Raw genomic sequence first — 57,671 nt, 5'->3', positions numbered from 1 at the left:
CCACTGAAGCTGCTATACACTGGCAATACGGTATGGGAGAAGCGATCGCTTTTGCTCAAAAAAGCTCATATACTTGCGTCGTCCTTAATAGCGACAGCAATAGCAACTGTTTTGCCATTCAGGATTTTATTGCCAAAGTTCCTTTCTACACCCAATACTCGCCGCAGGAATATCAGAAGTCTCCCATTCCTCCTTGGATTGGCGGTTCGCGCGATAAAATATACGCGCTTGGCAAATACCGTCTAATGTCCCTTTCCAAACAGAGCAAGTTAGACGAGCGATGTTTATTTATTCTTCGTCCAGAAAAGGTTTCAGAACTAGCTGCGAAAGGTTATAACTGGAAAGAAGTTTATAACATTAAAGATAATCGCGGTATCGAGCATTTTAAGCTAATCGAAATTATTAAAGCGAAAACATGAGGATTAACAATAATATGGCACGAGGGGATATAAATTAATGAAGATTGCCGCTACCCTAAAGAAAAATCTGCCAGAACTAAAATACATTCTTTTATTATTTCTTTCTACTAGACTCATTTTAACTATTATTGGAGTTATTTCGCGTTCTCTCCTAGAACGACAGTACGGCAAACAATACATTTACTCCACTCAACTTTGGTTAGACATCTGGGGAGTTTGGGATTCATATTGGTACATAGATATTGCCGAAGGCGGTTATTCAGCCGAAGTTGGAACTTCTTTCTCCGAAACTCAAGCTAATTATGCTTTTTTTCCGCTTTATCCCATGTTAATGAGACTAATTGGAACCGTCATGGGAGGAAAATATTTTATCGCTGGGATTATTATTTCTAATGTTTGCTTAATTATTGCTTGTTATTTACTCTATCGATTAGTTCAGTTAAAATCCGACCGAGAAAATGCTTTGCAGTCTGTCAAATTTTTATTAGTGTCGCCAACTGGTTTTATTCTATCGGGGGTTTTTACGGAATCTCTTTATTTAATGTTAGCTATTCTATGTTTTTATCTTGCTGAGAAAAAGCAGTGGTTATTGGTAGGGATAGCTGGTTTCTTTTTAGCTTTGACGAGAAGTGTTGGGGTTCTGATCGTTGTTCCCATGCTCTACGAGTATCTTCAGAGTCAAGAATTTCAGTTGAAAAAGATTCGATATGATATTTTATTTTTACTATTAATTCCTTTAGGGTTATCATTATTTGTTTTGTATAACTATCACTTGACGAGCAATTTCTTTGCTTTCTCAAACATTCAATCAGCTTGGAATCGAAGTCTATCCGATCCTTTATCGGCAATAGTAAATGGCTTGCGTAAAGGTTTTCTTCAACCAAATGTGCGTAATTTATTCAAAATAAAAACTCTGTTGGAATCGACTTTTTCGATAGCTGCATTAGGTCTTTTATGCATATTTTTCCGAAAAATCCCAGTCTCCTACTGGATATTTGGCATCTACTCGATAGTAGTACCTCTTCTCGCTGGAATAGATTCTATGCCTCGGTTTATTTTACCGATTTTTACTCTTTATATTCTGTTAGCTAAACTAGCAAGTAATCGTTTATTTGACCAAGTTGTAACTTTATCTTTAGCTTTGATACAAGGGTTTTTAATGGTCTTTTGGAGTTGTGGGTATTCTCTAGTAGTCTGACTAAAATTTTCCCTAATTCTTAAGAAAGTTTGCTTTAATATTTAAAAACAAAAATGCTATTTAACTCTTATGTTTTTATCTTTGCTTTTTTGCCAATAACTTTTCTAATATTTTTTAGTTTCTCTCGCTTTCGTTTAATTAAAGCCGCTTTAATTTGGCTGACTGTCAGTTCGCTATTTTTTTATGGCTATTGGGATTTTACTAATCTGCTAGTGATGGTTATTTCTATTATTATTAACCATCAACTAGGCGAACTCATAGCCTCAAGTAAACCTGTTAGCACACGAGCAAAAATTATTATTTTAATCGGTATTATTCTTAATTTAGCTATTATTGGCTACTACAAATATGCTAATTTTTTTCTCTCTTCTATCAATAGCGTAATTCAGACTAATTTTAGCTCTCCAAGGGTCGTCTTACCGCCGGGAATTTCTTTCTATACTTTCACCCAGATAGCTTATTTAGTAGATGCCTATCGAGGAGAAACCAAAGGCAATAAATATGATTTAGTAACTTATACATTATTTATCAGTTTTTTCCCTCAACTCATTGCAGGACCAATTCTCCGTCACGATGAACTCATTCCCCAATTTCACCAGCTAAAAAGCTTTCTTTTCTCTCAAAAAAATCTTGCTTTAGGTTTAACAATGTTTGGTTTGGGGTTAGCTAAAAAAGTATTGATTGCCGATCATCTATCGCCATGGGTTGCCTTGGTTTTTAATAATGCCGATGCGGTTACTTTTCTTGAGGCTTGGGTAGGTGCTTTAAGCTATACGTTTCAACTCTATTTCGATTTTTCTGGCTACTCGGATATGGCGATTGGTTTGGGATTGATGTTCAATATTCGCATTCCCATTAATTTTAATTCGCCCTACAAAGCTATTTCTATTATCGATTTTTGGCGGCGCTGGCACATTACTTTATCAAACTTTCTGAGAGATTACTTATACATTCCATTGGGAGGCAGTCGCCGAGGACAAATACGCCGCTATGTTAATCTTATGACGACTATGTTATTGGGCGGCTTATGGCATGGTGCGGGCTGGACTTTTGTTGTGTGGGGAGGATTGCACGGTGCCTATTTATCTATCAATCATGGATGGCGAAAATTAAATATTCCTTTACCAAAATTATTGGGATGGTTAATAACTTTTTTGGCTGTCATATTTAGTTGGGTTTTATTTAGGGCGATGAATTTTCACGATGCAGCAGAAATTATCAAAGCGATGACAGGCATGAAAGGCATTGTGTTACCTGGCAATCCTCAAGGTAAATTATCTTTCTTAAATCAGTTTGGCTTGCAGCTTCAAAACTGGAAAAATTTTACCTATCTTCCAGAAATTAATAACAGTAGAATCTTGAGCATTTACATCTTGGCTGGACTAACATTATGCGTCACTTTATTACCAAATACGCAGCAAATAATTCAGAAACTTAAGCCAACGTGGTGGTGGGCGATATGGGTGGGAATGATTACTAGCTTATCCTTACTATCACTTAATCGTGTGTCCGAATTTCTCTACTTCCAGTTTTGACAGAGGTTGTCGCAATGAGTGCCTACAGTCGATTAAAGTTTGCTTTATCAGATTTTCTAATTGGCAAGAAGAAAGTCAACCAGAAGAAAGCTAAATATCGTCGTTTTAATTTAATCTTTTTGACGACGGCTTTAGTTCCCTTAATTTCAGTTGGGATTTTTAATATCGCTGTCGATCCTTACGGGATTTATAATAGCCCTACTTTTACTCAATTTAACCAGTCAAAACCCGAAAAATGGAAACACCAGAGGTTATTTAAAGCGATCGCAATTACGCGCATCAAACCCGTTACAATTTTTCTGGGATCTTCAAGAATGAATCTCGGATTGAATCCTACTTATTCGGCACTCGATGACAAGCAACCTGCTTACAATCTCGGACTCAATGGCGCTAATACTTATGAAACGCTGCGCTACTTACAACATGCGATAAAAAATCAAAAAGACCTTAAGTTAGTTATTCTGGGTCTCGATTTTATTATGTTCAATCAGGAGCTAGGAAATCAACCGGGGTTTGATGAAGGAAGGTTAGAAAAACAGGCAATAACTTCTCAAGATTTTATTAATACGACTTTCTCATTAGATACTTTATCTTTGAGCGAAAAGACTATTGAAGCTAACAGAACTAATTCAGATCGCGATATTTATTATCCCAACGGCTTCATGCGCCTTCAGCGAGGAGACAAAGATAAAAATTTAACAGAATTTAAGAAATCGATCGCGGTTTATTTCAACGTTCACAGCAACTATAAGCTCTCGCAACAATACTTAGATGATTTAAGAGAGATTGTCAATCTGTGCCGAGAACGCGGCATTACTTTAATCGGTTTTATCTCTCCCGCTCATGTTACCCAATCGGAGGCAATTTATGCCGCCGGACAATGGCAAATTTTAGAGCAATGGAAGCGAGAAGTTGTCAAAATTTTGCCCGTCTGGGATTTTTCTGACTATAACAGCATTACAACAGAACCAGTCAGCGAGAAGATGAAAAATTACATCGATAGTTCTCATTATAAAGAAGCGATCGGCAATTTAGTTCTCGATCGCATTCTATCTTACAAAAAAGTTGAGGTACCTAAAGATTTTGGGGTCTACCTTACACCAGACAATATAGAGTCTCATTTAGCAAAAATTCGAGCCAATCGAGAAAAGTGGGTAAAAGCTAATCCCAATGATGCTGAATTAGTCAAAATAATTAAGCAGGAACAAGAAACTAAGAAAACTAAATAAACTTGTGGAGAATATTTAGTAAGTTTTATTTTACGCAGAGACGCAGAGGCACAGAGAATAATGTCTGAACTATTTAAAGTTAAAGGAGATCGACTAAAAATAGCTGCTTATAGTCTAATTTGCTTGGCACTAGCTTTTGGTTTTTTCAGTCGTTTAGTTGCTGTTTTTAGGTATATAACTTTCTTTTATCCAGATCAGGTTAGAGACGCTGAAGTTTATATGAGCATGTGGCAGGGAAAGCTGCCAACTTTAGGACCTGGTGCTTCTGTAGGCGGATATAAATTACTGCCACTCTATTATTATCTTGTTTTTCCTTCTACTATTTTGGGAGTCGATCCAGTTTTTCAAGTTTTGCCTAATGCCTTACTGTCTTTTCTGTCGATTCCCCTACTTATATATTTCGTTTATCAACTGTTAGAAAAGACTGAGAATTCAAAACGATTGTTTTTAGCAGCACTGGCTGGTTTTTGGTATAGTTTACTTTTTGTTGAAATTTTTATTAATACCTATCATTGGAATCCAGGTCCGATTCTTTTCTTTATGCTTTGCTTTCTGTTGCTATACAAATGGCAATTAGAAGCAAAACTTCCTCATTCAGCTCAAGTTGGTCTTTGGATATTATACGGGATTGTTTTAGCTATTCTAGTTAGTTTGCATTCGACAACACTGTTTGTTATGCCAGTGGCGTTTATTGCTAGCTGTATTTTGTTTATTTCAAGAAATCGTAAAAATCTTAAGAAATGTTTGCTCCCACTATTATCTGTTGCTGCGGCGATTGTCTCTTTAGCGCCTTATTGGAGAGGCGAATTGAGTCGCAATTGGGCTAATACTAAAGGGATTCTAACTAAAATTACCAGTGCTAGCGCAGAAGCAGGCGATCGCAATATTTTAGAAAGAATCGGCAAGGCGTTTCAAACTTTTGTCGAACTCGCCCAGCAAGCTTACTTTTTAGGATTTTCTGGATGGCAAACTGCTATATCTATCGCTTTCTTTTCGCTTTTATTAGTTTTAGCATTTCTTACCTATAAGAAATACAAAGGCAATTCGACTATTACTCTTTTTCTAGCATTTACTTGGCTAGTTTATATCTATGCTGCTTCCAATTTTTGGGGATTATCCGTCATTCATAACAAATTTATTATTTTGTTTGTCCCAATTCTGATAACAGTTGTCGCTCTAGATTCTTTGGACTTTTCTAGTTTATTTAATAAAATTGCGATCGCTGTACTAACTTTATTTATTTTGTTATCTATAATTCTAAATATCAATTTTAATACTAAGTTGTTTGCTGCTAAGTATGGAGGGGATAGAGCGATATCAACTGCTGATATTGTTGAAATATTCGAGCAAATACCAGCTAGATCGACGGTTTGCGACCTAAAAGCAGAAGAAAAATGGCAATTGTTTAATATTTCCTATTCCTACAAATATCTAGATAAGTATATCTCTAAAAGAGACTTAGAATTTGTGAAAGACTGTCAGCCAGGAAACTATGCATTGCAACCAAAAAATGAAATCATTCAAGCTATTGAAATTTCTTGGCCTATGTTTACTCGCTTAAAAAATGAACAACTTAAAGGGAATTACCGTCTGTTTTTAGAAACGCCAGCGGCATATGTTTATGTTGTCGAGTAGAGCGATTTTTGGCAATCTTTCAGAAAAATCTATTTAATTAAGTTAATTATGGGTAAAATTTTAAGAGTACCAGTAAGAGCGATCGCATTTCCACTGCTAGCTCTTATTTGTATATCTTGCGCTTTTAGTTTGTTGGTAATTAAAGATTTCTTCCATCCAATCTTCTCTGAAGATATTGATGTAAATAGTTGGGAATATACAGGATTCTACTTTGCTAAAAATCTTAGTTTTATTCCTTTTCCTCACCTCAATTTTACTAACAATCAGGTATTTTATCCCTATGGAACAAATAGTGTATTTCAAGCTTGGGGAATTGAGCGAGATATTTTCTCTTCTATTTTTTCCTCATTATTTGGCATTGGACCTTGGTTACAGCTCTATTATCTTTTAACTATATTAATAACAGCGATTGGAGCTTATACTCTTTTAGTTCGGGATTATGGTTTAGCTCGTGCCAGCGGAGTTGGACTTCTCGTTTCATTTTCTAATTTTTACGCCATTTACAAGTTTCCACGTCACCTCAACATGTCTATAGTCCACTGGACTACCCTCAGTTTTATAGCCGACTTTCTAATTGTAAAAAGGATTGTTTTGAACCAACATGTCTCTCTAAAACTTATTCTTATCAGAGCTTGTTTGCTCGTGCTGTCATTGGGTCAAGATTTAGGATATGTAGCTGGTTTTGCCCTAATGTCTTTTACGGTTTCTATTCTGTTTATTGCTGCACTACTAACTTACAGATATTTCAAAGGTTATTTTAATTTAACCGGGCTACTTTCAAATTCTATAGCAACCTATAAAAGAGATTTTTTAGCTCATCCCCGTATTTCTATAGCTTTGCTCGGTATAGGCATTATTGTTGCATATATTTACCTGCCATTAGCTTTTCAGATTGCCACAGAGGCTAAAAGTTTAAACTTTAACTATGCAGAAGCTAGAGACAAAGCAGCGAACATCTTCGCTCTAAATAGGAAGTACCAACCACCTACGGGGTGGTGGACTAGCGCCTACAGGTTGCTGATTCCATTTTTACCAGGCTTTAATCCAGGATTACCTTGGAAAAAAGTTTTTAGGGATGCGCCAGAAGATTTATTTGCAGGAAGTCCTGGCTTGTTTTTACTCATTATAGGTTTTTTAGGTTTATGCCAAGCACGCAAACGAATTGCTATTTTTATCCCTCTATTAATAATTTTTTTCCTTTGTATTTTCTATCATCCAGAATATTTCCCAACTCTCAAGAGGTTTTCCTTACTGATTATAGGAATTATAAGTTTATGGCTAGTACGAAAACAAATGGCTTTCTTTTTACCTTTATTGTTCGTCGTGCTTGGCTTACTTTTCTATAACGAAGTGTATTTTCCAACGCTAAAAATATTTCCCTGGTTCTCATTTAATCGCGTTCCAGGTCGTAGCACTGTTATTTATCCAGTGATTTTGTCTTTATTTGCTTTAGAAATTAACCTTAATAAATTGATTTCTCGCAGACAAGTGCTATCGATATTCTTAGTTTCTTTAATATGTATTGAAACTTACACTGCCTACTCCTTCAAATTAGACTATAAACCCTATTCATTTGAAAAAAACTTTTTTAATTACATGAATTATGTAAAAGAACAACCAGGGGAAGCAGTTTTAGATTGGCCATTTTGCGTAATAGGAGGTAATACTGTAGGCAATGAATCTGGTTTGTGTCCGTACTGGAGATTTAATGGCGGAATCTATGCACTCAGAAGGTTTCATGAGAAAAAAGTTATGGGTCAATACTTTGGTCGATTGCATCCCTCTCAAATTGAGCCATACGTTCGAGCTGGATGGGGTCAATTATTATTACCCGACCAGCCCGATAAACACGGTCAAGCAAAACGTCAAAAACGTTGTTTTCAGCGGGAAGAATGGTCGTTTTTTACAGATTTTTATATCTTGAACGACTTTGCTGGCATAAATCTTTACGTAGATCTATTATCGGAAGATTGCGTCACCGAGTTTTACGCGCGCTTTGGTAAACCTGCAATAGAAACAGTGGTTCCTGGAGCAGGGCGCGTTAAATTTATTCCGAAACCTCCAGTATTAAGGCGCGAAGTTAACTTGGCTAGGGGAGCTAATCTTCAGCTTCAAACTTATATCAAAAAATAAGGTTAATAGATTGATGAGAGCTAAAGGTATCTTAGAACTTCTACAATCGACCCGCCAAAGGAAATCCAAAAGGCGAAGAAATTTTCTGGGATTTATTATTGCTATCCTATTAATCCTTGGCGTTTTTTTTCGATTTACCAACCTCGATACCAAAGTTTATTGGGGAGATGAAACGGTTACTTCGCTGCGAATTTCTGGTCACACCCTAGCAGAATTGAAACAGCTAGCATTTCGGGGTGAGGAGATAAGTGTAGCCCAGATGCAGCAATATCAATATCCCAATCCAAAAAAAAACGTTCTCGATACCGTTAAAGGGTTAGCTGCAGAAGAACCCCAACACCCACCGCTCTATTTTGTCCTGGCAAAAATTTGGGTGCAACTATTTGGTAACTCAGTCGCAGTAACGAGGAGTTTTTCTGCTATCATTAGTTTGTTAGCATTTCCTTGCATTTATTGGCTAACCCAAGAATTATTTAAATCTCCTCTGACTGGGTGGATTGCCGTTGCGTTGATGGCGGTTTCCCCATTTCACGTATTGTACGCACAAGAAGCGCGATCGAATAGTTTGTGGACGGTGACAATTCTGCTCTCTAGTGCGGCTTTATTGCGTGCGAGGCGACTACAAACAAACGCCAGTTGGCGCTTATACATACTAACGCTAATTATAGGATTTTATACTTTTGCTTTGTCTGGAGCCATCGCGATCGCGCACGGAATGTACCTTTTCATTAACGAAGAGTTTAAACTGACAAAAACCGTTAGAAACTATCTAATTACCCTAGCAATTAGCCTACTTCTTTTTTCTCCTTGGATTGTTGCAGTTGTAACTAATTTTTCAGAAGCGAACGCAACAACAAATTGGACAGCAATGAAAGTCCCTCTAAAATCTTTAATCAAAACCTGGATCCTCAATCTCAGCCGTCCTTTCGTCGATTTTAATTATAACTTTGTTACTCAAAATTTATTGATGTATGCAGTTATTTTCCTCTTAGTCATTCTAGTAGGATATTCGTTTTATTTTCTGTGTCGCAATACTCAACCGCGTATTTGGTTATTTGTCCTGACTTTGATAGGAGGGACGGCATTTATCTTAATCGTACCCGACTTGGTTTCTGGCGGAATACGCTCTAGCGTGGCGAGATACGCGATCCCCTGTTTTTTAGGCATTCAAATTGCAGTCGCTTATCTGCTGGCTTCTCAACTTATCTCCATCGCTACCAGTCCATGGCAACAGCAGTTATGGCGAATTGCTACAGTCGTTCTGATTTCCGGCGGGATTGCCTCCTGTGCGGTTAGTTCTCAAGCACGAGTTTGGTGGAATAAATACAATGCTGCGACGCTTCCCGAAGTAGTAAGCGTCGTGAATCAGTCTTCCAATCCAGTTTTTGTCACATCTTGGCATGGTTTGATGGCTTTTAGTCATGCATTTCATCCCAAAGTCAGACTTCAGCCTTTGGAGAGGCAACCGATCTCTATCCAAGAGGAAGGAAATCGCGGGAGCGAGATCTTTGTTTATGAATCTTCCAAGGCTTTAAAGGCTTTAATGGAGACAAAACCCGGCTACCGAATCGATCGCGTTTACAAATGGAAAAAACAAATCGAACCCGTCTATGAAACTAAAACTACGCTTTGGAAACTAACAAAATAAAACGATTTGCGAGGTGCTGGCATATGTCCTCAGATTTAGAAGACGTAGTACTCTCTGTGATAGTTCCTTGTTACAACGAGGAAGAAAATATTCACTATCTGTTCGAGCGATTGACCTCCGCCCTCGATCGCCTTAACCTCAAATACGAGATTATCTGCGTCAATGATGGCAGCAGGGACGATACCCTAAAATACCTAGTCGAATACCATCGTCGCAATCCGGCTATCAAGGTGGTCAACTTATCCCGTAACTTCGGGAAGGAAATCGCGCTCTCGGCAGGAATCGATTATGCTTCTGGTCAAGCCGTCGTGCCTATCGATGCCGATCTCCAAGATCCGCCGGAATTCATCGAGCAACTGCTCGAAAAATGGCGCGAAGGCTACGATGTGGTTTATGGCGTGCGTCGCTCCCGCAAAGGCGAAAGCTGGCTCAAACGCTCTACAGCTGGAGCATTCTATCGCGTTATTTCTGGGATGACTCACATTCAAATTCCCAAGGATACGGGCGATTTTCGCTTGCTCGACCGACGGGTGGTAGAAGCACTCAAGCTTTTGCCAGAGAGACGGCGTTTTATGAAGGGATTGTTTGCTTGGGTGGGATTCAAACAAACTTCTGTCGAATACGATCGCGATCCCCGCTATCAAGGCACGACGAAGTGGAATTACTGGAAACTTTGGAATTTTGCCCTAGAAGGGATTACCTCCTTCAGCTTTGTCCCGCTCAAGGTTTGGAGCTATATCGGGGTGTTCGTTTCCCTGATATCTTTTGTCTATGCCAGCTTTTTGATCGTTCGTACCCTGATTTTGGGGATAGATGTGCCCGGTTATGCGTCAATCATGGTAGCCGTACTATTTCTTGGCGGAGTTCAACTCATTAGTCTGGGTTTTATTGGAGAATATCTCGGTCGCGTCTACGATGAAGTCAAGCAGCGCCCGCTATACTTAGTGCGAGACTGCTATGGCTTTAATCAAAAGCAGGAGAGCAAGGATGAAGGATGAGGGGACAAGGGGGAGTGTGGGGAGAACCGGGAGTGTGGGGAGACAAGGAGACAAGGGGACAAGGGAGAGTGGGGAGAAAACTAACCACTAACTGATAACTGATAACTGAAATAAGGTGTGAGGATGAGTTATTCAATATCGTCAAATGGGATTAAAGCGCCAGAGATCGTCTCTGCCTTTCCCGAAATATCGGTAGTCGTTCCCATCTATAACGAGGTAGAAAGTTTATCTCACCTCATCGATGCGATCGCGACTACCCTAGAACGAGATCGACTCGATTATGAAATTATCTGCGTCGATGATGGCTCTACTGACGGTTCGACTGAGATGTTGCGCCAGTTGGCTCGAAATCGTAGCGATCTAAGAGCAGTTCTTTTACGCCGTAACTACGGACAAACACCAGCGATGGCGGCGGGATTTCAATATGCCAGAGGTCGAGTCATCGTTACCCTCGACGGCGATTTGCAAAACGATCCGACCGATATTCCCAAACTGATCGCTAAGTTAGATGAAGGATACGATCTCGTTAGCGGTTGGCGCAAGCAGAGGCAGGACGATGCCCTCACGCGACTGCTTCCTTCTAAGATAGCCAACTGGTTGATCGGACGAGTGACTGGGGTAAAATTACACGACTATGGGTGTTCCTTAAAAGCCTATCGAACGGAATTGGTTGCCGATATGAACCTCTACGGGGAGTTACATCGCTTTCTGCCAGCCTTGGCTTACATTGAAGGTGCGAGGATTACGGAATTGCCAGTCTGCCATCACGCCCGCCGTTACGGAAAAAGTAAATACGGTTTGGGACGGACGTTTCGAGTTGTCATGGATTTGCTGACGATTTATTTTATTAAAAAATTCCTCACCAAACCCATGCACGGATTTGGACTGTTGGGTCTGATTTCGATAGTTTTAGGAACTGTGTTGGGGGGATATCTTACTTTCCTCAAACTCGGCTTGGGACAAAGCATCGGCAATAGACCCTTGCTGATTTTAGCAGTTCTTCTCTTTTTGACGGGCGTACAGCTATTTAGCTTCGGGCTGTTGGCAGAATTGGTCATGCGGACTTACCATGAATCTCAGAAGCGACCGATCTATCGAGTGCGCGAGGTGGTTGAATAGCGATCGGGCGCTGGAGGCTGGGGGACGGGGAGATGGGGAGACAATTAACCATTAACTACTAACTACTAACCAATCCAAAATCCTTTCATCGAATGACAAATGACAAAAATTTGGGAACTAGATTTTTATTCGCGTCCGATTTTAGATGAAAACAAAAAGAAGCTTTGGGAAGTTTTAATTTGCGAGACTCCTACCGATTCCAAACAATCGCCCGATTCTTTGTTTAAATACTCGCAATTTTGCTCCAATCAGAGCGTCAATTCTCTCTGGTTGCAGCAAGAAATTAAAAAGGCGATCGCGCAAGCGGGCGTTGCCCCCAAAAAAATTCGCTTTTTCCGCCGCCAAATGAATAATATGATCGTCAAAGCCTGCGAAGATTTGGGAATTCCGCCCGCACCTAGCCGTCGCACCTACGCCCTCGAACGGTGGCTGGCGCAGCGCTTGAAAGAATTTTACCCAAACCAACCCGGATACGATGCAGCAGCCGCTAAGTCGGCTTCCGTTCAGTATCCCCCCTTGAATGCTACTCCCTTACCCGATGCCGTTAGAGGCGATAAAGGGGATAAATGGGCATTCGTTTCGTTAGAGGCTTCAGCCTTCGAGGAGATGAATGAGTGGGATATTGCTTTTGGAGAGGCGTTTCCTCTCTCGCTGGCTGGCGTAACTCCCGAAATGAAAATTCCGGGGTTAATTATTTTCTCGTCTAGGGCGCTGCCTTTAGCGGGTTGGATGTCGGGGTTAGAATTGGCTTTTCTCAAGTTTGAAGGCGGATCTCGACCGATAGTTCGTTTAGAGACAGGGGCTAGCGATAGTTGGATTTTAGCAAGCCTAACCGATCCCAAAATGCTAGCAGAAGCCAAAGGATTTGAGGAAGCCAAACAGAAGGCGCAACAAGTTCATTTTCTGGCAATTCAATCGAATCCAGAATCGGAATCGTTTGCGGGATTTTGGTTGTTGAAGGGAGAGAAATTTTGAGCGAATTACTTATCTTGCTCGCGATCGAGGGGGCAAGAGAAATGAGGGATAATTAGAGCACAATTTTTAGTAAAATCTGCTATCCACTTTTCCGTCAACTTTTCCATCAATTTTGTTTCTATCGATCCCACATGCTCTATTAAGGCTCCTGTAAAAATTATTTCACCATTGCGATCTATCTCGAAGCCTTTTAGCCAGTCTAAATTTGGTTTTGAATCGTGTAGATATTTTGTCGCTAGTTTATTTCCTAAGTAATACTTTGCAGATTTATAGACAACATTTAGTTGCCTTAAGATTTTTTCTATAGTGATTTGCTGTTCTGAGAAAAGATCTAAATTATAAGTTTTTTTATCTTTTAATAAATTTAGATCGAACTCTGCTCCGAATTCAGTATCGTTGTCATAATAAATTCTAGTCCACAAAGCTTCGTGAAGATTAGCACCGCTCAAGCGAGCGCCGCTTAAGTCGACTTCATCTAATTCTGCGTTCCTTAAATTCGCTCCAATCAAGCAAGCTTTTTGTAAGTTAGCTCCCTTCAGATTGGCTGCGATCAAATTAGCATCTGTAAGATTGGCTCTTTCTAAATAAGCTCCTTTTAAGTTGGCGCAACTTAAGTTAACACCTTTTAAATTAGCGTAACTTAGATCGGACTCTTCTAAATTGGTATGACTTAGATCGACTCTTTCTAAGTAAACCATTTTTAAATCCATGTTTTTGAAGTCTTTTTGCCCTTCACTAAGTTTTTTCCTAATCTCAAAACCTAGACTGATACTCATAATGCACCTTTTTCATATCAGTTGCACCATTCTAATGATTTACTTGTAATTGGGGCTGTCGATCTAGACCCTCCAATTTAACAGAAGGATTTTCCTAAGTGTACCCATGAAGAGCCACTGCGGATACATCATCGATAGGATTTCTTATTCCAACTGCTAGATAGTCGCTAAATCATTGATTTTTTTAAGCTGGTGGACGGATTTGAACCCTCGACCGCCCGCTTACAAGGCGGGTGCTCTACCACTGAGCTACACCAGCAGATACCATAGTTTAGAATAGCATATCAGTTACCAGAATCGCGGCGTCAGGAGCTAGAAGTCAGAAGGCACGGGACAACTGGTCACTGATAATTGGTAACTGTTATGCCATCCGACTTTCGATCGCCCAACGCGCTAACTCCGTCCGATTCTTGAGATTGGTTTTGTTGAGCATGTTGGATACGTGGCTTTCAATTGTTCTCTGGCTGACGTTCAGCTTTTCGGCAATATCCTTATTTGCCATTCCTTGGGCTAACAACTGAACAACTCTCAATTCGGTGGGAGTCAACTCCACATTTTGAGGCACCTGAATTTTCGATCCCTCGTTTGTTTTGGCTGTATTCTGCTTCATCAAGCGCTTGGCTTGCTTGAGAGATGATTCTACCTGGGCTACGAGTTCTTCCGGTTCAAAAGGCTTCACCATATATACGTCAGCCCCCGTGTTGAGTCCCTTAACGCGGTCTTGACTTTGACCTTTGGCTGAAAGAAACATAAAAGGAATCCAACTGGTTCGGGAATCTTGTCTGACCTTTTCTACTAAGGCATAACCATCCATCTCTGGCATCATTACATCGCAAATGATCATGTCAGGAGTTTGGTTTTCTAAAATTTCTAAGGCTTCCCGACCGTTTTCGGCTGTTATAACCTCATAGCCTTGAAACTCTAAATAATCTTTGACCAACAAAATTAGGTTGGGATCGTCGTCAACTAGCAGCAGTTTCTTACTATCTTTATGGGAGTTGTCTTTCATGGGCGATACTTGACTATGCCAGTTTTAATTCACGGATTTAGTAGTGGGATCGCTATTTTTTATTTATTTATCGGCTATGAGCTAAAAGCACGTTAGCCCATCGGCTCGATTTATTCGCTAACTTTTATGTTAATTTAATCTGAGATATTTGAGACTTTATTCTGCATTAAAGTTTTTTACCCATTTCTAGTAGCAGCGTTTTAAACGCGATCGACTTTATTGCTATTGGCTTCCACTACTATTGTCGTTTCTGGTAAAGGATGAGTCAGAAAGGCGTATTCTTCCACTACCTTATTGCCAATCAAATGTTCTTGGATAATTCGTTCGATGACTTCTGGGGTAGCATGACGATACCATACGCCATCAGGATAAACTAACAGGATAGGTCCTGCGGTACACACGCGCAAACAATTGGCTTTGGTACGGAAAATGTAACTGGGGTTAACTTCTGTTGGTTTATCGAGTCCTAGTTCTTGCAGGCGGCGTTTTAAATAGTCCCATGCTTCTAAACCCGCTTCTTTCGAGCAGCATTTTGGTTTAGTTTGATCGGCACAAATAAAAATATGTCGCTGAATTTGTTTGAGTCTAAGATTGTTCGCGCTTTCGGTTAAGGGGTTTGTTATTACTTCTGGAGCAATATTTTGTTCTTCTAGACTGGATTGAATAGCAGTTGTTCGATCGCTCATACGTTTAGAATCTATTATTCTCACTTGAATTAAAGCCCAAATCCCATTGTAATCATATATTTATGAAAATTAAACTGATATTTGAGGAACAAGAAATTGATTTCTTGGTGCGATCGAGTCAGAAGGAAATTCCCCTAAAAGAAAGGTACGAGCAGCTAAATTTATCCTTTCGTGCGGGAAGACCCTTGACGCAGCGTAGCGGAGTGAAGGGGACGGTCGGCTGAAATATCGGAGGTCTCCTCCGATATCGCCGACCTCATGAAAGCACGGTCAGGGTCTATACTCTTGTCTTTTTGTGCCAAGTAGATAGCATAAATCTATGTTTGGTCGAAGCATATATGTTAGTTTTCGAGTTTAATAGGAGTCTTTCTATAGGTACTCGTAAAGCGTACTCCTTTGTTGATAGGAACGATCGATAGATTGAATGGCTTTCTGTAGGGTTTCTACCTCCATGCACGTGCCTCCCTGCGCCCCTGCCATGGTGGTAATGTGTTCCTCCATCAACGTCCCGCCAATGTCGTTACAGCCGCATTTAAGGGCTTCTGTAGCGCCTTCTAAACCTAGTTTGACCCAACTGGGTTGATGGTTGACAATCCAATTACCGAGAAAGATGCGAGCGACTGCGGTTAGCAGTAAGGTATCTTCTAGAATGGGTTGATCGCGTCCGACTCGGTTTCGTAGGGGTTTGGGTGCTTCTTGACCGACGAAAGGTAAGAGAATAAATTCTGTAATCTTAGCGGGGTATCCGTTTTCGATCGCATTTTGTTGTAGCGATCGCAATTTTTGTAAGTGGGCGATCGCATCTTCTGGGGTTTCAATATGCCCGCATAGCATGGTACTGGTGGTTGGAACTCCCATACGATGGGCGATACTGACAATTTCTAGCCAGGTAGCCGTATCGATTTTTTCGGGGCAAATTACTCGTCTGACGCGATCGCTGAAAACTTCGGCGGCAGTTCCCGGCATCGAACCTACCCCTGCATCTCGTAGAGAGATAATAACATCTTCGTAGCTAATCCCGTCTTCTCTGGCGATGAATTGTACTTCCTGGGGAGAAAATGCATGGAGATGGAGTTGGGGATATTCTGCTTTGATGGCTTGTACCAATCGTAAATAGTAAGGCAAGGAAGCGCCATTCAGTTTCGCTTTGGGATTTAAGCCTCCCTGCATGCAGATTTCTGTCGCGTTCCGTCGGACGGCATCGGCTGTTTTCTCCAAAATTTGGCTAGTATTTAACCAGAATGCCCCTTCTTCTCCTTCGTCGCGGCGAAAGGCACAAAAGCTGCAATGCTGCTCGCAGATGTTAGTAAAGTTTATATTACGATTGATGACGTAGGTAACGGTATCGCCTGCTTGTTTCTGACGTAGGTCATCGGCTGTCTGACAGATCTCAGCGATCGCTTCTGGTTCCTTTTGCCTTAGGAGAACAACTCCTTCTGTTTCTGACAAGTCAGCACCGCTTTTGGCTCGTTCTAAAATAGCTTTAACAGCTTCCATTTTGCGATCGCAGATTTCTAATGAAACTCAAACCGTTTTATCTTCCATTGTTAATTATTTTAGCTGGAATTGTATTCTCAATTTATTTACAATGGCAAGTTCCAGATGGGGTTTATTTTAGCGGCGATGCCGGATTAAAAGCACTACTCGCGCGACAGTTGAGCGATGGAATTTTACATTTCGATCTCGTTCCTCCCGCCCAAGGTTGGGTGCGGGATCTTTGGGCGCAAGGATTATATCCCTATGACAAACCCTATGTTTATAACGTAGCCGACAAATATTATATTACTTTTCCCTTTACTTTTCCGCTAGTTACTGCTCCTTTTGAGGCACTTTTCGGGTATCGAGGTCTTTATCTAATTCCTCTTATTTCTACCTGGGCGATTTGGTTTATTTTTTATTGGGTTTGTCAACAATTGAAGTTGAATAATCTAGACACTTCTTTAGCGCTAATCAGTTTAATCTTTGCATCGCCCATAACAATTTATAGTGCCATGTATTGGGAACATACTCTCGCTCTTGTTCTCGCATTTGCTGGCACGGCAATCCTTTTCGTTTCTAAAGAATTATCGGGGTTATCAATAAAAAATGCTGTCATTAGTGGCAGTTTAATTGGTTTGTCTGTTTGGTTTAGACCTGAATTTTTGTGTTGGGTCATTACTCTCGCAGTACTGGTTTATTTTGCTGCGCTAACTCAGACAAGTCTATTGGCAAGTTTGAGAAAAAAAATTAATTTAGATTCTTTGGCTTTTTTGTCGAAGAATAAAAACATTTTCGTTGCTAGCACGCTAGTGACGATTGGTTTATTTTTCTTGTGCAATAAGCTAATTTACAACCATCCTTTGGGTATTCATGCCATTCAGGTGGTTGAAGAATCTTCACTGGCTCAAAAATTGAAAGATAGTTGGAAAAGTTTTCGCCAACTTGGATTCGCTTTTTTTCAGTACTTTCCAGTTGCTTTATTTTTATTGATTCTTCCTCTGCTATCGCTCTTTAAAACAACAAAAAGCAAATTTAATCTCAAATTATTTTTGACCTATTTGATTTGTATTTTCTTTATTATTGGCGTATCTTTAATCGTTCCTCCCGGAAAACAAGGATTAATTGCTGGTGGAAAGCAATGGGGAGCGAGATTTTTATTCATACTAATTCCAATGGTCTCTGTAGTGACGTTTCAAGAGTTAACCCGACTCAGAGAAACAGGTCGTTCTATTTTAGGATATACAGCACTTTTTATTATTTCTCTACTTTTAATCTGGGGAATTCATAAAAATACCTACGAGGCTACAGGTTTTCTTCAAAAAAATTATCAAGGGGTTTTACCTGCTATTGAATTTTTACAAAAGTCTCCCAATAATGTAATCGCGATTTCTCATCAATATGTGGCACAAGCTATTGAAGCTTCTCTACGTCGAGATAAGTTACTTTTCTGGGTAGAAAATCAAAAAGATTTGGAAAAACTGAGCTTAGCTTTACTAGCCCAGAAGCAGCAAAGATTTATTTATATTTGCTATCCTCATCGTCCTTGCGAGCTTCCCAAACAAACCTCGGAAAATCTAAAAATTTATCAAAAAAATCGAGATTTAAAAATTAAATTTTTAAATTTAGGAAAATTTGGTAAGTATCCTATATACGAGGGAACGATTATCGAGCGGTCGCGTTTATAACTTCTGATTTGACACTGACGCTTCACCCCTTGCAAAAGTCCTCGCCTATAAGACTAAATGATGATTACTAGAAAAGTTTTCAGTTCATTTTAATGGACTTATGCTGTTAGCCAAGAAATTGATTTCTTGGCGAGATTTTAATGTTTACTGGCTAGTTTGACTGACAAAACTCAAATCGCCCTCACCCCAACCCCTCTCCCAGAGCGGGAGAGGGGTTTTTTACTTAAGAGTTTACCTGAAGTCTCTTTGCCCCTTGTGGGAGAAGGGATTTAGGGATGAGGGGACAAAGATTGATCGGTCAACCAGGTTTTTTGATTATAGTATGAGCTATAAGATAGCCCTTCATGGTAGCGCAAATATGAGTAGAATATTTCCTATCGTTTTAAGAAAAGCTAACAATATTTTGTACAGTGGCATCGCTACATTACCCAAGTTCTCTTACTCCCCAACCAAATAGGTATAGCGACTCAAACTGCGTTCGTAGTCGTTGAGTAAAAGTTGAGATTCTTTGAGAGTAATTCGATTTTCTTGTAAAGCTTGTTCGGTGCGGCGGCGAATATTTTCTAGTAAATCTTCTGCCTTGTATTGAACGTAGCTCAGAACTTCAGTAATGGTATCGCCTTTGACTAAATATTCAATTTGATATCCTTTTGGAGACATTTGAATGTGAACGACATTTGTATCGCCAAAAAGATTGTGCAAATTGCCCATAATTTCTTGATAGGCTCCTACCAAAAACATTCCCAGATAATAAGGTTCGTGAGATTTTTGGCGATCGCTATTCGGCTTTTCGAGCGGTTTGAGCGGATGCAATTCCAAGACAGATTTAACGTCTCGCAAGTCAATAAATTGGTCGATTTTGCCATCGCTATCGCAAGTTAAATCGGCTAAAATTGCCCGTTGGGTTGGTTCTTCATTCAAGCGATGAATGGGCATGATGGGAAAAAGCTGATCGATCGCCCAGGAATCCGGTGCCGATTGGAAGACAGAAAGATTGACATAATAGATAGAAGCCATGATCTTTTCTAAGTCTTCTAAATCGTCGGGAACGTATTCTTGACGGCGAGCAATATCGAGAATTTTACCGCAGCAAGCCCAGTATAATTGTTCGGCTCTGGCTCTTTCTTTTAAACTCAAATAGCCGAAGTTAAATAGACTGGTGGCTTCTTCTTTGAATTGAATGGCATCGTTATAGGTTTCTTGGTAGTTATTCTCATTAATAGATTCGTAGGTCTCCCAAAGATTGCGCAGAACTAAATGTTCGGTTTCTTCTACAGCTTGAGGCGGCGTAGAGGGAACATCGTTAGTCTCCAAAACATCAAAAATGAGAACGGATTGATGGGAAGCGATCGCCCGCCCGCTTTCGCTCACGAGAATGGGGGCATTGACCCGACCTTGCTCGCAAGCATCTCTAACGTATGCGACGATATCGTTAGCATAATTCTGCATATTGTAATTCTTCGAGGCGTAAAAGTTGGTTTTAGAGCCGTCGTAATCAACGCCTAAGCCACCTCCCACATCTAGATAGCACATATTCGCTCCCAATCTAGTCAGTTGCACGTAAATCTGACTGGCTTCGCGAATAGCATCTTTGATGACGCTAATCGAAGAAATTTGAGAGCCGATATGAAAGTGAAGCAGTTGCAAGCAATGAAGCATTCCTGTCGCTTGTAACTCATCGACGACTTTAAGCATTTCGGAAATGGTCAGACCGAATTTAGCGCGATCGCCCGTAGAAGTACCCCAGCGCCCCGATCCCTTGGTACTCAATTTGCCTCTGACGCCTAAAACGGGTTCGATCCCCAATTGCTTACTAATTTGAAGTGCTACATACAGTTCTTCGAGTTGCTCGATAACGACAATCGTTTGATGTCCTAGTCGTCTCGCTAAAAGTGCCGTTTCGATATACTCTCGATCTTTGTAGCCATTGCAAATCAATAAAGCTTCCGAACTAGGTTCTAGCGTCGCCAGCGCAATCATTAATTCGGGTTTCGATCCCGCCTCTAGTCCGAATTGGTAAGGTTTGCCATAACGAACTAGGGATTCGACAATGTGGCGATGCTGGTTGCATTTGATCGGGTAAACTCCCCGGTAGACATTAGGATAGTTGTAGCGGGCGATCGCGCGAGCAAAAGCAGCATTTAAGCGTTCGATCCGATCGGCTAAAATATCCGAGAAGCGAATGAGTAAGGGCAGTCCGATATTTCTCTGACGCAACGCTGCAACCAGTTCGTACAGATCTAGAGAACCGCCGCGATCGCCTTGAGGCGAAACCGTCACGTGACCGGCTGCATTAATTGAGAAGTAAGGTTCTCCCCATCCCTGGATGCGATATAGGTTTTCGCTATCTTCTATCGTCCAAGATCGACTGGCAACTTTCTGCTCTCGATTGCCGTCTTCTTGGGAGTCGAATTGTTGTTGGGTTGGCATTTTTTCTGTATGAGTTTTTCCTAGCGCTTTGATTTTTGCACCCATTACTCTGTCGTTACCTCTCAATTGCAACCGTTTCTTATCTTAGCTTTTCTGCCGTTTGAACGGGGTTAAGTAATGGCTATGGTAAAATTTCCTCGGATAGATTATCAAAAGAACTAAAAGGGAGATAGGGAGAGAGGAAGACAAGGTAACTCACAACAATTGACGATGGGCGATTGAGAAGTAAATGTAGATAATTAATAAACAATTGGCTATGAAAATTGTAGATTCTAAAGGACGTTTATTTGGAACGATCAGTATCCTAGATTTGGGTGCTGCCTGCGTTATTCTTTTAGTTATTATTGGGATCTTTTTCTTCCCTGGAACGTCTGGTACGTCGATCGCAGGTAGCGGAACTGGAATGAAACCCATTGAAGTTGACGCGATCGTGCGGGGATTGGGGATCCGAGATCCAAAAGTTTTATTGAGCGAGTTTGATAAAGCCAATAAAGCCAATCTAATTATTCGCAAGCAACCCCACGGTCAAATCGATATTAAAGCGGTCAAGCAACTTACTAGAACGGTAACCGTGCCCCAACCCGACGGTACGGTAAAAGCCCTTCCCGATCCCAAAGCCGATGCCTACGCTACCGATTTGCTTCTAACCTTGGCAGGCAAAGCGCAAATTACTAAAAACGGTGCCGTCTTAGGGGGTGAAAAAATTAAGATTGGCGTACCGATCGAGTTAGAAGGATTTAACTACAGTTTTAACGCTACCATTATTGACGTTCGTATCAAAGAGTGAGGCTTTGTGCGATCGCAGCTTTTTGGGAACAGCGGGGTCTAAATTCACATGATGCAAGAGTGGAGATAACCAAAACTTGATACGATTTATACGATTTAACTGATTGAAAACTTTACTGCTGCAATTGCTAAATTCACCCAAACGATTACTGCAACGAGTAAGGGTTCTAGATCCGCTTTCCGATACCGATCGCATTGCCGACGTTCTCATTGCTGGCGATCGCATAGAAGCAATTGAAACGCATTTCGATTCCATTCCTCAAGATGCATCAGTTTTGGAGACTGAGGGATTAATCTTAGCGCCGGGACTGGTCGATCTCTACAGCTACAGCGGAGAACCAGGACACGAAGAACGAGAAACGCTTGCTTCTCTGATCGCCGCTGCCAAAGCAGGGGGCTTTACTCGTTTAGCCATTTTACCCAATACCATTCCTCCCGTCGATAACCCCGCCACCTTAGCCTTACTGCAACAGAAGTTAGAAGTCGCAAGTCAGACAAAAGAATTCCCAAAGTCCCCCCATCTCAACTTCTGGGGCGCTTTGACTGTTGCCATTGAAGGGCAGCAAATGACGGAACTAACCGACCTAGCAGCGGCAGGCGCGGTGGGGTTTGCAGACGGTCGTCCGGTGAAAAACTTAGGTTTGCTGCGGCGATTGCTGGAGTATGTAAAACCTTTAAACAAGCCAGTTGCCCTAGTTCCAGCGAACGAATCCCTCAAGGGTAAAGGGGTAATGCGAGAGGGAGTAGCTTCGATTAGCTATGGATTGCCCGGAGATCCAGCCGTTTCAGAAGCCGCCGCGATCGCGTCTTTATTAGAACTCATTGCTGCTATCGATACTCCAGTTCATCTAATGAGGGTATCGACACGTCGAGGGGTCGAGTTAATCGCCCAAGCTAAAGCGCGGGGAGTACCCGTAACTGCCAGTACGACTTGGATGCATCTATTGCTCAATACTAACGACGTTGCCAGTTACGATCCCAATTTACGCTTAGAACCTCCTTTGGGCAACAAGGAAGACATGGCAGCCTTAATCGAAGGCGTGAAGCAGGGAATTATCGATGCTGTTGCGGTTGACCACACGCCTTATACTTATGAGGAGAAAACCCTTTCCTTTGCTGAGGCACCGCCGGGAGCAATCGGTTTGGAGTTAGCCTTGCCACTTTTGTGGGATCGCTTTGTGGAAAGCGGTGAATGGTCTGCGCTTGAGTTATGGCAGTGTTTGAGCGTTCGTCCTCTATCGTGTTTGCATCAAAAACCGATAAGTTGTACCCCCGGACAACCTGTCGAGTTGGTATTGTTCGATCCAAAAGCTAGGTGGACGGTAGAACAGCGAGAGTTGAATTCTCTTTCTACCAATACTCCTTGGTTTGGAAAACCAATAACGGGTCGCGTTGTCACAGATATCAGCGACTGACATTTTTGAACGCAACTCAGTATTAGTTAGCGGTTGAAAAGCGATTATTTCTAAACGAAAATTTCAGTTTTTTACTGCCAAAATTGGCTCTAATTCCCAATAATTATTTAATAATGCTAGCTTACGATATCTTATTTAAAACTATTGAAGAATTAGTACTGCATCATTCTCCTAGCGGCGTAGAGGAGGAAATCGATCGCCTTCTACTCGATCGCTTGAGATCGTTCGGATTAGAAACCTGGCAGGATCGGGCAGGAAATATTATTGCCAAAATTCCCGGTCGAGATTCTCAAAGATCCATCGCGATTACGGGTCATAAAGATGAAATCGGCGCGATCGTTAAATCCATCGACGAAAATGGTTGCTTGCAAGTTCGCAGACTCGGCGGTTCTTTTCCTTGGGTGTATGGCGAAGGCGTAGTCGATATTCTGGGCGACAAGGCAACGATTAGCGGCATTCTCTCTTTTGGTTCTCGCCACGTCTCGCACGAATCTCCCCAAAAGGCACAACAGGACAATGCCCCGCTGCGCTGGGAAGATGCTTGGGTAGAAACCAAACGGAGTATGACAGAATTAGCCGAAGTAGGCGTGCGTCCCGGAAGTCGAGTCGTTGTAGGAAAACATCGCAAGCGTCCTATTCGCTTAAAAGACCATATTGCTAGCTATACTCTGGATAACAAGGCTTCTGTGGCAATTTTGCTGGCACTGGCGGAATATTTGCAAGATCCTGGAGTAGATATCTATTTAGTTGCCTCGGCAAAAGAAGAGGTGGGTGCGATTGGGGCGCTCTTTTTTACTCAAAATCAGCCTTTGGATGCGCTGATTGCTCTAGAAATTTGTCCTTTATCTTCCGAATATCCGATCGCAGACGGAGAAGCACCCGTATTGCTATCTCAGGATAGCTATGGCATTTACGATGAAAAGTTGAACGATGAATTGCGAAAAGTTGCCCAAAAAGAGGAAATTCCCTTGCAATTAGCGGCGATTAGCGGATTTGGCAGTGATGCTTCGATCGCCATGAAATTCGGTCACGTCGCTCGTGCTGCTTGTTTGGGGTTTCCGACGCAAAATACCCACGGCTACGAAATTGCTCATTTAGGCGCGATCGCTAATTGCATCACATTACTTAAAACTTTTTGTCAAACTTCTTAAAACTTGAGACTATCTATCGCCTCATAGAATGGAGATAAGACTAAAAGCCGAGGAATTATACGATTATGAATGCTATGTCCGACCGTGGCTTGAAGTCCATAAGCTGGTCAACTGTTATTTTGTTTGCTTTGGGTTTCTGGCTCAGTGGTAGCTTGATTCTCGATCTGCTAATTCTTCCTAGCTTGTGGGCTTCTGGAATGATGAATCAAGCCGGATTTGCTAGCGCTGGCTATACGATCTTTGGAATGTTTAACCGCCTTGAATTACTGTGTGCCGCTTTAGTGCTAACAGGTTTTTTAGGGCTTCGTTTCTGCCATCTCATTTCCTATGCAGACCTCTTGCAAGAGCGCTTGTCGATTATTTTGTCAGGACTCCTTGTCATTATTCCCCTAATTTACATCTATTTTCTAACTCCCCAAATGAGTGGCTTGGGGTTACAGCTAAACCTGTTTGAAACAACTAGCACGATGCCTGCCGCCATGATTTCCCTGCACGAAGGTTACTGGTTGCTAGAGGTTCTCAAGTTTGTAGCAGGAACGACTTTACTGCGCTGGTGCTACCGCAGTTCTTGCCATCTCAGCTAATCATGCAGAAATTGCATAGAAACTCATCCGATCCCCTCATCTTTTGAGGGGATTGATTATGATAATATTAAGGTTTTTTTTGATAGATAAATCGGGTACAGGGGCAGAAAATCGCTGATAGCTTTATGCAGAAAAAGCAAAAAAGTAGGCATGATAGAGAAGTCAATGATATTATCAATGTGCATGTAGAAATATTATTGATAGGACAATCATCATGGCACAAGCACCTATATCTCCGGTGGTGCTAGTTATTCTAGATGGCTGGGGTTATCGCGAAGAAAAAAAAGCCAACGCGATCGCAATGGCAAAAACCCCCACTATGGATAGCCTGTGGGCAGCCTATCCTAGAACCTTAATTCATACTTCCGGCAAAGACGTGGGACTTCCAGACGGTCAAATGGGGAACTCTGAGGTAGGACACCTCAACCTAGGTGCTGGACGAGTAGTGCCGCAGGAGTTGGTTCGTATTTCTGATGCGGTAGAAAACGGTTCTTTTTTTCGCAACCCTGCCTTAGTAAAAGTTTGCGAGGAGGTTCGCGCCCGTGGTGGCAAACTCCATCTGATCGGTTTGTGTTCCGAAGGCGGCGTTCATTCGCATTTAACGCATTTATTGGGATTGCTGGATTTAGCCAAGCTACAATCGGTTGCCAATGTCTGCGTTCACGCTATTACCGACGGTCGAGATACGAATACGACTGAAGGCGCGATCGCAATTGGTAAAATCCAGGCACACATCGATAGAATTGGGATAGGGCGCATCGCCACGATTAGCGGTCGCTATTATGCCATGGATCGCGATCGCCGCTGGGATCGCACCAAAAAAGCCTACGATCTGCTCGTGCAAGATGGGGCGGGAGACGGACGTTCGGCGACTCAAGTCTTGCAGGATTTCTATGCCCAAGGCGTTACCGACGAGTTTATCGTACCAACTCGGATCGCACCTGGTGCCGTAGAAGCCGGAGATGGAGTGATTTTCTTCAATTTCCGCCCAGATCGAGCCAGACAGTTATGTTACGCTTTCGTAAGCCCTGGTTTTAACGGCTTTGAGAGAGAACAGATTAAGCCGCTGAGTTTTGTTACTTTTACTCAATACGACCCTACTTTACCCGTCAGCGTCGCCTTTGAACCGCAAAATCTGAGCAACATTTTGGGGGAAGTGATATCCAAGCACGGGTTGCGCCAGTTTCGCACGGCGGAAACGGAAAAATATCCCCACGTAACCTACTTCTTCAATGGTGGATTAGAAAAACCGTTTGAAGGGGAAGATCGAGAATTGGTTCAAAGTCCAATGGTGCCGACTTACGATAAAGCCCCCGCAATGTCAGCAGAAGCGGTTACCGATGTCGCATGTGCTGCCATTGAAAAAGGGATTTACTCCCTGGCGGTCATGAATTACGCCAATCCCGATATGGTCGGTCATACGGGCAACCTAGAAGCGGCGATCGAAGCTATTGAAACCGTCGATCGCTGTTTGGGACGCTTACTCGCGAGCATTAGTAAAATGGGCGGAACCGTTTTGATTACTGCCGATCACGGCAATGCAGAATATATGAGCGATGAAGCAGGAAATCCTTGGACGGCTCATACAACCAATCCTGTACCCTTGATTCTTATAGAAGGAGAAGGACGCAAAATTCCCGGACACGGTGCCAAAGTAGAACTTCGCGACGACGGACGGTTGTGCGATATTGCCCCAACAATCCTCGAAATTTTACAAATCCCTCAGCCAGAGGAAATGACCGGGCGATCGCTGATTAAACCGATAGAGTTTGAAGTCAAACCCAGTCGGACACCGATCCGGGTTTCCCTATAATCTAGATATAGGCTCTAGCCAAAATCTAAAAACTAACATCCTTTCATTGAATGTCATGACTATCGTTCAACTGGTTGAAGTTATTTGGGCAGTATCTGGTTTGTTGCTCGTCGTTATCGTCTTACTCCACAGTCCTAAAGGAGACGGGTTAGGCGGAATCGGCGGACAAGCACAATTATTCACCAGCGCCAAAAGCGCAGAAAAAACCTTGAACCAGATCGCTTGGACGCTGACTGCTATATTTATGGGAACAACGATAGTCTTGAGTGCTGGTTGGTTGAATCGGTAGATTGGGGATTGGTCGTTTGTCATTGGTCATTGGTCATTGGTCATCGGTTAGTGGTTAGGGGTTATACCAATTTTCATGTTTTCACGATCTATATTCTTCTCCCCTCTCCCAAATAGGGAGAGGGGTTGGGGGTGAGGGCGATCGACCGTCTCCGTCATTACTTTTAAAAAATGATATTAGTCGTTAATTGTCTCCCAACTCCTCCAACTCTCCCCACTCCCCCTATCCTATAGCGATAGGAGTTGCGATCGCGATTGGCATCCTTGTTATCCTTCTAGAATTTCGGGGCGTAGAAGCGAAAGACTCCAATTCTTTTCTACCTCCCTTACAGGTTCATCTCTTGCCGCCTACATTGGCACAGTGGCAAGTTCTCTCAAAGGCAGGGGACTATTTTTCCGAGGTCAAGCCTACTGCTGCGGGTTATTTAGTTTGGTCTGAGTTTCCGATTAAAGTTTATCTAGATCGTCCTGAAAATCTCCAAGACTCCTCAGCTAGCAACCGCCGTTTCCAGCAATGGACAAATGCCGTTGCAGAAGCGATCCGGGAATGGAACGCCTATCTACCTTTGATAGAAGTTAAGCAACCAGAACTGGCAGATATCGCGATCGAGCGATATCTGCCACCTTTGGGAGTGCAAATAGACCGCGAAACGGGACGGATAAAGAGATTTAGAGCGCGATCGGCGCAAACTCGCTGCGAGTTTTATATCCGCGCAGGAAATCCGCCTATTTTATCCCATCGCATGACGATTCTCATTAATCCGGGGTTGAGCGATCGCTCGATCCTCTCAGCGGCGCGCCACGAACTCGGTCACGCCCTGGGAATCTGGGGGCACAGTCGGGTGGAAACCGATATTATGTATTTTTCTCAAGTTCGCACCCCGCCCTCAATTTCTCCTAGAGATATCAACACGCTTAAAAAAGTCTATCAGCAGCCAACGCGATTGGGTTGGGCATTACCATTAAACAATTCGTCACCGTACAAAAAACGCTAGTATAAATTACATTAAACCCACTCGATGGGTTGGCATTCTCGCCTTTAGAAAGATTGGGAATGAATATGGTTGAACCATTTGTGCCACAAGAACAACTGCTTGAAACCGAAACTCCTCAAATCAAGCTCGGTACCGAACCCGCCGGTACTTTAGCGCCGCGATCGTACCAAGAAAAGTCGCTGCTGTTGGGACAGCAAATCACTAATTACATAGAACAGTCGCAACAATATTGGAATGATTTATGGCAAGCTTACAAGAAACCTGTAATCTTGCTAGGTTGGCTTGTAGGAGCGGGGATCGTTCTCAAGCTAACCCTAGCTGTAATGGGTGCTATTAACGACGTTCCTTTACTAGAACCGATATTTGAACTTGTCGGTCTAGGTTATACGGTTTGGTTCGGTTCTCGCTATCTAACTCGCTCTTATCAGCGATCGTCAACTCCCATCCGGCTCGAACCATCGGAGCGCTAATTCCTAAAGTTACGCTCAAAAAATAGAGACCAATTCTATATCTGTCGTTGACGACGGAGGCTTCTAGGCGCTTAATTTTTTGATAAACAATCAAAATTTAAGGCGACCATAGAATTATTACAGCAAAAATAAGGTCAGTCAATCTACAAATTGGGTTTTTTCAGAGTTTTTTAGCGATCTTGCTAGTTAAAAATATCAGGGGATCGTGACAATGTAATTGTTTAAAAGTTTTCAACTTTTAATAAAGTTTATTATCTTTTAATTGCTTAAATTTATGAAGTATGCGGAGAAAAATTGACTATAATAATGGTGTAAAAGCAAAAAGTAGGAAGCGGTAAAGATTCCGCCCCGCTTCCTCTCCGTCCCAATTGTGGATGGGGAATTTAGCGGCAGAAGGCTAATGGATACGAAAATCTGGGAAGAGTATCAAAAGCAATTCTCCGAATGGCAGAAAAAGTTTATCGACACCTGGCTTGAAAGTCTACCCAATGGAAAAAATGCTCTAAATTTCGGAGAGAATTTCGAGAAAACGTTGAAATTCCAAGAGGAAATAGTACGCTCTTACCTCGAAGTCCAAGAAAAAACCACTCAGATGCTGATAGAAACTCAAAAGCAATTCTGGAGCGATTATTTTGAAACAATGCGCAAAACACCTGCTACAACTTCTGGTTAGATTGGGTAGGGAGGTTGCGGTCAGTATTCCGGCGCCCAGCCGGCAGGCAGTTAAATATCGATCCTAAACAGAACCCTCAACTGCGATCGCAGTTGAGGGGTTTTCACACAAATCAGCTAAGAATGGCGAACAAAGAGCTTTGAAAATGGTTCCCAAGCCCGAATATCTTCTAGCAAAGCTTCGTAGCCTTTAACATTGGGATGGAGTCCGTCCGGGCAGAGGCGCGATTCGATCCATTCTTCTCCGCGTTCTATCCATAAATCAAAAATGTCTAAGTAAGGGATACGGCGTAGCTTGCAAGCAATTCTGGTGGCCTCTTTATAGCGGTATTGTTCGGCGCGATCGTAATACAAACACTCAAGAAAGGGCATCTTGCTCTCATCGACTGGTGTCATCCCCACAAACATGACCGGGCACAACTGCTGCGCTCGATCTAACAAGTCGGCTAGCTGTGCCATAAACGCTCCAAAATCGGTTAAGTTGCGTCCGTCTCGACGACCCACTCTCGGCGAGTCATTAACTCCCACCGATAGAATAATCATGTCTGGGACTCGATTTTTCAGCTCGCCCCGTTGGCGAAACTCCTGTTCGAGTCGCTGATGCACTTGAGCCACACCATTCCCGCGAATGCCCAAATTATAGAGAGCGTGACCGGAACCATCGAGATGCATCCACTGCCTTCGCAGACGTTCTACCCAACCGCCGCCGACAGGATCGCCAAAGCCATAGATCAGGCTATCCCCAAGGGCAATAATCCTTAGCGGAAAGCGATGGCGTTGAAGCATTGATGTCATCGTGGGAGAAGAAAGAGTTGGCATGGTGCATTTATTTCAACCTCGTCTGTCTATAAATCTATCTACAAATTGATAGATAAGGTCTGTTCGGCAGATTCTCTTTGGAACTTAGGTTTAGAGGACATCCGATCTGAAAAGTCCATTTTGTCTCTCATCTTACTGAAAACTGCTATCAGATGTTTCGTTTTGCTATTGCTACGCTCAACATGACGTTCTCTACCTTTGGGACAACCTATTAGATTAGATCGACTATCAAAGTTTTTAAATCCTAGTCAAGAAGTAGTGCATAGTAATTCGCTAGACGCGATAATTCTCTTTGATGATTACTTTTAGTGCAATATCTACACAAATACTCATCTAGAGAATCACAAAATTCTTTACTAATTTAATTCTTGGTAAAGCTCTGGTAAAGCTATTTTTGAATAAGAATCAAAAGCTTCACAGAACCATACTAGCGAGAAAAGTGAATCCTTACTCAGTTGTGTAAAGAATATTACATCCTCAGTCTTTCCATCCCTCTAATGATAGATTGTAACCAATCCAACTTATTAGGACTGTTATCTATTTAACATTTTTCAACAAATAATTAAACATCGTTTCCTATCTAAATGAGAATTTGACTAGACTTTGTCAAGTTTTGATAAGAATTTTAAGTTTCGAGATGTTATTTTTAAGACTTCAATTTCAGGCGAAAGCCTATAATATTAATGGATGAGAGGAAAAAATTAGGAAGTGGTTAATATCCCGCCCCGCTTCCTCTCCATCCACAAAAAAGGATGGGGTATCTAGCGGTAAAAAAAATCAATGGATACCAAAGTATTTGAAGATTATCAACAAGAAATCGCCAATTGGCAGAAAAAGTATTTCGACATTTGGCTTGAAACAATACCTACTACTGCGGGAAAGAATACGCTTAATTTCTCGGAAAATTTCGATAAAACGATGAAATTCCAAGAAGAAGTCGTAAAAACTTCCCTTGAAGCTCAAGAGAAAACAGCTCAGATGCTAATAGAAACCCAACGGCAGTTCTGGAATAACTATTTTGACTTGCTGCGGAAAATACCAACAGTGATGGAAACTCAAAAGCAGCTTGTAAATAACTATTTTGACTTGCTGCAAAAAACACCAACGATGGTGGAAACCCAACGGCAGATCTGGAATAGCTATTTTGATATGATGCAGAAAACCCCAGACAGTAGTGTAAATTAAATTTGCCGTCAACCTTTGAGTGCGTCTTGGGTTCCCAGGAGTCGCCGCAGCCCTTGTGCAATCAAACCGACCCTCAAGATCGCTCTTGAGGGGTGCAGCCTTTGTTAGATGCTTATCCAGAACGTTGGGGTAACATTTGGCGGCTAGGAGGATGGTGGCTGCTATTTTGGCTGCCGTCCTTACGGAATTTTTGCCTGATTGTGGAAACAAAGTTGATTTCTATTGGAAATTGAATGTTTCATACCATTTTTCATTCATTAATGACAGAGATGGTCGATCGCTCTCACACCCCCAACCCTTCTCCCAAATAGGGAGAGGGGAGAAGAATGTCGATCGCGAAAACCTGAAAATTGGTATTATCTAGTTGACTGACAAAACTCAAATCGCCCTCACCCCAACCCCTCTCCCGCACTGGGGGAGGGGCTTTCCACTTAAAACTTTTGCCTGAAGTCCCTTCGCCCCTTGTGGGAAAAGGGATTTAGGGATGAGGGGATAAAAATTTGTCAGTCAACCAGATGTTTTATTTTCATTGATAGCTCTTCAAGAAGGTTTCAGCCTCTGTTTCACCATAAGCCATCATACTCTGGATAAATGAAGGGCTGCGATCTATTTTGGACGAATAATCAAGCTCGCGAAGCATCATAATTCGCTTGACTTCAATAGGCTTGTACTTGCTATCTATAAGGAGCTTGCTTTGGAGCAACTGATTGATCTTTTCTATAAAATGGATTTCCTGTTCTAGGGAAAGATTACCAGAGAGTTCGGTACGCCGATCGCGTATGTCTTCTACGGACTTTGGCTCCTCCTTGCGAGCTGGCGGCTCGATTTGGATGACCCAGATCTCATCGGGTTTAGCATCTGGCAAGTCTCTTATCGGGGGGTTTTGCGTAAACAGCCCATCCCAAAATGCCGCTTGTCCGATTCGCACGGCTCTAAATAAAATGGGAATCGCGGCTGAGGCGAGAATCGCCTCTAGAGTAATTTCAGCATTCTTAAAAACTTTAAAACGACCGTCAAGGACGTTGACCGCTCCCACAATTAACACGGGACTTGATTCGTCGAGCAGTTCTCCGATTTTGTCAAATCGAACGTGCTTTTTCAACAGTTGCTTGAGGATCTGCTGACCCCAATTGGGGTAAAAATACGGGCTAACTTCGGGCAGCGAAAAAACGCTGCTGAGGCGAGAAGCCCAAACAAGGCTGTTGTTGAGATAATTATCCCAACACGACGTAGCAGAATTATCGCGCCAAAAAGTATCGAGCAGTTCGATCGCTTTCTGTTGACTTCCCAAGAGTAGACCATACCAGGTCAAGAGAGCGCAGATAGCGCCTCCTGAAGTTCCGCTCAGAGCCACAATTTCAAACTCCTCTCCTGCTTGCTTGAGGATTCTTTTCAAAACTCCAGCAGTAAACGCCGTATGGCTACCACCTCCTTGACAGGCGACCGCAACCCGCCGCTTTTCCCCGTTTTCTTGCATTTTTTCTGAGTCCTTATATCATTTTTCATTCATTAATGACACAGATAGTCGATTGCCCTCACCCCCAACCCCTCTCCCAAATAGGGAGAGGGGTGAAGAATGTATATCGTGAAAACATGAAAATTGGTATTACTGTTGTGAATTGAAAAATGGCCTCTCACAGGTAGAGACGTAGCCTACTATCTACGTCTCCGAACGCCTGTAAAGTCAACTCTATCGCCAGAAGCTAACTATGAGTTCACATTCGTGCCTTCAACCAATCGACGATTGTAGGAGGCAAATCTCGCTGTACCTTGCCGCTGACATACATACCGATATGACCGACTGGGAAGGAGCGCACCGTATAATCCTCTGTTCCCACATATTTTTCTAGTGCTTTAGAAGATTCGGGATCTACCAGATGATCCTTTTCGGCGTAAAGGTTCAAGACTGGCATCCGCACGTTTTTTAGATCCACGCGCTTATCGCCGAGCATCACTTCCCCTTTAATGAGTTTATTTTCCTGATAAAAATCCTTCATGAACTGTCGGTATGCCTCCCCTGCCTGATCGGGGCTGTCAAAGATCCACTTTTCCATCCGCATAAAGTTTAATAGCTTGTCTTCGCTGGTCATGACTTCTGGAAAGTCAAGGTATTTTTGAATTCCTAACTGCTGGGGTTTGAGCATCAAAAACTCAAGGTTGAGAAAATCGCCAGGAATATTGCCCAGGCTCTTGACCATCAGATCCACATCCAAAGCTTCTGCCCCAAGGGTGCAGCCTCCGCGCATGTTGAGCAAGGTGTTGGGCATGTTAAAATCTACTGGCGCAACCATGACGATTAAATTTTTTACCTTTTCGGGATAAAGGGAGGAGTAGCACAGACTGAAAGCTCCCCCTTGACAAATCCCTAAAAGGTTAATTTTCTCCAAACCGTGCTTTTCTCTGATGAAATCGACACAGTTATTGATATAGCCATTAATGTAATCGTCGAGGGTTAACCAGCGATCGGCTCTGCTGGGGTATCCCCAGTCAATCAAATAGACATCCAAACCCAGTTTGAGCAAATTGGCAACCAGGGATCGATCCTCTTGTAGATCGACCATATAGGGACGGTTAACCAAAGCATAAACAATTAGGAGGGGAATGCTCAAAGGCTGCTCGACCATCGGCTTGAAGCGGTATAGAATTACTTTATCCTCTCTGTAAACCGCTTCTTTAGGCGTAGCGCCAATTTCAATATCTTCCTCTCGCAGGCGGCTTAGGTTTTCAATGCCTTGAAGGACTTTTTTGGTTAGTTCGGTGTACTCGTGGCTCACATCTTCAAGGCGTATCTGAGTTAAAAACGGCAGCATGTCTTTTGTTTCCTCTTTATCTAACTGCGCTAGATGAATTTTTCTTGTAGGACTATCAAAATGCATCAGTCCTATTTCCTATTGAGGTTAATCTTGGGCTTGTGGCTGGGTTGGTGGCTCGCTACTCTCATAGGCGAGTAGGGTTTGTTTGAGAGCCTTGAGTTCCTTGAGCACTTCTTGGTTTTCGCGATCGCTCGCCTCATACCTGGCCAAAGTTTTTTTCAGGTTCTTGACCTCTTTCCGCAGCTCGTAAATATTCTTATGCATCTCGTCTACTTCGCTGCGCACGGGCATTCCCGCTAGTTTCATCCACAATTCTAGCAGTTCTTGCTGTTGGAGCCTATAGTTATTAAGGGAGTTGAGGAACTTACCCCGAATCTTGAGGTTCTCTTCATCGCAGAATGCCTGGGCAAAAACGTCGTCGGCAACCTGGCTCCAAATATCCTGAAACTCTCGCCAGTTCTTCACGGTTTTGCCCTTCTCGGCTAAAGAAACCAACTCTCGCATCAACTGTTCAAAAGAACGAATTTGGACGTTGGCTAGCACGATTTGATAATTGATGGTCGCCTGATAAAGATCTGTCCAGGCATCGAAAGCTCGTACTAACTTGCCATTGAACTCGCGAGTCGGCCCGAGGATGGGGCTTTGCATCAAGCTGCCAAAGGTTTCTTCGTACAGTAAGTTCCAGTAGAGGTTATTTAGCTCGATCCAAGGCGTGCTGGTTCCCGTGACCGTCTTACTAATCAATCCAGAGGACGACATGAGAGCAGATGCCCAAAGCTGGTTAAATTTCTGCGTTTCTTTCAAGTATAGCTGCCACAACTGGGCTGTATCTTGACTCACTCTAAGCGTTCCCGTGAAAAACTGGTCAAACTGCTGGCGAATCTGCTCGGTGTATTTGCTCAATGTCTGTTGCCAGTCTTCGCCCGATTCTACCTTGGGAAAAATATCCGTCCAGGCTTTGTAGGATAATCTGAGAAAGCGCACAAACAGGTCTTGATTATCTACAAATCGCTGGGCAACGTACTTGAATGCCGGTTTGGCATCGGCAAGCGTCTCAGCAGTTGGTGCTAGTCCCATCAGGTTAAACCAGCTTTTCCACATTTGAGTTCCCGTATCAGCCCAAGCTCTAACGAGATCGTTGGTCATCTCACTCCAGTGATTCGTTGTTTCTACCATGATCTTTCCTCAATTTAGTACAAACAAAATTTTGCTCGGTAACTCTACTGTGTGTTAATCTATTCCTTACTTCTATCTTTCCTTCTATCTTTAGTTAGACATAGCTTTAATTCTTTAGAAAAAATTTAAATTTGTTGCGCATTTACCTCTATTCTTGCTCCATTTACTATTTTATATCTACTAGATAACTGACTATCTTAGAATTAAGCGATCGTCAAGAATTGACGATCGCAGCTCGCCTACTTTTTCTTTTTTGTCAATCGGTTAGTTTTAATCAGAAATAGATTCGTTCGCTCTATAAAATTCTCTTTCTTAGACATTTGGCACGAATGACCCCGGAGCCTGACCGCTATTCCACCACAGCTGAGCGCTTCTTACTCTTGTTAGAGTAACAATAACATTTCTTAATATCATGCTGGTAATGATGGTTTAATCTTAAATCTTTATAAAGATTATATTTCTCATCTGGAAATCTTAATTTATTCTAGAGATATGGAGATCTAAACAAATTATTGAGTTCGGATTTTGTTCGGGATTGCTTGGAAGCGATCGCGCACTGTAAAAATTCCCAACTTAAAATTTAGCAGATTTTGCTAAAATATCCCAAGAAAACGGCAAAATTAAGATATCTATAAGATATCTATCGATTTCTCAAGTAGAGTTTTCCATATTTTTATTTTTTTATATGCAGACTTTTTATTTCTGCACGAGTGCTTTGAGCAACACAAAAAAGCAAGGAGCGCTCGTAAGTCATGCTGCCATCTCACACGTTGGGGTAACGACATTTAGTATGACTATGTTATACAATGTAAAACAGATGAGGTAAGAATTAATAGAAATGACAAAATCCCCCTTAGTATCTATCCGCATTCCACCCGAAACATTGGAACGCATCGATCTGCTGGCACAGAAATTGTATCCATCGCGTCGGGCAGGGAGAAACCCCAATCGCTCTCAAGTAATTTTGGATGCGATCGAGCAATTTTTAGTACAACACGAGATGCAATTGCACTCTAGCGACGATCGCGCGCCAGACATTATCGACGAAAGAATCAACACGGCACTTCAACGCTATCAAAGAAACTTAGAACGGCAAATCAAAGACTATATTGACAACAAATTTCTAGCCTACACCTACAATTTGAAACGACAGCTCATCGCGGCTAAAAAACAGTAGGCACAAAGCAGAAGCTCCAGGGCAGAAGTTAATATTTTCCCAGTTACTTTGTCTGCGAGATGGAGCTTTCTGCCATTTCTAGAATTTGCCAGCAACGATCGAGCAGTGTAGTACAGACAAGGTGTTGGGACAAATGCCATTTGCCTTTGCCATGCATTTCCCCCAATTCGTGTCCTTTGTCACTTGTCACTTACACCAATGACTAATAACTATTCCGCACCTGGAATGGGCGACAGTCACTTTTGGTGAATCAAACGCAACCATGGCTGTAAACACTGTCTTACTTTGTAAAGTCTATTGCATATTAATAACCTAATACCCAGTCTCACGATTTGACTCCTCATCCCTAAATTTCTTTTCCCGCAAGGGACGAAGGAACTTCAGGACAAAGTCTTAAGTTGAAAGCCCCTCTCCCGCTCTGGGAGAGGGGTTAGGGTGAGGGCGATTTGAGTTTTGTCAGTTAACTAGACTCCTCACTCTTTTTGACAATAGAATGCCTTTGACGATCGATCGAACTTAAAATTAGTTTTGTTAAATCGATCGAGCAATAGTTCTCAAAATACAATTTTTTTATTTATTAGTTGTTTCTACTCATAGAAAAAAAGCTAGATGGATTTGACTCTATCTCGCCTTATTAAACATTATCGATATTAATTTTACCCTGAATAACCCTGTTAATCAAAACAAGAAGATCGAGCAGTGATGGTATATATAAAAAAATCTTAATTGTTACACACTGAATAACATAGTTGACTATAAAAAAATGTTCTAGAAAACAAAAACTTGAGGTTAAACTATAATAAGTGTAGATTATTAAAATCTTGTTAATATCTTGAGAAAAATTTCCGAACTTAATAAGATTTTTTTGTTAAAATGTCGTATAGTTAAATACAGTTCTCTTTGGGGATCGATAATAATCTCCAAAAAACAACTAAGCCATTAGGTTAGGCAAACAAACGCCTAGATAACTCAACCTAGTCAATAAATCTTTGCTATTTCGTCAAATTCTCGATGCAGCCTATTAAAAAAAGGATAGGTGTGAGGAGTTTTTCATTTTTTGTAAAAGAGCTGTATTTATTGTAGGTATCTTTACTTAAGATTGCGCTATTTTCGCGCACGAAAAGTCGAACAAGACTGACTATAAGTAGAGATCGGTAATACCAAAAAAGCGAGAAACGACAATGACATTTACCGCTCCCTTACAGAAAGATAATCAAATAGTCAATGGAGTAAATCTTCTCGGCAAAGTATCGGCAGAATATGCTGAAATTTTAACGAAAGAGGCGCTAGAGTTTATCGCTATGTTGCAGCGCCGTTTTGGTGGCGAACGCGAGCGATTGCTCAAACTTAGAGAATATGCTCAGCAGCAATTTGATGCTGGCATACTGCCGGACTTTCCTGCCGAAACCGAGGCGATCCGCAACGGCGACTGGAAAATTGCGCCAATTCCCCAAGATTTACTAGACCGTCGCGTTGAAATCACCGGACCGACCGATCGCAAGATGGTCATTAATGCCCTCAACTCAGGGGCTAATGCCTTTATGGCTGATTTCGAGGATTCCAACAGTCCGACCTGGGACAATATGGTATCCGGTCAAATTAATTTGCGCGATGCCGTCAACCGAACCATTGACTTTACCGATTCTAAAACTGGAAAAGAATACAAGCTCAACGAAAAAACTGCCGTTTTGATCGTTCGACCCCGTGGCTGGCATCTGCCAGAATCACACGTTCTAGTAGACGGTCGTCCTATGTCGGGTTCACTATTCGACTTTGGGCTTTATTTCTTTCACAATGCCCACAAGCTAATCGAAAACGGCACTGGTCCCTATTTTTACCTGCCCAAGCTGGAAAATAGGTACGAAGCGGCTTTGTGGAACCAAGTTTTTGTAGCGGCTCAGGAAGCGCTTGGATTGCCAATTGGGACTATCAAGGCGACTGTCCTCCTTGAAACCATTCTCGCTTCTTTTGAGATGGACGAAATTCTTTACGAACTGCGCGATCATATCGTCGGTCTCAATTGCGGTCGCTGGGACTACATTTTCAGCTTTATCAAAAAGTTTCGCAATCGCCCCGATTTCGTGTTGCCCGATCGCAATGAAGTGACTATGACGTGTCATTTCATGCGCTCTTACAGCCGACTGGTCATCAAAACCTGCCATCGTCGCGGTGCTTTTGCGATGGGCGGGATGGCAGCTCAGATCCCGATCAAAAACGACCCCGCAGCTAACGAAGCTGCCTTTGCCAAGGTACGCGCCGATAAAGAGCGGGAAGTAGGCGACGGTCACGACGGCACTTGGGTAGCACACCCCGCGCTCGTTCCCATCGCACGCGAGGTGTTTGACAGACAAATGACGGGTCCAAATCAACTGTCTGTTCTCCTGAATGATATCACCATTACGGCAGAGGATCTGCTCGCCATCCCAAAGGGGAAAATTACTGAAGGCGGTCTTCGCAATAACATTCGCGTCGGGATTTTATACCTAACGGCTTGGCTGGCTGGAAATGGTTGCGTGCCTCTGTATAACCTGATGGAAGACGCAGCTACGGCTGAAATCTGTCGGGCACAGGTTTGGCAATGGCTGCGCCACCAGGCAAAACTAGAGGACGGTCGCACCGTCGATCGCGCCCTCTTCCAAACCATTGTGGAAGAAGAAATTGCGGCACTGCGTCGAGAAATTGCCGATCGCAGCAGTTGGAAGGCTACTTTCGATCGCGCCACAGAGCTTTTCACAGAACTGGTAACGACCGAGCGCTTTGAAGAGTTCTTAACGCTACCTGCCTATCGGCACCTCGTTACTTTTTCTAACTAGCCAAACCGATTAGGCGCAACTATCAACCGATCTCATTAACGTTTGCGATCGGCTCAGAAATCTTTTGTCAATTTTTGAGATTAACCAGAGGAGAATTACGAGCAGATGAGTCAACTTAGCCAACGTCAACTAACCTTTGAACAACTCGTTCCCCATGCCCCTCAGGATCGTTTCAACGGAATCGAGCGCAACTATACTCCCGAAGACGTGCAGAAACTGCGCGGATCGATTTCCATTTGCTACACCTTAGCTGAAATGGGAGCCAATCGGCTTTGGGAACTCCTGCATAGCGAAGACTACATTAACGCGTTGGGTGCAGTGACGGGAAATCAGGCTATGCAAATGGTACGTGCCGGACTCAAGGCAATCTACCTATCTGGCTGGCAAGTAGCAGCCGACGCTAACGTCGCCGGAGCCATGTATCCCGACCAAAGCCTCTATCCGGCTAATAGCGGTCCGGAATTGTGCCGTCGCATCAACCGGACTTTTCAGCGAGCCGATCAAATTCAGCACCTGGAAGGAAAAGGCGATATCTACTGGTTTGCACCCATCGTCGCCGACGCAGAAGCTGGATTTGGCGGTCCCTTAAACAGCTTTGAAATCATGAAAGCCTATATCGAGGCTGGTGCTGCTGCCGTACACTATGAAGATCAACTTGCTTCCGAAAAGAAATGCGGTCATCTCGGCGGGAAAGTTCTAATTCCCACAGCCGCCCACATTCGCAACCTCAACGCCGCACGGCTGGCGGCAGACGTGATGGGAGTTCCCACGCTAGTCGTTGCTCGCACCGATGCAGAAAGTGCCACGCTAATTACCAGTGATGTGGACGAGCGCGATCGCCCCTTTATTACGGGAGAAAGAACGGTTGAAGGATTCTATCGCCTCAAACCCGGTTCCGGTCTTGCTCACTGCATTGCTCGCGGCTTAGCGTATGCCCCCTATGCCGACTTGCTCTGGTGGGAAACCTCCAAGCCAAATCTCGAAGAAGCCCGCCTGTTTGCTGAAGCGATTCACAGCAAGTATCCTGGCAAGCTGCTGGCTTATAACTGCTCTCCCTCGTTTAACTGGAAAGCCAACCTCGACGAAACTACTATTACTAAGTTCCAAAAAGAACTCGGAGCAATGGGATATAAATTCCAATTTGTCACCCTAGCTGGGTTCCACGCTCTCAACTACAGCATGTTTGAGTTGGCTCGCGGTTATGCTCAAAGCGGCATGGCTGCTTATTCCCAATTGCAAGAAGCCGAATTTGCCAGCGAGGTTCACGGCTATACGGCAACGCGCCACCAGCGCGAAGTCGGCACCGGATATTTTGATGCCGTTTCCATGGCGATTTCTGGCGGACAATCGTCAACAACTGCTATGGCTGCGTCTACCGAAGCGAAGCAGTTCTATACCGACGATGAATATAATAGCTCTCGCGTGACGATTGACTACAGTAACGAACGCGAAACCTATCATGCGGAATTAGTTAACTCGGTGTATCGCCACCTCGTCGATACAGAAGCGCTTGAGGAAATTAAAGAAGCTCACTATGCTCGCCTCAAGCAAGCTTATCGAGAATTAGAAGAATTCGCTCGCCTTGACGACGACTAGAGACAAGCTTAGTCAGTGGAGGGAGGAAGGATGAAGGATGTAGGTCTCCAGAGCTTCCACCTGGGGAGGATGATTTAATTAGCTTCTCCTCCCACTGTCTCTCCATTCCCAAGGAGATTGCATGCCCCTATCTTTGTGAATCTCCTTGACTCCTTCCATTTTCTTATTGCTCTTAATTAAGTATGATGGGCACCGTTGACGCGCAGCACTTCTCCAGTCACAAAGCTGCTGGCAACTGGAGAAAGTAGAAATGCCACTGCCCAAGCGACCTCTTCAGGTTTGCCAAAGCGACCAAAAGGAATTTCGGCAGTAATTTTATCTCTGACTTTTTCAGGCATTGCCAAGGTCATTTCCGTGTCGATAAATCCCGGTGCTACAGCGTTGGCTCGCACTTTATAACGAGCGCCTTCCCTGGCGAGAGATTTCATCATACCGATGACACCGGCTTTGGTTGCAGAGTAATTGGTCTGACCGAGGTTGCCTCTCTCGCCCGAAATCGAACTAATGCCAACAATAGACCCTTCTCCCCGTTCGTACATTCCGGCGATAAAGGGCTTGATAGTGTAAGCAACGCCTTTTAAATTGACGTTAATTACTGCATCCCAATCTTCAGGGGTCAGTTTGGCAAAAAAGTTATCCTTGGTAATCCCCGCGTTGGCAACGATTCCGTAAACGGGTCCGAGTTTTTCTTCGATCTGTTTTGCCGCCGCTTCCATCGACTCTAGCTTAGTCACATCAGCTTGAATGGCTAATACGCCGCTAGGACCGCCGTCGATCGCGATATCGGTGTAGGCTACCTTGGCTCCCAATTCTTGCAGCAACTTGACAATGGCAGCGCCAATCCCCCGATTACCGCCCGTGACAACCACAACTTTATCTTCCAATCCCAGAGATACCATAATTCCTCCTTTGTCATTTGTCATTTGTCCTTTGTCCTTTGTCATTGGCGAACCGATAAGATTTACCATTGTCATCAGTCACCAGTTATTACTAACTAATGACTAATGACTGATGACAAATGACTACACCCGTTCGATCGCGACTGCCGTTCCGCCGCCCGTCCCGTGACAGAGGGCTGCCAAACCGAGCGTTTTATCCTGCTCTTTGAGAGTGTTGAGCAAGGTGACGACGATCCGCGCTCCAGAAGCACCGATGGGGTGTCCCAGCGCGATCGCGCCTCCATTGACATTCAGCTTGTCGAGCGGAATTCCCAACACTTTATTAAACAGTAAACTGTTGACGGCAAATGCTTCGTTATTCTCAACCAGCTCAAAATCCGAGAGCTGCTTGCCGAGCTTATCTAGAAGCTTCTTCACTGCCATCACTGGAACTTCTGTGAAACGCCAAGTCGGACCGCCTGCCCAGGCTCCTCCCAGAAATTTAGCGAGCGGTTTTAGTCCGTATTGGTCTACGGCTGACTGGCTGGCTAAAATGAGAGCGGCTGCTCCATCGGAGATCTGACTGCTATTGCCTGCCGTGAGGATGCCATCCTTTTTAAAAGCGGGACGGAGCTTGCCCAGGGTTTCTAGGGTTGTATCGGCACGGATCCCCTCATCTGCATCGACTACTTGGGTGCCTTTTTTCGTTTCGATCTCAATCGGGACGATCTCGTTTTTGAAACTCCCTCGTTCTGTTGCTTCTGCGGCACGTTTTTGCGAATAGAAGGCGATTTCATCGACATCTTTGCGACTAAAGCCATGCTCTTCGGCTATCCGTTCGGTTTGATCTCCCATTCCCTCGCTAGTCACGCCATCCATCAGCCCGTCGTTGAGCATGATGTCTACGAGTTGCTCTGGAGCGCCCAAGAGAAACTTGTAACCCCATCTGGCTCGATGGGAGAGGTAAAAGCCAGCTTGGGACATCGATTCCATGCCGCCAGCAAGAACTAAATTGGCTTCTCCCGCCCGAATCGCCGTAGCACCATTCATCAAGCTCATCATTGCCGAGGAGCAGACCATATCGACTGCATATCCATTTATGGCTTCGGGAATGCCTGCTTTAAAAGCCGCTTGACGGGCTAATGCCTGTCCGTGTCCCGCTCTCAACACGTTGCCCATAATGTACAGATCTAAAGCCGTTCCTGGTATGCCTGCTCGCTCTAGGGCGGCTTTCATTGCGTGACCGCCTAAATCGGCTGGGGAAAAATCTACTAACGCCCCTCCAAAGCGACCGATAGGCGTGCGTACTGCTGAGACGATATAAACTTCGCTCATATGTCTTCACCTAAATTTTTTTGACAACAATAAAGGCTGCTAATTGAGTGTGGTTACTCAATGTCTAGTGGATAAGTATTGGCTCGATTCCCTCATTTGCGCTCGGCGGGAAGTTAATTGGAATCTTTCTTTAGAATGAGGCTAGCATGGGAATCAGAAAGTGGAGCGATATTCTTATCTTTCCTTAATCCGACTCGCTAAAATGAATTGTCGTCAGTCTTAAGGGACTTGAGCGAGCATCAAGCCAAACCAATTGTTGGGATCGCTCCAAGTTTGTCGTAGTTTTAATCCTTGCTTGGCTAAGTATTTCTGCATCTGTTCGCGATCGAACTTGCGAGAGATTTCTGTGAGGAGGGTTTCTCCCTCCCTAAACTGTACCGTTAAATCGAGAGCTTTCAAATGAACCGAGTGCGATCGCTTTACAGACAAATGCATTTCTATTTGCGCTTCAGACGCGTTGTAAAATGCACGATGTTCAAATAAATTTGGGTCAAAATTCCCGCCAAAACGCCAGTTTAAATGGCGCAGCATATTGCGGTTAAATTCTGCCGTTACTCCCTGACTGTCGTTATAGGCAGCTTCCAGGATATCTTTTGGTTTTTGTAAATCTATCCCAAGTAGGAAATAATCCCCTGGTTGTAGTGCCGCAGTCACTTGAGCAAAAAAGCGATCGCATTGCGCTTGATTAAAATTTCCTAAAGTACTTCCCAAAAAACAAATCGTGCGCGAAGGTAGCGGCGTTGGCATTAACTTTTGGAGGGCAAGTTCGTAGGTACTTACCAACCCATAAACCTGTAAAGTCGGATAATCCGCCAGCAACTGTTTGGCACTCGCTTTTAAAATTCCCGCACTGACATCAATTGGCACGTAGCGCAAAGGATAACCCAATCCTCGATAGGCATCCAACAGCAGGCGAGTTTTGCTAGAACTGCCGCTACCGAGTTCTACCAGTTCGCAAATCCCCGTCATCTGGGCGATTTGTGTGGCGTAATTTTGTAAAATCCAGGCTTCCGTCCGGGTTGGATAATATTCCGGTAGCTTGCAAATTTGCTCGAATAACTGAGACCCTCTGTCGTCGTAAAAATAGCGAGGGGATAAAGATTTTTGCGGTTGCGTTAGTCCCCAAACAACATCTTGTCCGTCTTCTTTCTCTGTCGCTAGATTTGGAGCGAGCAGGTACTCAAGGTGCAATCTATCCTCAATTGCCGAGTTAGAGATACTCCGCCGCGAGACGGCGGAGCCTCCTCTAACTTCGTGAAAATCGGAATGGGCGTTGTCTGGGGATGGAAAAGTTGCCATAAAACTCCTCTGATTGCTGTTGCCAATTGCGGACAACCATACAACAATCTGGGGATTGCTTACCAGTAGTTAGAGATATTCCGCCGCAAGACGGCGGAGCCTCCTCTAACTTCGTCAGTTATTCGATGAAAGGATTGGGGATTGGTCATTTGTCATCGGTTATATGATGAAAGGATTGAGGAGTAGTTAATGGTTAGTGGTTAGTTTTCTCCCCATTCCCCCACACTTCTCCCATCCCCTTTTCCTATCCTTGCCAACCTGTTGCGATCGCCAATAAAATGACAGTTCCAAAAGCTAATCGATACCAGACGAAAATCCAAGTGTTTTGGGTTTGCAAATAACGTAGGAGAACTGCGATTGCCAAATAGGAAAAAATAAACGTAGAGATAATGCCGACAATCAATAAGCCTACTATATTATCTGGGAGTAGTTGAGCTTGATAGTCTTTAAAAATTTTGAGCGCTTTATATAACGTTGCAATGGTAAGCGTGGGAAATCCTAGTAAAAAAGAGAATCTTGCAGCTGCTTCTCTGCGCAAACCCAAAAATAAGCCAGTAGTCAACGTAGAACCAGAACGAGAAACACCAGGAATAAGCGCGAGCGCTTGACCGAATCCGACGAGGATCCCATCTCTGATTTGCAATCCATCAAAACCTCGTTTGCGGCTGCCAATTTGTTCTGCTGCTCCCAATAAAAGTGCCATCATAATTGATGCGATCGCAATAATTAGCGCACTTTCGGGCAAAATATCTTGGAGCAGAAAACCAGTGATTAATGCAGGTAAGGTTCCCACTGCAATACCGACAATAATTTTCCATTCCTCCCGTTGCCAGTCTTTTTGACGTATTGCTGCTACTCCGCCTTTGAGCAAATCGGATAAAAGCGACCAAAAATACAGCAAAATTGCCCCAACGCTACCAAATTGAATGGCATCAACAAAGTCTTTACTGCCAAGTTCTTTCCAGCCAAATACTTTGGTAAAGATTAAAAGATGTGCCGTACTGCTGATTGGCAAAAATTCGGTAACTCCTTGAACGATTCCTAAAATAAAAGCTTGAATGTATTCCATGAATGCTTGAAATCTCTACTTTAAATATTTCTTTTCGCGCCTTTTAACGTAGATCGAACTTTAGTTTGACCCAAGCTATCTTATCAGTGACCAGCGACCAGCGATCCGATTTTGGATTGCCGATTTTGGATTTTGGATCGGTTAGTAGATAGTGGTTATTCGTTAATTGTCTCCCCATCCCCGTACTCCCCACACTGCCGGTTCTCCCCCTACTTCCGAATTCCAACTTCCCCTAGTCTCCCTCTTTTTCATTACTCCCTCGCTCCTGCCACTTGCAATAAGCGAACGACTTCGAGATAGTTGTTGAGCTGAGCTAGCATTAAAGCTGTATAGCCTCCTCGATTTCGTTCGTTGAGCGCGACTCGATCGCTTTGTAGTAAAATCTTGATGACATCGGCATGACCGCGATAGCTAGCCCGCATTAGAGCTGTCCCATCTGCCTCATCTTTGAGATTGGGATCGGCACCCGCATCTAAGAGAAGTTTCACGATTGCAGGATCGCCGCGATCGCAAGCTTGCATCAAAACCGTTTTTTTGTCGGGGAAACGGGTATTGGGATCGGCACCTGCGTCGAGTAAAATACGAACGACTCGATCGAATCCTTGAGCGAGAGCAAGGGTTAGCGGCGTTTCTCCTTGGTTGCTCGCATTGGGATCGGCACCATGACGCAAAAGTTCTCTGACGATCTCGTCGTGACCTTGCCAAGAAGCGACCATCAAAGCAGTATCTCCCAATTGATTGCGCAGATAGACATCGGCACCCGCCTCAAGTAAGGTTCGCACGATTTCCAGATGACCTTCAATGGCAGCTAGATGTAATGCCGTCTCGCCGTCGCGATCGCGACCGTTAACGTTCGCACCTGCTTTTAACAAAGCTTTTACCATTTCTGAATGCCCCTCGGCAGCAGCAGCGACGAGAATATCCCCTCGAACTTTTGCCCCGGCATTGAGTAAGACTTGTAGCATTTCCAAATTGCCTTGCTCTGCTGCTAGCGTTAGAGGAGTGACTTCATCGGAGTCTTGAAAATTTACGTCTGCACCAGCTTGAATTAATTTTTGGGCAATAGCGATATTTCCCGTCGCGGCAGCCTCCATTAGGGCAGTTCGTCCGCGATCGTTGGTGGTATCGACATCGATTCCTGCTGCCAAAAAAACTTCTACTGTAGCCAGATTTCCCGCACCAACGGCTAAGGTTAATGCTCCTACTCCGGCGAAGGGATCGGCGCCTGCCTGAAGCAGCGTAGCGACAACCTCGCGATGATTGGTTTGAGCTGCTACATTCAGAGGAGTATCGCCATCCTTATCCTGGATATTGACATTGGCACCCGCAGCTAAAAGCAGTTTCACAACCTCGATGTGACCTTTGTATGACGCGATTGTCAGTGCTGGAGTCCCATCGTCATTTGTTTGATTGACATCGGCGCCCGCCTTCAACAAGGCTCGTACAACCTCGACTTGGTTAGCTGCGGCGGCTAACATTAAAGCGCTCGCGCCGTAGGGTTGTCTCTGCTGGTTTACCGATGCTCCTGCTTCTAAGAGGACTTTTACGCTGTCCGAGTCTCCTCGCCCAGCAGCATACATCAGAGCGCTCGTACCGCTCAAATCGGTCGCATCAACCCTTGCTCCTTTAGCTAGTAACAGTTGGACTTGGTTGAGATTGCCACTGCGAACGGCTTGAATTAAGCGAACATCGAGGTGTGAAGCCATGCCTATCCCCAAAACAAAAATTTTTCTATTTCCAGATTAGGGGCATTGAGAGTTCTAAATTCTAAATTCAAAATTCAGAAAGAGCTTGTGCTAAGTTAAGTTTTATGAAGATTTAAGAGTCGCACCTCAGCGGAGAGAACACGATGAATTTTGAAATTCCAGAAGCCGTCAAAACTTGGTCTCAATTCGGTCATCCAATTCTGATGTGGGTTCTTTTGGGACTATCCATTTATGCATTGTATCTTGGCATCCAAGTTCGGCGCACTCGTACCGCCGACAAAGAAATCAGAAAAGAACTGATGGGGAAAGGCTTCAACATCAGACATCACAAGGTAGGTTCGATTTTATTAGCGTTAATGGTGCTAGGAACCATTGGCGGTATGGCAGTCACCTATATCAACAATGGCAAACTCTTTTTCGGACCGCATTTACTGGTTGGTTTGGGCATGACGGGTGCGATCGCTACCTCTGCTGCCTTGGTTCCTTACATGCAAAAGGGAAATGAATTTGCTCGCTATACTCATATTTTTCTCAATGTAGGGCTGTTGGTTCTATTTGGCTGGCAAGCCGTTACGGGAATGGAGATTTTACAAAGAATTGTGAGTAAGATGTAACTGAGATATAGTAAATATCCCATACCAAGAGAAAATAAAGCACGGACAAAACTTGTCCGTGCCAAGCTAGATAGATGAGATTTAAAAGCGTTAGCCGCGTCTATTCTTCTTCGCCATCAAAGTCTTCATCCTCATCTGGCGAGAAATCATCTAGAAATGGCTCGAAGGAATCGCTGGAATCTCCTCCTGCATAAGCTCTGGCGATGCGATCGTCAAGAATCATATTATCATCGTCCTCCAAGTTGTTCGTAAACAACCGCGACGACGAGGAATTCTCGTCCATGCCATAGACGAGAGGACGACTATATCCCATGTCTTCCGCGCTCTCAGGGTTGACAATTGCGTCTTCATGGGCATTAAATCCCGTTCCAGCGGGAATCAATCGTCCGATGATGACGTTTTCCTTCAAACCTCGCAGCCAATCCGATTTACCTTCAATTGCTGCTTCTGTCAAGACGCGAGTCGTTTCTTGGAAGGAAGCAGCACTAATAAAGCTGTCGGTATTGAGTGATGCCTTAGTAATCCCCAACAGAACCGGCGTATACTGGGCGGGAGCACCTCCAGTAATCGCCATTGCCTCGTTTACCTGCTCGATTTGACGCAACTCGACAAGTTCGCCGGGAAGCATTGTCGTGTCGCCGCCGTCATCGACTCTGACTTTAGAAGTCATCTGGCGCACGATCGTTTCAATGTGCTTGTCGGCAATGTCAATGCCTTGAGATTGATAAACTGACTGTACCTGATCGACCAAGAAACTCTGGGTCGCCTGCAATCCTTTCAAAGCAGCCTCGTAAACGCCTTTCTCTTCGAGATAATACTCGAAGAAAACCTCTAAAATTTCGTGAGGATTGGCAGGACCGTCGGTCAAAGGTTCTCCAACTCCCACCCGCTGTCCGTCAGAGACCATAAGGTTTTGTCCGGGGAGAATCGGATACTGAGTGACAGTACCGTCATCTTCAACGATCTTGAGATCGACCGTTTCATCTTCTAAGTACTCTACCTGGCAGATTCCTGGTTTGCGAGATAAGACGCAGGCCTCCTTGGGTTTGCGAGCTTCTAACAATTCTTCAATCCGAGGCAACCCCTGAATGATATCTCCAGTTTTGGCTCGCTCGAATACCAACAAGACCAGGTTATCGCCGCGCTGTACTAAGTCGCCATTATCGACGTGCAGGATGGCACCAGCAGAAACTCGATAGGGACGTGCAACCCGTAGAATCACTTCATAAGCGTTTGCCGATTTTCGCACAGAGAGAACTTGACCCGACTCCGATGCTTGATATCCCGGCGCTATTTGGGTTCCTGCTACTATTAAGTCTCCGTCAGCTACTAATGGTTTCTCGGCTATCGACAGGGTTATCAAGTCGGAATTGCGCACAACGAGAACGCGGCGAATGGCTTCGTTCCCACTGCGGATCCCGCGCACTTGACCCGGCTCTTTACATTGAATCTCGGTACGGGCGACTACGGCTCCTGGCGGAATTTGTTGTCCGTCTTCAACGAGAACCCTGGTCTGGATACTGCCGCCGTGGGGGTCGATATCGGTTTCCCGACGCAGGACGAGAGATTCGAGAATGACTAATTGCAAGCGCTGGCAGCCTTCGGCTTCATCTTCCTGCAATTCGATATCGGCAGACAGCGTTGTTGTCGAATCCGAGTCGTCGCCGGAAATCTCTAACACTAATTGAGTGCTGAGCAATTGACAGCCTTCCACCGACTTGACCCGCTCTCCATCCTTGAAGTAGGTGCGCTGTACCGATCGCAGTTCGATCTGTCGTCCGCCTTCCTGATTGATGGAGCCTTGAGATGGCGCTGCAGGTTCGTCAAAGACTTGATATTCTACGACCGGACGCAAAAGTAGCCCCAATCCTTCGGTAGTTTCTACCCATTCGGCTTGACGCAAGTCGGAGACGACGACGCCAGGGAGAATTTCGGTGCCGGGTTGAACGAGTTGTCCCGATTCGATCGTCGCTGCTACATCCGGATCGATATCTAGGTGCAGGTCTCCTGGCTTGATGATAATCTCGCGCAGGATATCATTCTTTTGAATTACCTCAACTACCCCGCTCATTTGGCAGAAGATATCTTTGACGACCTCAGTTCCTGCTTCGACGTATTGACCGTCTTCAACAATTAATAAGGAAATGTCCTTGTTAACTTCGTGGGTTTCTTCGGGAATCCAGAGAATCGTTCCGCCTTTGGTTACTTCATAGCCTTGCTTGCGAGTTCCCTTAGAGACTTCTACTCCCGCATAGCGAATCATGCCTCCCGTTTCTGTTTTGTAGCGATCGTCGATTAGTTCGGCAACGATCGCGTGGTTTTGCACCTTCGTTCCTGGTGCGGCTTTGAGTAGAAAGCGCTGTCCTTCGGCTGTATAGATCGTATACTGTTCTCGCCCGCCCGTGCTTTCGAGCTTGACCTGGGCTTTATCGAGCAGAACGGAAGCCGTGACGATATCGATTTCGCGACTGCCGGGGGTCAAGCGTACCACGCCGCCATTATTGGTAATCAACCGCGTTTCGGCTAAAACCGTTCCGATTTCGACGCGTTCGCCGTTGTTGACTACGGGTTCGGCACCTGGGGGCAGATTATAGACTTCGCCCGACAAAATCCAAACCAAACCTCCCCGCTGGGCGATGCGCGTCGTGTTGCCTTGGCGGTCGGTTTTTTCTTCTGGCACGACGTTGGCAAACAAAACTTCACCTGCCAAATCCGAAGCTACGTCTTTGGTTGCTCGCTCCGTCGAACGCTGTAACTTAGCCATTGCCACTTCTGCGAGCAGTTGTCCGGCTTTGACTCGCTCGCCTTCTGCTACGAATAGGGTAGAACCCGGCGTTGTAGAATAGCGAATCGACTCGCCAGAGTCGGACTCTAAAATTAGATCCCCAGCAACTTCAACTTGTTCGCGGTCTTCGCCGTGGCGAGTCCGCACCTTACGGGTACTGAGTTCCGAACTATAGCGCACCGTGCCGCTGGTTTGAGCGCGAATTTGACGGGCCACTTCCCCGGTAAACACGCCGCCTGTGTGGAAAGTCCGCATGGTCAATTGGGTGCCGGGTTCGCCAATCGATTGAGCGGCGATGATCCCGATCGCTTCGCCCAGATCTACCATGTGACCGTGCGCCAGACTCCAGCCATAGCAGTGCTGGCAGACCGAACGCGCTGCTTCGCAAGTCAAGGGCGATCGCACGAGGACTGAATCGACTAGCTTGCCTAGTTTGGAAGCTAATTCGGGATCGATACTATCGTTGCGCTTGGCAATGACTTCGCCCTCCACGACGACGTCTTCGGCGAGAACTCGTCCCATCAGGCGGTCGGCAAGAGGAATCAAGACGCGATCGCCATCTTTCATGGCTGTGACTCGTATCCCTCTAGTGGTGCCGCAGTCGATTTCTCGCACGATCACATCCTGGGCAACGTCTACCAAGCGACGAGTCAGGTAGCCAGAATCTGCTGTCCGCAGCGCCGTGTCTACCAACCCCTTTCTCGCGCCGTAGGAAGAAATAATGTATTCCGTCACTGTCAGCCCTTCGCGGAAATTGGTTTTAATGGGCAGGGCAATAATTTCTCCTTGCGGATCTGCCATCAATCCCCGCATTCCTACCAACTGCCGCACCTGGCTCATATTTCCTCGTGCCCCGGAGAATGCCATCATATAGACGGAATTGAGGGGGTCTGTCTCTTGGAAATTCCGCACGACTTCATCTTTGAGCGACTCCGAGGTGCTGTTCCAGGTGTCGATCACTTTTTGAAAGCGCTCGACCTCCGTAATTTCTCCTCGCGCGTAGCGTTGCTCGGTTACTTTAATTTCCTGTTCGGCGGAATCGAGCAACTTGCGTTTGGTGGGCGGGATGGTCAAATCGTCTACGCTGATCGACACGCCTGCTTTTGTCGCGTAGCGAAAGCCCAAATCTTTCAGTTCGTCTGCCATTTGGGCACAGCGAGCCGAACCATACTGGCGGTAAGCCCAGGCAATTAATTTCTTTAGGCGATTTTTATCGACAATGTGATTGTAAAATACCATCTCTTTCTTCAGTTACCAGTTATCAGTTCTTGTTTGTCACTTGTCCGCCGTTCCTCTGGACGCAGGTTCCAGAGGCTGCGGCGGCTTCGCCTTTGTCATTGGTGTTTTTTACCAATCACCAATGACAATGACCAATGACCCAATCTAGACTTCTTCTTCCTCTAGGTCTTCTGCCGTGAGGGATTCGTAGGTAGGACGACTGGGGGTGCGTCGGCTGAAATCTGCCATCAAATCGACTTCCACATCCTGAGTGCCATCTTCTGTCGTTTCTACCTTGTGAATGGCAATATCTAATCCCAAGGACTGCAATTCTCTCATCAATACCTTGAAGGATTCTGGTGTTCCCGGACGAGGAATGGGCTTGCCTTTGACGATCGCATTGAGCGCTTCGTTGCGTCCCTGCATGTCGTCTGACTTCACGGTCAGCAATTCTTGCAGGGTATAGGCAGCACCATAAGCTTCCAGCGCCCAAACTTCCATTTCTCCGAATCGCTGCCCGCCTTGTTGCGCTTTTCCGCCCAGCGGTTGTTGCGTTACCAGCGAGTAAGGTCCGGTCGAACGGGCATGAATCTTGTCGTCTACCAGGTGAACCAGCTTTAACATGTATGCCTGACCGACTGTGACCGGGCGATCGAAAGGTTCTCCCGTGCGACCGTCATAGACTTGAATTTTGCCGGGATGTTCGGCGTTGTAAATCCATTTTTTTCCGGGTTTGGCTGAGGCATCCTGTAGCAAACCATGTACGGTATGGCGGGATGCTTCTTCTCCATACATTTCGTCAAAGGGAGTCACCTTAAACCGCATACCCAGGTTTTCTCCTGCCCATCCTAGCAAACATTCAAACACTTGTCCGACGTTCATGCGCGAGGGAACCCCCAAGGGATTGAGTACAATATCGACCGGACGACCGTCTGGCAAATAAGGCATATCTTCAATGGGGAGAATGCGGGAAATAATCCCTTTATTCCCGTGGCGACCCGCCATTTTGTCTCCCACCTGAATTTTCCGTTTCTGAGCCACGTACACCCGCACGACCATATTGGCTCCTGGCGGCAATTCGTCGCCCTGTTCGCGAGTAAAGACGCGGACATCTAATACCCGACCTTTCTCGCCGTTGGGCACGCGCAGCGAGTTATCGCGCACGTCGCGAGCTTTTTCGCCAAAGATTGCCCGCAGTAATTTTTCTTCTGGCGGTTGGTCGGATTCCCCTTTAGGAGTGACTTTCCCTACCAAGATGTCGCCTGCTTCAACCCAAGCACCGGTACGAATGATTCCCCGTTCGTCTAAGTTTCTCAGGGCGTCTTCGCCGACGTTGGGAATTTCTCGCGTGATCTCTTCAGGACCCAATTTCGTTTGTCGGGCTTCGATTTCGTATTTTTCGACGTGGATGCTGGTGTAAACGTCGTCGTATACCAGTCGTTCGCTGATTAGAATGGCATCCTCGTAGTTATAGCCTTCCCACGGCATATACGCCACCAGAATATTTTGTCCTAGGGCAAGTTCGCCGCCTTCTGTAGCGGAACCGTCAGCCAGTACTTGTCCCGGCACGACATCTTCGCCGATATAAACGAGGGGACGCTGGTTCAAACAAGTATCCTGATTGGATCGCTCGTACTTCTGTAAGCGATAGACAATCTCGTTGCCTGTTTCGTTGACTCGAATTTTAATTTGATTTGCGTCAACCCAGGTTACCGTACCTTCATGGCGAGAGACGACTACCATCCCGGAATCGCGAGCGGCTTGCGCTTCCAGCCCCGTTCCAACTAAAGGACGTTCTGGTCTGAGCAAGGGAACGGCTTGGCGCTGCATATTCGATCCCATGAGAGCGCGGTTGGCATCGTCGTGTTCCAAGAAGGGAATCAACGAGGTAGCTACCGAGACGATCTGGACGGGGGAAACGGCAACGTAGTCCACCTGGTCTGGCGTTGTGGTCGAGAATTCTTGACGGTAGCGAACGGGAACGGTTTCGCCGAGGATGTTGCCCTCGGCATCGGTCGGTACGTCTCCCGGCGCGACTTGCAAGTCGTCTTCTTCATCTGCTGTCAGATAAACGGGCGGTAAATCCCGTCTGACGCGCTTGTTTTCGACTTGGTAATAGGGCGTTTCGATGAAGCCGTATTGGTTGATGCGGGCATAGGTTGCTAAGGAGCCGATCAAGCCAGCATTAGGACCTTCTGGCGTTTCTACCGGACAGATGCGACCGTAGTGAGAGGGATGAATATCGCGCACTGCAAATCCAGCGCGTTCGCGGGTCAGTCCTCCGGGACCGAGAGCCGACAAGCGCCGCTTGTGGGTTAACTCGGCTAAGGGGTTGGTCTGATCCATGAACTGAGACAACTGGGAGGAGCCAAAAAACTCTTTAATTGCAGCAACGAGCGGCTTGGGGTTAACGAGGGAAGCTGGGGTGAGCTTATCGGCTTCGCTGACCGTCATCCGCTCGCGAATGATGCGCTCCAAGCGATTGAGTCCCACTCGAACTTGGTTTTGCAAGAGTTCGCCGACCGAACGCACGCGGCGGTTGCCCAAGTGGTCGATATCGTCGGTGTTGCCCGTATCGAACTCCAGGTTGATCAGGTAGTCGATCGCCGCCAAAATATCGGTAGGCGTTAGTACCCGCAACGTGTCCGGCACGTTGAGGCGCAATTTCCGGTTGAGCTTGTAGCGTCCTACCCGTCCGAGATCGTAACGTTTGGGATCGAAGAAGCGCGAATCGAGCAACTGCTGACCGCCGCTGACGGTTGGCGGCTCGCCGGGACGCAGTTTGCGGTACAGTTCTAGAAGTGCCTCTTCTTCGCTGGGGTTGCCTTCTTTGTCGAGCGTCTTTTGATAGTATTCTGGGTGGCGCAAGGTATCGATGATTTCGTTATCGCTCAATCCGATCGCTTTGAGCAACACTTGAGCCGACAGTTTCCGAGTTTTGTCGATCCGTACCCAGACTAAACCGTTTTTGTCGGTTTCAAATTTCAGCCAAGCGCCCCGGTTGGGAATGAGTGAGGCAGAGTAGGTGCGACGACCGTTTTTATCGGTTTCTGCCTTGTAATATACCCCTGGAGAACGCACGATTTGGTTGACAATAACTCGCTCTGCTCCGTTAATAATAAAAGTCCCCCGTTCGGTCATCAGGGGCAGGTCGCCGATAAAGACCTCTTGGTCGATCATGTCTCCCGTCTCTTTGTTGATCAAGCGGGTGGGAACGTACATTTGCACCGAGTAAGTACTATCTCGACGCTTGGCTTCATCGACGCTGTATTTGGGTTCTTTGAGTTTGTAGTCGGAACCGATGAAATGCAGCTCCAACTTACCTGTATAGTCGGTAATGGGAGAGAAGCTATCGAGTTCCTCGATCAATCCTTCTTCAAGAAACCAACGAAAGCTAGCGTGTTGAATTTCGATGAGGTCGGGTAGCAGGTTATAGGTTAGATTCGTCATCGCTGTCCGTACTTGCGCTAAGAAATGTAGAAGAATTGGAAAAATCGTATTAACAACATTCAGCAATCAGTTAGGCGCGCTAACTGATTACTGATTCTTAATTACTGATTGCTGATTGCTGATTCGGTCATTCCCTAGTTGGGGGTAGTGGGGTAGTTATGTCTATTTTGCGATCGTGGTCGTTTTGGCCTCGATGGGTTCCACTAATGATAGACCAAAAAGTCGGCAGGCATTTTCCGTCGTCTGTTCGGCGAGGGTTTCTAAGGAAACGTTGCGCAAATTGGCAACGGATTCTGCCACGTAACGAACGTAGGCTGGTTCGTTTCTTTTCCCTCGCTTGGGAGTGGGGGCGAGAAAAGGACAGTCAGTTTCGACGAGCAAGCGATCGCTCGGCACCATCTTAGCTGACTCCTGGATGTCCCGCGCGTTTTTAAAGGTCACGATGCCGCTAAAACTTATATATAATCCCAAGTCTAAAAACCATTGCGTTTCTTCTTTCGTGCCGCCCCAACAGTGCATCACTCCCTCTACCGAACTGCATCGCTGCCAAAAATCCTGCAAGAATTCTCGCAGGACTGCCGCTGCGTCCCGACAGTGGATGATAACTGGTTTACCTAGTTGTTTGGCAATTGTCAGTTGCGCTTCCAAGGCTTCTTTTTGAAGGACTTCGTTGTTGGCTTTGTAAAAATCCAGTCCCGTTTCTCCGATGGCGACGACTCGTTTATCCGAACTGGCAAGCGTCAAAATTTCCTCTGCCATCGGTCGCGTCCACTTATGAACATCTAGGGGATGCAAGCCAACGGCGAACGAGAGTTCGGGGAAGCGATCGGCTAGGACTTTTATACTAGCAAATTCTCCCGGTTCTACGCACGAATGGACGAGCCGAACAACTTGTGCCTCTCGCCATCGCGTTCGCAGGGCATCGAGTTCCCCTGCAAAAACATCAAAGTTAAGGTGGACGTGGGTATCGATTAGCTGCATCTAATCCTCCCGGCGAGACATTTTGCTCGTATCGTCCTCCTGAGAGCTAACTGAGCTGTAATTCCCCGCAATCTAACCTCCCTTAAGAAAGTTTGGCAGTTTTGTGTTAGTTGGTCAACTCGCTTGTGTCCCGCCTTCGCTCTCCTGGGCAGGCGTAGAATTAGGAAGCCGTTGCAACTTGCGCCAGAACTTTCGCCAAACGAGCTTTTTTGCGAGCGCCATTGTTGCGATGCAGGACTTGACGCTTTACTGCCTTATCTATCTTACTGTAAGCTTCTGACATGGCCTTTTGAACGGCTTGTTGAGTTTCGGGACTGGGGTTGGCAGCATAGTCCTCTACAGCCTTAAAATATTTTTTCATTAGGGTTTTAACCGCCGACTTATAAGCTTTATTGCGCAGGCGGTTGCGTTCGGCGATTTGGATGCGCTTGATAGCAGACTTCGTATTAGCCACAGTTGTCTTATAAAATCGTTTGGGTAGACAGAAACAATAGAATAGGACATATCATTCTAACAACAAAAGCCATAAATTTTCAATTAATCTGGAAGAAAGAAGTTTCTTTCTTCATAAAGCGAGCGAGTAAAAATCCAAGTTAAGCTATAGGTGTGAGTTTTGCGAGCCAGGGTCTCGCCAAACTTACGCGGATAGTAGCTACTGCGGGCATTGAGACTCCATGCTGCGAATCATTACCGGGCAAGCCGAAGCACGAACAGAACTGCGGAGAATCAGCGATCGCGCTCGCGACGACGAGATTCGCTCCAAAGAGGCGTTGGTTAGAGAAATTCTCGAAACCGTGAGATTGCAAGGCGATCGAGCGATTTTAGACTATGCTGACAAGTTGGAGCAGCGTCCGCTGGAATTGCAGCGATTGCGCTTAAGTGGTTCGGTACTCGATGCCGCCTATCAACAAATTCCCAAAGAATTGCTCGATGCCATTAAGTTAGCTTGTCGCCAACTCGAAGAATTTTATCGCCAGCGAGTCCCCAAATCCTGGGTGCAATTTCGCGAGGACGACGTTGCCTGGGGCAAGCGCTATCTACCCGTCCAACGAGCGGGACTCTACGTACCAGGAGGCACGACTCCATCTCTGAGTACCGTTCTAATGCAAGCGATCCCCGCCAAAGCGATTAACGTGGAACAGATTGTCATGGTTACGCCGCCAGACGCTCAACAGAGAATCGATCCGAGAATTTTAGTAGCTGCTCAAGAGGCGGGAGTGACGGAGATTTATTGCCTTGGCGGCGCTGCTGCGATCGCAGCTTTGGCGTTTGGCACGGAAACCATCCCTAAGGTAGAAGTCATTACCGGACCGGGAGATATTTACGTCACGCTGGCGAAAAAAATGGTTTATGGAACGGTGGGGATCGACTTTCCCGCAGGCGTATCGGATTTAATGATTATTGCCGACAGCGAAGCTAACCCCATCCAAGTCGCCGCCGATCTCCTGGCCCAAGCCGAACAGGATACCTCGGCTGCCGCCATTCTGCTAACGCCCGACGCTCAATTAGCCGAAATCGTCCAGGAGCAAGTCAGCCAACAACTGCAACACCATCCCCAACGGATTTTTGCCGAAAAAGCGATCGCTCACTATGGGTTTATCGCGATCGTCGATAACTTAGAGGAAGCCG

The 57,671-nt window shown here is 44.8% G+C and carries 47 protein-coding genes and 1 tRNA gene (2 of these 48 cut by a window edge); 28 read left to right on the top strand and 20 right to left on the bottom strand.

The genetic code is table 11. The features are described 5' to 3' along the window. The 10 genes from NIES593_RS05710 to NIES593_RS05665 form a co-directional block, all read left to right on the top strand. On the top strand, nucleotides 1-419 hold the 3' portion of the coding sequence (locus tag NIES593_RS05710; protein ID WP_139253632.1) for a hypothetical protein. It extends 169 nt beyond the left edge of the window; only the last 419 of its 588 coding nucleotides appear in the window; the start codon falls outside the window, past its left edge; it ends in the stop codon at nucleotides 417-419. Between the two features lie 37 nt (nucleotides 420-456). Then, complete coding sequence (locus tag NIES593_RS05705) at nucleotides 457-1,617, top strand: glycosyltransferase family 39 protein (protein WP_073598655.1); 1,161 nt, start codon at nucleotides 457-459, stop codon at nucleotides 1,615-1,617. A 53-nt stretch (nucleotides 1,618-1,670) separates the two neighbouring features. Continuing rightward, nucleotides 1,671-3,152 (top strand): MBOAT family O-acyltransferase, encoded by a 1,482-nt coding sequence (locus NIES593_RS05700; protein ID WP_073598654.1) that lies wholly within the window; start codon nucleotides 1,671-1,673, stop codon nucleotides 3,150-3,152. After that, nucleotides 3,149-4,381: a hypothetical protein gene (locus NIES593_RS05695; protein WP_175561043.1), complete on the top strand. Its 1,233-nt coding sequence runs from the start codon at nucleotides 3,149-3,151 to the stop codon at nucleotides 4,379-4,381. The genes NIES593_RS05700 and NIES593_RS05695 overlap by 4 nt, the downstream gene beginning before the upstream one ends. A gap of 60 nt (nucleotides 4,382-4,441) precedes the next feature. Next, nucleotides 4,442-6,016 (top strand): hypothetical protein, encoded by a 1,575-nt coding sequence (locus NIES593_RS05690; protein WP_073598653.1) that lies wholly within the window; start codon nucleotides 4,442-4,444, stop codon nucleotides 6,014-6,016. Between the two features lie 48 nt (nucleotides 6,017-6,064). Continuing rightward, nucleotides 6,065-8,149 carry a hypothetical protein gene (locus NIES593_RS05685; protein WP_073598652.1) on the top strand — a complete coding sequence of 695 codons (2,085 nt, stop codon included), beginning with the start codon at nucleotides 6,065-6,067 and terminating at the stop codon, nucleotides 8,147-8,149. Nucleotides 8,150-8,162: 13 nt separating this feature from the next. Further along, nucleotides 8,163-9,797: a glycosyltransferase family 39 protein gene (locus tag NIES593_RS05680; protein ID WP_073598651.1), complete on the top strand. Its 1,635-nt coding sequence runs from the start codon at nucleotides 8,163-8,165 to the stop codon at nucleotides 9,795-9,797. 23 nt (nucleotides 9,798-9,820) lie between these two features. Further along, the gene (locus NIES593_RS05675; protein ID WP_073598650.1) at nucleotides 9,821-10,795 is read left to right on the top strand and encodes a glycosyltransferase family 2 protein; all 975 of its coding nucleotides are present in this window, start codon (nucleotides 9,821-9,823) and stop codon (nucleotides 10,793-10,795) included. 123 nt (nucleotides 10,796-10,918) lie between these two features. Continuing rightward, nucleotides 10,919-11,914, top strand: a complete 996-nt coding sequence (locus tag NIES593_RS05670) for a glycosyltransferase family 2 protein (RefSeq protein ID WP_073598649.1) — start codon at nucleotides 10,919-10,921, stop codon at nucleotides 11,912-11,914. 99 nt (nucleotides 11,915-12,013) lie between these two features. Continuing rightward, complete coding sequence (locus NIES593_RS05665) at nucleotides 12,014-12,889, top strand: Tab2/Atab2 family RNA-binding protein (RefSeq protein ID WP_073598648.1); 876 nt, start codon at nucleotides 12,014-12,016, stop codon at nucleotides 12,887-12,889. 5 nt (nucleotides 12,890-12,894) lie between these two features. On the opposite strand, the gene NIES593_RS05660 is transcribed toward NIES593_RS05665, so the two are convergent. The 4 genes from NIES593_RS05660 to NIES593_RS05645 all read right to left on the bottom strand — a co-directional run bounded on the left by NIES593_RS05660 (nucleotide 12,895) and on the right by NIES593_RS05645 (nucleotide 15,360). Beyond that, nucleotides 12,895-13,665 carry a pentapeptide repeat-containing protein gene (locus tag NIES593_RS05660; RefSeq protein ID WP_073598647.1) on the bottom strand — a complete coding sequence of 257 codons (771 nt, stop codon included), beginning with the start codon at nucleotides 13,663-13,665 and terminating at the stop codon, nucleotides 12,895-12,897. Nucleotides 13,666-13,852: 187 nt separating this feature from the next. After that, nucleotides 13,853-13,924 (bottom strand) — tRNA-Thr (locus NIES593_RS05655). 102 nt (nucleotides 13,925-14,026) lie between these two features. Then, nucleotides 14,027-14,674, bottom strand: a complete 648-nt coding sequence (locus NIES593_RS05650; protein WP_015145477.1) for a response regulator transcription factor — start codon at nucleotides 14,672-14,674, stop codon at nucleotides 14,027-14,029. A gap of 200 nt (nucleotides 14,675-14,874) precedes the next feature. Then, nucleotides 14,875-15,360, bottom strand: a complete 486-nt coding sequence (locus NIES593_RS05645; RefSeq protein ID WP_245817316.1) for a (2Fe-2S) ferredoxin domain-containing protein — start codon at nucleotides 15,358-15,360, stop codon at nucleotides 14,875-14,877. A gap of 62 nt (nucleotides 15,361-15,422) precedes the next feature. Between NIES593_RS05645 and NIES593_RS23945 the strand changes: the two genes are divergently transcribed. Further along, nucleotides 15,423-15,584: a hypothetical protein gene (locus NIES593_RS23945; RefSeq protein WP_175561042.1), complete on the top strand. Its 162-nt coding sequence runs from the start codon at nucleotides 15,423-15,425 to the stop codon at nucleotides 15,582-15,584. Nucleotides 15,585-15,729: 145 nt separating this feature from the next. On the opposite strand, the gene cofH is transcribed toward NIES593_RS23945, so the two are convergent. Next, nucleotides 15,730-16,857: a 7,8-didemethyl-8-hydroxy-5-deazariboflavin synthase subunit CofH gene (gene cofH / locus NIES593_RS05640; protein WP_073598646.1), complete on the bottom strand. Its 1,128-nt coding sequence runs from the start codon at nucleotides 16,855-16,857 to the stop codon at nucleotides 15,730-15,732. 20 nt (nucleotides 16,858-16,877) lie between these two features. Here cofH and NIES593_RS05635 point away from each other — a divergent pair, with 20 nt between their 5' ends. Next, complete coding sequence (locus tag NIES593_RS05635; protein WP_073598645.1) at nucleotides 16,878-18,524, top strand: LA_3751/LA_3752 family putative glycosyltransferase; 1,647 nt, start codon at nucleotides 16,878-16,880, stop codon at nucleotides 18,522-18,524. 438 nt (nucleotides 18,525-18,962) lie between these two features. On the opposite strand, the gene speA is transcribed toward NIES593_RS05635, so the two are convergent. Further along, complete coding sequence (gene speA / locus NIES593_RS05630; protein WP_073598644.1) at nucleotides 18,963-20,999, bottom strand: biosynthetic arginine decarboxylase; 2,037 nt, start codon at nucleotides 20,997-20,999, stop codon at nucleotides 18,963-18,965. A 211-nt stretch (nucleotides 21,000-21,210) separates the two neighbouring features. Between speA and NIES593_RS05625 the strand changes: the two genes are divergently transcribed. From NIES593_RS05625 to NIES593_RS05585, 9 genes are all read left to right on the top strand, one after another. Continuing rightward, entirely contained in the window at nucleotides 21,211-21,741 is a 531-nt protein-coding gene (locus NIES593_RS05625) for a DUF4330 domain-containing protein (RefSeq protein ID WP_073598643.1), read from the top strand. Between the two features lie 103 nt (nucleotides 21,742-21,844). Beyond that, the gene (locus NIES593_RS05620) at nucleotides 21,845-23,155 is read left to right on the top strand and encodes a dihydroorotase (protein ID WP_083602342.1); all 1,311 of its coding nucleotides are present in this window, start codon (nucleotides 21,845-21,847) and stop codon (nucleotides 23,153-23,155) included. 113 nt (nucleotides 23,156-23,268) lie between these two features. After that, nucleotides 23,269-24,306, top strand: a complete 1,038-nt coding sequence (locus tag NIES593_RS05615) for a M42 family metallopeptidase (RefSeq protein WP_073598642.1) — start codon at nucleotides 23,269-23,271, stop codon at nucleotides 24,304-24,306. 65 nt (nucleotides 24,307-24,371) lie between these two features. Further along, a complete protein-coding gene (locus NIES593_RS05610) occupies nucleotides 24,372-24,890 on the top strand; it encodes a hypothetical protein (protein ID WP_073598641.1) in 519 nt (172 codons plus the stop codon). A 214-nt stretch (nucleotides 24,891-25,104) separates the two neighbouring features. Beyond that, entirely contained in the window at nucleotides 25,105-26,703 is a 1,599-nt protein-coding gene (gpmI, locus tag NIES593_RS05605; RefSeq protein ID WP_073598640.1) for a 2,3-bisphosphoglycerate-independent phosphoglycerate mutase, read from the top strand. Between the two features lie 55 nt (nucleotides 26,704-26,758). Continuing rightward, nucleotides 26,759-26,992: a preprotein translocase subunit SecG gene (secG, locus tag NIES593_RS05600; RefSeq protein ID WP_073598639.1), complete on the top strand. Its 234-nt coding sequence runs from the start codon at nucleotides 26,759-26,761 to the stop codon at nucleotides 26,990-26,992. A 187-nt stretch (nucleotides 26,993-27,179) separates the two neighbouring features. After that, nucleotides 27,180-27,986, top strand: a complete 807-nt coding sequence (locus tag NIES593_RS05595; protein ID WP_073598638.1) for a matrixin family metalloprotease — start codon at nucleotides 27,180-27,182, stop codon at nucleotides 27,984-27,986. Nucleotides 27,987-28,051: 65 nt separating this feature from the next. Then, nucleotides 28,052-28,456, top strand: a complete 405-nt coding sequence (locus tag NIES593_RS05590; protein ID WP_073598705.1) for a CAAD domain-containing protein — start codon at nucleotides 28,052-28,054, stop codon at nucleotides 28,454-28,456. A 400-nt stretch (nucleotides 28,457-28,856) separates the two neighbouring features. Further along, nucleotides 28,857-29,129, top strand: coding sequence for a hypothetical protein (locus tag NIES593_RS05585; RefSeq protein ID WP_015145463.1), 273 nt, complete (start codon nucleotides 28,857-28,859; stop codon nucleotides 29,127-29,129). A 116-nt stretch (nucleotides 29,130-29,245) separates the two neighbouring features. Here NIES593_RS05585 and NIES593_RS05580 read toward each other — a convergent pair whose 3' ends face one another. Beyond that, nucleotides 29,246-29,947, bottom strand: coding sequence for a GDSL-type esterase/lipase family protein (locus tag NIES593_RS05580; protein ID WP_073598637.1), 702 nt, complete (start codon nucleotides 29,945-29,947; stop codon nucleotides 29,246-29,248). A 780-nt stretch (nucleotides 29,948-30,727) separates the two neighbouring features. Between NIES593_RS05580 and NIES593_RS24510 the strand changes: the two genes are divergently transcribed. Then, nucleotides 30,728-31,132 (top strand): hypothetical protein, encoded by a 405-nt coding sequence (locus tag NIES593_RS24510; RefSeq protein WP_073598636.1) that lies wholly within the window; start codon nucleotides 30,728-30,730, stop codon nucleotides 31,130-31,132. A 151-nt stretch (nucleotides 31,133-31,283) separates the two neighbouring features. Beyond that, entirely contained in the window at nucleotides 31,284-31,496 is a 213-nt protein-coding gene (locus tag NIES593_RS23940; RefSeq protein WP_175561041.1) for a hypothetical protein, read from the top strand. 162 nt (nucleotides 31,497-31,658) lie between these two features. Here NIES593_RS23940 and NIES593_RS05570 read toward each other — a convergent pair whose 3' ends face one another. The 3 genes from NIES593_RS05570 to phaE all read right to left on the bottom strand — a co-directional run bounded on the left by NIES593_RS05570 (nucleotide 31,659) and on the right by phaE (nucleotide 35,121). Beyond that, nucleotides 31,659-32,609 carry a patatin-like phospholipase family protein gene (locus NIES593_RS05570; RefSeq protein ID WP_073598635.1) on the bottom strand — a complete coding sequence of 317 codons (951 nt, stop codon included), beginning with the start codon at nucleotides 32,607-32,609 and terminating at the stop codon, nucleotides 31,659-31,661. Between the two features lie 238 nt (nucleotides 32,610-32,847). Then, nucleotides 32,848-33,942: a class III poly(R)-hydroxyalkanoic acid synthase subunit PhaC gene (locus NIES593_RS05565; protein ID WP_073598704.1), complete on the bottom strand. Its 1,095-nt coding sequence runs from the start codon at nucleotides 33,940-33,942 to the stop codon at nucleotides 32,848-32,850. Between the two features lie 87 nt (nucleotides 33,943-34,029). Next, entirely contained in the window at nucleotides 34,030-35,121 is a 1,092-nt protein-coding gene (gene phaE, locus NIES593_RS05560) for a class III poly(R)-hydroxyalkanoic acid synthase subunit PhaE (protein ID WP_073598634.1), read from the bottom strand. A gap of 838 nt (nucleotides 35,122-35,959) precedes the next feature. Between phaE and NIES593_RS05555 the strand changes: the two genes are divergently transcribed. After that, nucleotides 35,960-36,298, top strand: a complete 339-nt coding sequence (locus NIES593_RS05555; RefSeq protein ID WP_073598633.1) for a ribbon-helix-helix domain-containing protein — start codon at nucleotides 35,960-35,962, stop codon at nucleotides 36,296-36,298. 43 nt (nucleotides 36,299-36,341) lie between these two features. On the opposite strand, the gene NIES593_RS23935 is transcribed toward NIES593_RS05555, so the two are convergent. After that, nucleotides 36,342-36,488: a hypothetical protein gene (locus tag NIES593_RS23935; protein ID WP_175561040.1), complete on the bottom strand. Its 147-nt coding sequence runs from the start codon at nucleotides 36,486-36,488 to the stop codon at nucleotides 36,342-36,344. Nucleotides 36,489-37,479: 991 nt separating this feature from the next. Here NIES593_RS23935 and aceB point away from each other — a divergent pair. Both aceB and aceA read left to right on the top strand, forming a co-directional pair. Continuing rightward, nucleotides 37,480-39,111 (top strand): malate synthase A, encoded by a 1,632-nt coding sequence (gene aceB / locus NIES593_RS05550; protein WP_073598632.1) that lies wholly within the window; start codon nucleotides 37,480-37,482, stop codon nucleotides 39,109-39,111. 105 nt (nucleotides 39,112-39,216) lie between these two features. After that, on the top strand, nucleotides 39,217-40,707 hold the full coding sequence (gene aceA, locus NIES593_RS05545; protein ID WP_073598631.1) for an isocitrate lyase: 1,491 nt from the start codon (nucleotides 39,217-39,219) through the stop codon (nucleotides 40,705-40,707). 176 nt (nucleotides 40,708-40,883) lie between these two features. Here aceA and phaB read toward each other — a convergent pair whose 3' ends face one another. From phaB to NIES593_RS05520, 5 genes are all read right to left on the bottom strand, one after another. Continuing rightward, nucleotides 40,884-41,606, bottom strand: a complete 723-nt coding sequence (gene phaB / locus NIES593_RS05540; protein ID WP_073598703.1) for an acetoacetyl-CoA reductase PhaB — start codon at nucleotides 41,604-41,606, stop codon at nucleotides 40,884-40,886. A gap of 123 nt (nucleotides 41,607-41,729) precedes the next feature. Beyond that, the gene (gene phaA, locus NIES593_RS05535) at nucleotides 41,730-42,920 is read right to left on the bottom strand and encodes an acetyl-CoA acetyltransferase PhaA (RefSeq protein WP_073598630.1); all 1,191 of its coding nucleotides are present in this window, start codon (nucleotides 42,918-42,920) and stop codon (nucleotides 41,730-41,732) included. 219 nt (nucleotides 42,921-43,139) lie between these two features. After that, complete coding sequence (egtD, locus tag NIES593_RS05530; protein WP_217651825.1) at nucleotides 43,140-44,219, bottom strand: L-histidine N(alpha)-methyltransferase; 1,080 nt, start codon at nucleotides 44,217-44,219, stop codon at nucleotides 43,140-43,142. Nucleotides 44,220-44,463: 244 nt separating this feature from the next. Next, complete coding sequence (locus NIES593_RS05525) at nucleotides 44,464-45,288, bottom strand: undecaprenyl-diphosphate phosphatase (protein ID WP_073598629.1); 825 nt, start codon at nucleotides 45,286-45,288, stop codon at nucleotides 44,464-44,466. A gap of 251 nt (nucleotides 45,289-45,539) precedes the next feature. Further along, complete coding sequence (locus tag NIES593_RS05520) at nucleotides 45,540-46,994, bottom strand: ankyrin repeat domain-containing protein (protein WP_073598628.1); 1,455 nt, start codon at nucleotides 46,992-46,994, stop codon at nucleotides 45,540-45,542. 143 nt (nucleotides 46,995-47,137) lie between these two features. On the opposite strand from NIES593_RS05520, the gene NIES593_RS05515 reads away from it, so the two are divergent. Beyond that, nucleotides 47,138-47,608, top strand: coding sequence for a DUF4079 domain-containing protein (locus NIES593_RS05515; protein WP_073598627.1), 471 nt, complete (start codon nucleotides 47,138-47,140; stop codon nucleotides 47,606-47,608). A gap of 100 nt (nucleotides 47,609-47,708) precedes the next feature. Here the strand turns inward: NIES593_RS05515 and NIES593_RS05510 are convergent, their stop codons facing one another. The 4 genes from NIES593_RS05510 to rpsT form a co-directional block, all read right to left on the bottom strand. Next, nucleotides 47,709-51,632, bottom strand: a complete 3,924-nt coding sequence (locus NIES593_RS05510) for a DNA-directed RNA polymerase subunit beta' (RefSeq protein WP_073598626.1) — start codon at nucleotides 51,630-51,632, stop codon at nucleotides 47,709-47,711. Between the two features lie 144 nt (nucleotides 51,633-51,776). Then, the gene (gene rpoB / locus NIES593_RS05505; RefSeq protein WP_073598625.1) at nucleotides 51,777-55,061 is read right to left on the bottom strand and encodes a DNA-directed RNA polymerase subunit beta; all 3,285 of its coding nucleotides are present in this window, start codon (nucleotides 55,059-55,061) and stop codon (nucleotides 51,777-51,779) included. A gap of 162 nt (nucleotides 55,062-55,223) precedes the next feature. Further along, nucleotides 55,224-56,042 (bottom strand): TatD family hydrolase, encoded by an 819-nt coding sequence (locus NIES593_RS05500; RefSeq protein WP_073598624.1) that lies wholly within the window; start codon nucleotides 56,040-56,042, stop codon nucleotides 55,224-55,226. Nucleotides 56,043-56,202: 160 nt separating this feature from the next. Further along, nucleotides 56,203-56,496, bottom strand: coding sequence for a 30S ribosomal protein S20 (gene rpsT / locus NIES593_RS05495; protein WP_073598623.1), 294 nt, complete (start codon nucleotides 56,494-56,496; stop codon nucleotides 56,203-56,205). A 220-nt stretch (nucleotides 56,497-56,716) separates the two neighbouring features. On the opposite strand from rpsT, the gene hisD reads away from it, so the two are divergent. Continuing rightward, a protein-coding gene (gene hisD / locus NIES593_RS05490) for a histidinol dehydrogenase (protein WP_073598622.1) crosses the window boundary here: on the top strand, nucleotides 56,717-57,671 show its 5' portion. The gene runs 350 nt beyond the window's last position; the window shows 955 of its 1,305 coding nt (coding positions 1-955); its start codon is at nucleotides 56,717-56,719; the stop codon falls past the right edge of the window.

This window comes from Hydrococcus rivularis NIES-593, from assembly GCF_001904635.1.
GTDB classification, from domain to species: domain Bacteria; phylum Cyanobacteriota; class Cyanobacteriia; order Cyanobacteriales; family Microcystaceae; genus Hydrococcus; species Hydrococcus rivularis.
The sequence above is the reverse complement of the archived record's forward strand: the minus strand, read 5'-3'. Positions and strand labels throughout refer to the sequence as shown.

Bases quoted from the DNA above. Each gene is read 5' to 3' on its own strand.
- egtD (WP_217651825.1), bottom strand. From the start codon at position 44,219: ATGGCAACTTTTCCATCCCCAGACAACGCCCATTCCGATTTTCACGAA.
- gpmI (WP_073598640.1), top strand. From the start codon at position 25,105: ATGGCACAAGCACCTATATCTCCGGTGGTGCTAGTTATTCTAGATGGC.
- phaA (WP_073598630.1), bottom strand. From the start codon at position 42,920: ATGAGCGAAGTTTATATCGTCTCAGCAGTACGCACGCCTATCGGTCGC.
- NIES593_RS05625 (WP_073598643.1), top strand. From the start codon at position 21,211: ATGAAAATTGTAGATTCTAAAGGACGTTTATTTGGAACGATCAGTATC.
- speA (WP_073598644.1), bottom strand. From the start codon at position 20,999: ATGGGTGCAAAAATCAAAGCGCTAGGAAAAACTCATACAGAAAAAATG.
- cofH (WP_073598646.1), bottom strand. From the start codon at position 16,857: ATGGAAGCTGTTAAAGCTATTTTAGAACGAGCCAAAAGCGGTGCTGAC.
- NIES593_RS05660 (WP_073598647.1), bottom strand. From the start codon at position 13,665: ATGAGTATCAGTCTAGGTTTTGAGATTAGGAAAAAACTTAGTGAAGGG.
- NIES593_RS05680 (WP_073598651.1), top strand. From the start codon at position 8,163: ATGAGAGCTAAAGGTATCTTAGAACTTCTACAATCGACCCGCCAAAGG.
- NIES593_RS05615 (WP_073598642.1), top strand. From the start codon at position 23,269: ATGCTAGCTTACGATATCTTATTTAAAACTATTGAAGAATTAGTACTG.
- NIES593_RS05520 (WP_073598628.1), bottom strand. From the start codon at position 46,994: ATGGCTTCACACCTCGATGTTCGCTTAATTCAAGCCGTTCGCAGTGGC.
- NIES593_RS05580 (WP_073598637.1), bottom strand. From the start codon at position 29,947: ATGCCAACTCTTTCTTCTCCCACGATGACATCAATGCTTCAACGCCAT.
- NIES593_RS23940 (WP_175561041.1), top strand. From the start codon at position 31,284: ATGGTGGCTGCTATTTTGGCTGCCGTCCTTACGGAATTTTTGCCTGAT.
- phaE (WP_073598634.1), bottom strand. From the start codon at position 35,121: ATGGTAGAAACAACGAATCACTGGAGTGAGATGACCAACGATCTCGTT.
- phaB (WP_073598703.1), bottom strand. From the start codon at position 41,606: ATGGTATCTCTGGGATTGGAAGATAAAGTTGTGGTTGTCACGGGCGGT.
- NIES593_RS05500 (WP_073598624.1), bottom strand. From the start codon at position 56,042: ATGCAGCTAATCGATACCCACGTCCACCTTAACTTTGATGTTTTTGCA.
- NIES593_RS05690 (WP_073598653.1), top strand. From the start codon at position 4,442: ATGTCTGAACTATTTAAAGTTAAAGGAGATCGACTAAAAATAGCTGCT.
- NIES593_RS05635 (WP_073598645.1), top strand. From the start codon at position 16,878: ATGAAACTCAAACCGTTTTATCTTCCATTGTTAATTATTTTAGCTGGA.
- aceB (WP_073598632.1), top strand. From the start codon at position 37,480: ATGACATTTACCGCTCCCTTACAGAAAGATAATCAAATAGTCAATGGA.
- NIES593_RS05555 (WP_073598633.1), top strand. From the start codon at position 35,960: ATGACAAAATCCCCCTTAGTATCTATCCGCATTCCACCCGAAACATTG.
- NIES593_RS05610 (WP_073598641.1), top strand. From the start codon at position 24,372: ATGAATGCTATGTCCGACCGTGGCTTGAAGTCCATAAGCTGGTCAACT.
- rpoB (WP_073598625.1), bottom strand. From the start codon at position 55,061: ATGACGAATCTAACCTATAACCTGCTACCCGACCTCATCGAAATTCAA.
- NIES593_RS05585 (WP_015145463.1), top strand. From the start codon at position 28,857: ATGGATACGAAAATCTGGGAAGAGTATCAAAAGCAATTCTCCGAATGG.
- NIES593_RS05510 (WP_073598626.1), bottom strand. From the start codon at position 51,632: ATGGTATTTTACAATCACATTGTCGATAAAAATCGCCTAAAGAAATTA.
- NIES593_RS23945 (WP_175561042.1), top strand. From the start codon at position 15,423: ATGAAAATTAAACTGATATTTGAGGAACAAGAAATTGATTTCTTGGTG.
- NIES593_RS05645 (WP_245817316.1), bottom strand. From the start codon at position 15,360: ATGAGCGATCGAACAACTGCTATTCAATCCAGTCTAGAAGAACAAAAT.
- NIES593_RS05705 (WP_073598655.1), top strand. From the start codon at position 457: ATGAAGATTGCCGCTACCCTAAAGAAAAATCTGCCAGAACTAAAATAC.
- secG (WP_073598639.1), top strand. From the start codon at position 26,759: ATGACTATCGTTCAACTGGTTGAAGTTATTTGGGCAGTATCTGGTTTG.
- NIES593_RS05565 (WP_073598704.1), bottom strand. From the start codon at position 33,942: ATGCTGCCGTTTTTAACTCAGATACGCCTTGAAGATGTGAGCCACGAG.
- NIES593_RS05700 (WP_073598654.1), top strand. From the start codon at position 1,671: ATGCTATTTAACTCTTATGTTTTTATCTTTGCTTTTTTGCCAATAACT.
- NIES593_RS05675 (WP_073598650.1), top strand. From the start codon at position 9,821: ATGTCCTCAGATTTAGAAGACGTAGTACTCTCTGTGATAGTTCCTTGT.
- NIES593_RS24510 (WP_073598636.1), top strand. From the start codon at position 30,728: ATGGATACCAAAGTATTTGAAGATTATCAACAAGAAATCGCCAATTGG.
- aceA (WP_073598631.1), top strand. From the start codon at position 39,217: ATGAGTCAACTTAGCCAACGTCAACTAACCTTTGAACAACTCGTTCCC.
- NIES593_RS05590 (WP_073598705.1), top strand. From the start codon at position 28,052: ATGGTTGAACCATTTGTGCCACAAGAACAACTGCTTGAAACCGAAACT.
- NIES593_RS05665 (WP_073598648.1), top strand. From the start codon at position 12,014: ATGACAAAAATTTGGGAACTAGATTTTTATTCGCGTCCGATTTTAGAT.
- NIES593_RS05650 (WP_015145477.1), bottom strand. From the start codon at position 14,674: ATGAAAGACAACTCCCATAAAGATAGTAAGAAACTGCTGCTAGTTGAC.
- NIES593_RS05670 (WP_073598649.1), top strand. From the start codon at position 10,919: ATGAGTTATTCAATATCGTCAAATGGGATTAAAGCGCCAGAGATCGTC.
- NIES593_RS05570 (WP_073598635.1), bottom strand. From the start codon at position 32,609: ATGCAAGAAAACGGGGAAAAGCGGCGGGTTGCGGTCGCCTGTCAAGGA.
- NIES593_RS05525 (WP_073598629.1), bottom strand. From the start codon at position 45,288: ATGGAATACATTCAAGCTTTTATTTTAGGAATCGTTCAAGGAGTTACC.
- NIES593_RS05685 (WP_073598652.1), top strand. From the start codon at position 6,065: ATGGGTAAAATTTTAAGAGTACCAGTAAGAGCGATCGCATTTCCACTG.
- NIES593_RS05515 (WP_073598627.1), top strand. From the start codon at position 47,138: ATGAATTTTGAAATTCCAGAAGCCGTCAAAACTTGGTCTCAATTCGGT.